Consider the following 57,393-nt stretch of genomic DNA (forward strand, 5'->3'; position numbering starts at 1 on the left):
GCCCTGCAACGTCCCAAGCGGTTCTTCGGTGCCGCGCGGAATATCGAAGAGGGTGGTTCGCTGACCATCATCGCCACCGCGCTGATCGACACCGGCAGCCGGATGGACGAGGTCATCTTTGAAGAATTCAAAGGAACCGGTAACTCAGAAATAGTTCTGGATCGCAAGATCGCAGACAAGCGCGTGTTCCCAGCCATCGACATCCTCAAATCCGGCACACGGAAAGAGGACCTGCTGGTCGACAAGGGCGATCTGGCCAAGACATTCGTTCTGCGCCGTATCCTCAACCCGATGGGCACGACCGATGCAATCGAGTTCCTGTTGTCCAAGTTGAAACAGACGAAGACCAACGGCGAGTTCTTCGATTCGATGAATACCTGACACAGGTCTAAACTGACGCGAGGCCTTCGAATGGACACGATATTCGCCTTGGCCAGCGCGCAAGGCAAAGCCGGGGTGGCGGTCATCCGCCTCTCGGGTCCCGATGCACATCGCACTGCAGCCGAGATGTCGGGCGGTGCCCTGTCACCACGGGGTATGGCCTTTCGCACTTTGCGTGATCTCGGCGGTTCTCGGTTAGATGATGGGTTGATTCTGACCTTTCAAGCGCCAGCCAGTTTTACCGGCGAAGACGTTGCTGAACTGCAAATTCACGGCAGTACAGCTACTGTGAATGCCGTTATGCGGTGTCTGTCAGATGTTGATGGGGTGCGTCTGGCCGACCCCGGAGAATTCACCCGTCGGGCGTTGGAAAACGGCAAGATGGACCTGACACAGGTTGAAGGCCTTGCCGATCTGATCGACGCTGAAACCGAAGCACAGCGACAGCAAGCTCAAACCATACTAGCAGGGGAGTTGGGGCAGCTTGCCGAACGTTGGCGGCGCGACCTGATCCGAGCAGCTTCGTTGTTGGAAGCTGTGATTGACTTCGCGGATGAGGAAGTTCCAACCGACGTTACGCCCGAAGTTCGACAGCTGATTTCTGGTGTTGCTGATGACCTTCAGCGCGAGGCTGATGGTGTTCAGATTGCTGAACGCATTCGAACCGGGTTTGAAGTGGCGATCATTGGGCTGCCGAATGCAGGTAAATCAACCCTGCTAAACGCGCTTGCGGGGCGTGAGGCAGCGATCACCTCGGAATATGCAGGAACCACGCGGGACGTGATTGAGGTACGCATGGACCTTTCGGGGTTGCCTGTAACGCTGTTGGACACCGCTGGTTTGCGAGAAACCGAAGACCATGTTGAAAACCTTGGCATCGAACGGGCGCGCAAACGTGCAGAAACGGCTGATCTGCGCGTTTTTCTCTCTGACGATCCCTCGGAACTTGGCGTACCAATTCAAGCGGGCGACATCCTGGTTCGACCGAAATCAGATCTTAGACCAGATGTTGACAATGGAGTTTCCGGGAAAACTGGCCAGGGAATTGATCTGTTGATCAACAATATATCGCGCGTGTTGAATGGTCGTACCACTAGCCATGGTATAGCTACACGGGAGCGGCACAGGGTTGCGCTGATTGCTGCAAAGCGTGCTTTGGACAGTGCAATGTCGGTTCTGGAATCAGGTCCGGACCTGTATGATATCGCAGCAGAGGAAGTGCGTACTGCAATCCGGGCGCTTGAATCTTTGGTGGGCAGAATAGGTGTCGAAGATCTATTGGATGAAATCTTCTCAAGTTTCTGCCTTGGGAAATAAGGAGTGTTTCACGTGAAACATTCAGGTTTTGATGTCGTCGTTATCGGCGCGGGGCACGCGGGAACGGAAGCTGCCCATGCGGCTGCACGTATGGGTGCGTCAACCGCGCTCGTGACTCTGTCAGCAACCGATATCGGTGTGATGTCCTGTAACCCTGCGATTGGCGGCCTGGGTAAAGGTCATCTGGTGCGAGAGATAGATGCGCTGGATGGGGTCATGGGTCGCGTTGCAGATCGGGCAGGTATTCAGTTTCGACTGCTTAACCGCCGCAAAGGCCCAGCCGTTCAAGGACCGAGAACGCAAGCTGACCGAGCATTGTATCGAGCAGCGATGCAAGCGGAAACGGATCAACAAGAGAATTTGAGCGTTCTGGTTGGTGAGGTTGTGGATTTCAAAATGGAGGGGGACCGCGTTGCAGGCGTAATCCTTGGCGACGGATCGGAGGTTTCAGCACGCGCGGTTATTCTGACTTCAGGCACTTTTTTGCGTGGCGTGATCCATATCGGCGATGTATCGCGACCGGGTGGTCGTATGGGAGATCGACCATCTACAAAGCTGGCCGAGAGATTGGACAGCTACGAGCTGCCCATTGGCAGGTTAAAAACTGGCACACCGCCCAGGCTTGATGGGCGGACGATCGATTGGTCGGATTTGGAGAGGCAAGACGGAGATGATGATCCAACGTTGTTCTCATTCTTGTCGACATCTGTAGTCGCACCCCAAATCTCATGCGGTATCACCCATACGAATGCCCGGACACATGAGATTATTGAGAATAATCTCAACAAATCGGCAATGTATGGCGGGCATATCGATGGTGTTGGTCCAAGATACTGCCCATCCATTGAGGATAAAATTGTTCGGTTCGCTGACAAAACCTCGCACCAGATTTTCCTGGAGCCTGAAGGTGTAAATGATCACACCATCTATCCCAATGGCATCTCAACCTCATTGCCGCAGGATGTTCAGCAGGATTATGTTAGGTCTATCAAGGGGCTTGAGAAGGCAGAAATTCTGCAACCTGGGTATGCAATTGAATATGATTATGTGGACCCCAGAATCCTGACTGCCTCGCTGTCGCTTGCTTCAGTGCCAGGCCTATATCTTGCGGGTCAGATAAATGGAACCACAGGATATGAGGAAGCGGCAGCCCAAGGTATGGTCACTGGCCTGAATGCCGCGCTAGAGGTGCAGGGGCAAGAACCTGTGCATTTCACTCGAGCGGATAGCTACATTGGGGTTATGATCGATGATCTAACGACCCGGGGTGTTGCTGAACCTTATCGTATGTTCACCTCAAGGGCTGAGTTCAGATTGTCACTGAGGGCGGATAACGCGGATCAACGCTTGACACCGGTCGGGGTGCAGCTCGGCTGCGTTGGTGAAAACAGGCGCACGCTTTTTGAAAGTAAGATGGCGAAGCTGGAGAGTGCAAAAGCGATGCTTACTGATCGCACCTACACTCCGAAAGAGATCAAAGCCGCCGGCATCAACGTAAATCAGGATGGAAACCGCCGTGACGGCCTTGCGATTCTGGCGTTTCCAGATGTGTCTTTTGAAGACATAGTCCCCTTAATCCCCGATCTGCATGATACCGCACCGGAAATTCGCCGGCAAATCTCGCGGGACGCGCTCTATGCCAACTACATAGCTCGGCAGCAGCGTGATGTGGAGGCGATGAAGCGTGATGAAGCTTACGTAATCCCGCAGAGTTTTGACTATAGTACGCTCGATGGACTGTCTGCAGAGATGAAGCAGAAGTTATCTGCCGCGCGCCCAGCCAACATCGCACAAGCCAGCCGGGTTGAAGGTGTGACACCAGCGGCGCTGACACTTGTGCTGGCAAGGCTTCGTCGTGACGAGAGGCTGCGGCAGGCATGACGTCTGAATTTCCGGAGTTCAACGCACTAGATGTTTCACGTGAAACACTCGATCGCCTCACAACTTATGTCGAGCTGGTCAAGCGTTGGAACCCCAAGATCAATTTGGTTTCCCGCAAGAGCCTGGAGGATATCTGGAACCGGCACGTCCTGGACTCAGTGCAAGTGTTCCGTTGCGCGAAGTCCTTTCGAACATGGGTCGATCTTGGAAGCGGGGGCGGGTTTCCAGGAATGGTCTGCGCTATTATGGCCGCGGACGAGGCATCACAGGCGCGTTTTCAGTTTGTCGAAAGCGATCAGCGCAAATCGGCCTTTCTGCGCAATGTGGCGCGAGAATGCGGTGTTCATTGTGAGGTGATCTCAAAGCGGATCGAGGCAGTTGACCCGCTGGGCGTGGATATCCTATCGGCGCGGGCCTTGGCTGATCTCAAGACGCTTTTGTCATTTTGTGACAGGCACTTAAGCGAATCCGGCTTAGCCTTGTTGCCGAAAGGCGCAAATTGGAAAAAAGAGATGGACGAGGCGCGCGAGGAATGGAAATTCGACGCGGAGCCGATTACAAGTTTAACTGAACCTCAGGCCGTTATCCTTAAAATCAAAGGAGTATCACGTGGTTGATCTGTCTCGTCCTTCCGGGCCCCGGATAATCGCGGTTGCCAATCAGAAGGGTGGCGTTGGAAAGACTACGACGGCAATAAACCTTGCGGCTGGGCTGGCCGAGGCTGGATGCCGAGTTCTGGTCGTTGATCTTGATCCGCAGGGGAATGCATCGACAGGGCTGGGGGTTGAAGACCGGGATTGGACGACCTACGATCTAATTCTTGATGATGCACCGCTCGAGGCAGTTGTTCAGGAAACCGAGATCGGCGGTTTGTTCGTCATACCGGCCACGGTGGACCTAAGCTCGGCTGATATCGAGCTGATTTCAAATGAAAAACGCAGCTATTTGTTGCACGATGCCCTAAGACAGACGTCAATCGATGAATTTGATCTGGATTTTGTTCTGATTGATTGTCCGCCTTCGCTGAATTTGCTGACCGTAAACGCAATGGTTGCTGCACATTCGGTATTGGTTCCACTGCAAAGTGAATTTTTTGCATTGGAAGGCCTCTCGCAGCTTATGCTGACGATCAGAGAGGTTCGACAGACCGCGAATCCGGACCTGAGAATCGAAGGTGTTGTGTTGACCATGTATGACAACCGCAACAACTTGTCCCGCCAAGTCGAAAAAGACGCGCGTGACAATCTGGGTGAGATGGTTTTTAAGACCAAGATACCAAGAAATGTGCGGGTCAGTGAGGCACCATCTTTTGCGTTGCCGGTTCTGCAGTATGACTCGGGGTCGCTTGGGGCGATGGCCTATCGGCACCTGGCGCGCGAAGTCATGCACAAGAACAACAAAGTCGCCGCATAAGCGACAAGTCAGGAGGGCGACGTGAGCGCCAAGAAAACAAAATCAAGGGGCCTTGGGCGCGGTCTATCTGCGTTGATGGCGGATGTGACACAGGACGGAGATGGGCGCGCCCCTGCAGAGCCGCGCCGCCCGGACATGACTGTTCCGATTGAAAAGCTGAAAGCCAACCCCGACCAGCCGCGCCGCACATTTATGCCTGAACAGCTGAACGAGCTTGCGGCCTCTGTTAAAGAAAAGGGCATCATCCAACCCTTGATCGTGCGGTCGATTGAGGGAGGGGCCTATGAGATTGTTGCGGGCGAGCGGCGCTGGCGCGCGGCGCAAATGGCGCAACTACATGATATTCCAGTCATAATTCGTGATTTTGACGATACCGAAGTGCTGGAAGTTGCGATTATCGAGAATATCCAGCGTGCAGATCTGAATGCGGTTGAAGAGGCTGCTGGATACAAGCAGTTGATGGACCGGTTTGGCCATACGCAGGAAAAAATGGCCGAAGCTTTGGGTAAAAGCCGCAGCCATATCGCAAACCTGTTGCGCCTTCTGTCTTTGCCAATGGATGTTCAGGCACTGGTGATCGAAGGCAAGCTGTCAGCTGGCCACGCGCGGGCGCTTATTACGGCAGAAAATGCGTCTGAATTGGCAAAATTTGTTGTCAAAGATGGCTTGTCGGTTCGGGCGACCGAGGCGCTGGTGAAAAAGCAACAGCAAGGGGATACTCCCCGGACAGCGCCTCAGTCCCGCAACTTGAATGCAGGTAAGGATGCGGATACGCGCGCGCTGGAAAAGGATCTTTCGGCCATTCTGGCAATGAAAGTGGTGATCAACCACAAGCCGGGCACTGAAAGCGGTCAAGTCGTTCTGACCTATGAAAACCTGGATCAGCTCGACGATCTCTGCGCGAAACTTAGCCGTTAGGGCGAGTCCAGATAAAGGTCAGCACGGCGCTCAGGACTATGGATTGAATGATCAGGACATAGGGTGGGGCGGATAGAATTAAGGAGATGCCAAAGACGGCGGCGACTGAAACAGTTGCCGCTTTTTTTGCGGCTGGACGAATAGCGCCGGAGCGCTGCCAATCTTCGATCATTGGCCCGAACAGCCGATGCGTCAGAAGCCAGTTGTGGAGGCGGGATGAGGATTTGGCAAAGAAAAATGCCGCCAGCAGAAGAAACGGAACCGTGGGTAATAGAGGAAGAACAACGCCGATCATGGCCAGTGCAACGCAGAGTAATCCGAATGTGGCCCAAAGATACCGCATGCACCTAGCTCAATAGCTCTCGGATGACGGCATTCAGAACGGCGCGCCCGTCTTTGGTTGCTGACACACGGCTTCCGTGTTGTGAGATCATGCCGATCTGGGTCAGGTGATCCAGTTTGGATTGCTCCAGTGGTTCTTTGGCTAATGCAGCAAATCTCTCTATATCTAGCCCTTCGGCAATTCTAAGACCCATCATAAGGTATTCACTTGCTTGATCTTGCAGGGGTAAGGCGGTGCGGCTTTTCTCTCCTGACCCGTTTTGTACCGCGGTCAGCCATCCGTTGGGCGACAGATAAGTTTCGGTCGCTAGTTTCTGCCCGGAAACGGTGATCCTGCCATGTGCGCCAGGACCAATCCCGACATAGTCGCCATATCGCCAATAAATCAGATTGTGCAGAGACTCGGCGCCAGGTTTTGCGTGGTTTGATACTTCGTAGGCGGGCAGGCTATGTGCGTCGCAAATCTCCTGAGTGGCAAGATACATATCTGCGGCGTTGTCATCTTCGGGTAGGCCCCGCAGCTTGCCGACAGCGTATCGGTCGCCAAAGGCAGTGCCGTCTTCGATCGTCAGCTGATACAGAGACATGTGGTCAACAGCCATCGACAGTGCCTCGGTCAGTTCGGCTTTCCAAGCGCCCAAGGTTTGATGTTGCCGGGCATAGATAAGGTCAAAACTGACACGATCAAAGCAAGTGCGAGCGATATCGAACGCGGCGCGTGCCTCGGCGACTGTGTGAATGCGGCCCAATCGGCGCAAATCTTCGTCGTTCAGTGCCTGAACTCCCATGGATATCCGATTCACCCCAGCGTCGCCATAAGCTGCAAACCGGCCCGCCTCAACAGAGCCTGGGTTGGCTTCGAGCGTGATCTCCATGTCGTTGGCAGGGCGCCAGAGAGTGCGGGCTTCGTCGATCACGGCGTCGACGGTGTCAGGGGCCATCAGTGAGGGCGTGCCGCCACCGAAGAAGATTGTGTTCAGCACCCGATCAGGCGTTTCGGCGGCTGAACGCTTTAGCTCGCTAAGATAGCTCTCAAGCCATTGTTTTTGATCGATTTCACGGGAAACATGACTGTTGAAGTCGCAATAGGGGCATTTGGCCTCGCAAAAGGGCCAATGCACATACAGGCCAAAGCCCCCGTTGCGCCAATCATCCGCCAAAGCAGCCTTTCACGAACATTTCCACCGCGCGGCCGCGGTGGCTGATCTTATTCTTTTCCCAGCGATCCATTTCCGCAAAAGTAATGTCGTGGCCTTCAGGGACAAACATTGGGTCATACCCAAACCCGTCCTTGCCACGGATTGGCCAGGTCAGATGGCCGGGGGCGACGCCTTCGAACACTTCATCATGCCCGTCGGGCCAGGCCAGAACCAGCGTGCAACGGAACTGAGCCAGGCGGGGATGCGCGGCGTTTTTGGCTTCCAGCTCGCTATGCGCGCGGGTCATCGCCATCAGGAAATCGCGGCCATTGCTGGTTTCAGCCCAATCGGCGGTATAGACTCCGGGCGCTCCGTTCAGCGCATCGATGGTGATCCCGGAATCGTCCGACAGGGCAGGCAGACCGGTAGCTTTTGCGGCGGCATGGGCCTTGATCCGAGCGTTGCCGACAAAAGTGTCTTCGGTCTCTTCCGGCTCAGGTAACTCCATCTCAGCCGCACCAACCACGGTCACGCCAAAGGGCTCAAGCAGATGTGCCATCTCCTCGAGCTTGCCCTTGTTGTGGGTTGCGACCAATAGCCTGTCCCCGTCGAACTTACGGGTCATGCGGTAGCGGCTTTCTGAGTTGCGGACAGTTCAGCCACGCCTTTTTCGGCCAGATCCATCAGTTGGTCCATCTGGGTGCGACTGAAGACAGACCCTTCTGCACTCATCTGCACTTCGATCAGTTTGCCGGATCCAGTCATGATAAAGTTACCATCAACGCCCGCCTCGCTGTCTTCCGGATAATCCAGATCCAGTACAGGTTGGCCTGCATAGATACCACAAGACACGGCAGCGACGGGATCGACCAGCGGATCGCTGATCACATCGCCCGCCTTCATCAGTTTGTTGACCGCCAGACGCAGCGCAACCCAACCCCCGGTGATCGAGGCGCAGCGGGTGCCGCCATCGGCCTGGATCACATCGCAATCGACGGTGATCTGACGTTCCCCCAGGGCAACCCGATCCACACCGGCGCGCAGGGCGCGGCCGATCAGGCGTTGAATTTCAACAGTACGACCACCTTGCTTGCCCGATGCAGCCTCGCGCCGCATCCGCGTGTTGGTTGCACGGGGCAGCATGCCATATTCGGCAGTGACCCAACCCAGGCCCGAGCCTTTGATGAAAGGCGGCACGCGATCCTCGATCGTGGCAGTGCACAGCACATGGGTGTCGCCCATCTTGATCAGGCAAGACCCTTCGGCATGTTTGGTGAAACCCGTCTCGATTGAAACGGCGCGCATTTCGTTTAGATCACGTCCTGAGGGTCGCATGGGAATTCCTTTGTTTGCTGGGTTGGGGATACCGCTCTGTAGCGTTACGATGCAACCCCGATTGACCTTTCTTGTGCCTGCTATTTAATGGCTGTCCAGCAAGGGTGCGCGGATGAGCGAAGCGAGCAAAATTCTGAGCGAGATGAACGACCGGTCACGTGAGGTGTTCCGGCTGATCGTCGAAAGCTATCTGGACAGCGGTGAGCCAGTCGGCAGCCGCACGCTGACACGCACCCTTTCGGAGAAAGTCAGCGCGGCGACCGTGCGGAATGTGATGCAGGATTTGGAGTTTCTGGGCCTGTTGGACAGTCCCCACGTCAGCGCGGGACGCATTCCAACTCAGCAAGGGCTGCGGATGTTTGTGGACGGGCTGCTAGAAGTTGGTGATCTGGGCGCGGATGACCGTCAGAAACTGGATGAGACTTTAGGCTCTAACGCTGGCAATGTCGGCGGGATGCTGGATCGTGTGGGCTCTGCATTGTCACACGTGACACATGGAGCGTCACTGGTTTTGACGCCCAAACATGAATCCGAGATCAAGCATATCGAGTTTGTCTCACTTGCTCATGATCGCGCGCTGGTGGTTCTGGTTTTTGCCGATGGTCACGTGGAAAACCGGCTTTTTACGCCGCCGCCAGGACAGACGCCAAGCTCAATGCGGGAGGCGGCGAATTTCCTGAATGCGCTGATTGAGGGACGTACGCTCAGCGAAGTACGACGGCAGATGCAAAGCCAGATCGATGCGCGCAGGCAAGAAATTGACGTTCTGGCCCGCGCGATGGTCGAAAGCGGAATTGCGGCCTGGGATGGTGACGGGACTGACTCGGCCCGTTTGATCGTGCGCGGGCGGGCGAATCTGTTGGGTGAATCTGGTCAGGAAGAAGAGCTAGAGCGTATTCGGTCCTTGTTTGACGATCTGGAGCGCAAGCGTGACATCGCGGAATTCCTTGAATTGGCCGAAGAAGGTGAGGGCGTTCGCATTTTTATTGGCTCTGAGAACAAACTTTTCTCACTTTCGGGTTCCTCTTTGGTGGTGTCTCCATATATGAACGCTGATCGTAAGATAATTGGTGCGGTTGGGGTCATCGGGCCCACACGTCTGAATTACGGGCGGATCGTACCGATCGTGGATTATACGGCGCAACTGGTCGGCAAGCTGATATCCGACCGGAGCTAGAGGGTAAGAGATGGCAGAGCCCAAGAACGAAGATTTTCTGGACGATATCGCAACGGCCGAAGCGGAAGAGCTGGCTGAAGAGCTGATGGATATCAGCGAAGAGGCGTTGGAAGTCGACGCGCTGCGCGCTGAGCGGGACGATTACAAAGACAAGTTCATGCGCGCGCTGGCGGATGCCGAGAATGCGCGCAAACGCGGCGACAAAGCGCGCCGGGACGCGGAACAGTATGGCGGATCAAAGCTGGCCCGCGACATGTTGCCGGTTTACGACAACATGAAACGCGCGCTTGAGGCCGCGACCGATGAGCAGAAAGAGGTTGCTGGCCCTCTGTTGGAAGGTGTTGAACTGACCATGCGGGCGTTGAAAGATGTTTTTCAGAAGCACGGGATTGAGGTGATCACGCCTGAAGTTGGTGATCGGTTCGATCCTAATGTGCATGAGGCGATGTTTGAAGCGCCAGTACCGGGAACACGCGCGGGGGACATCATTCAGGTTTCGGCTGAAGGGTTCATGTTGCACGACCGTTTGCTGCGCCCGGCGCAGGTTGGCGTGTCGTCGACACCTGCGAGCTGATTGGCCTCTGCGAGGCCAAGCCTCCGGCGGAGGTATTTTTGAACCGAAGAAGGGGCGGTCAGGATTTGGTCGCCTCTTTCAATTTGTAGATCAGGTCAAGTGCTTCGCGGGGGGTCAGCTCGTCGGGCAGGATGTCGTTCAGCATGTCCGCGACCGGTGAGGCTCTCGGTGCAGGCGGCGGTGGTGGAGCGGCAGAGAAGAGCGGAAGGTCGTCGATCAGGGATTTTTGTTTACCGCCCTCACGTTCGGTTTTTTCCAGTTGATCCAATACGATGCGGGCTCGTTCAACAACTGAGGCAGGCAGGCCCGCCAGTTGGGCGACCTGCACGCCATAGGATCGGTCAGCGGCGCCTTTGTGGACCTCGTGCAGGAAGATGACCTCACATTCCCATTCCTTCACGGCGACGGTGGCGTTGTCGACGCCTTTAAGCTTTCCGGCAAGCGCGGTGATTTCGTGGTAATGCGTGGCAAACAAGGCGCGGCATTGGTTGGCGGCGTGGAGGTGCTCTAATGTGGCCCAGGCGATGGAGAGGCCGTCATAGGTGGCGGTGCCGCGACCGATTTCATCCAGAATGACCAGGGCGCGGTCATCGGCCTGGTTCAGAATGGCGGCAGTTTCGACCATTTCGACCATAAAGGTCGAGCGGCCTCGAGCCAGGTCGTCAGAGGCTCCGACGCGGCTGAAAAGCTGGCTGACAAGGCCGATATGGGCCTGTTCCGCAGGCACGTAACTGCCCATTTGGGCGAGTAGGGCGATCAAGGCGTTTTGGCGGAGGAAGGTTGATTTACCGGCCATGTTGGGACCGGTCAGCAACCAGATGGCGGCCCCGTCTTCGGCGCTGAGGTCGCAATCATTGGCGACGAAGGCACCGCCGCTTTGCTGGCGTAGCGCGTGTTCGACTACCGGGTGGCGTCCGCCCTGAACCTCAAAGGCGCGCGAGGTGTCGACCTGTGGGCGGCACCAGTTCTCACCACGCGCAAGATCGGCAAGGGCTGTGGTCAGGTCGAGTTCGGCCAGCCCTCGGGCGGCCTGGTTGATACGGGTGGCGAGGGCCAGAATTTCGCCAGAAAGCCTTTTATAGAGCCGCTTTTCGATCTCAAGCGCCAAGTTTCCAGCATTCAAGATACGGGTTTCGATTTCCGAGAGTTCGACGGTGGTAAACCGCACCTGATTGGCGGTGGTTTGGCGATGGATATAGGTCTCGGAGAACGGCGGGTTCAGCATCTTCTCGGCATGCGTAGCCGTTGTTTCGATGAAATAGCCCAACACGTTGTTGTGCTTGATCTTCAGCGACGTGATACCGGTGTGTTCCGCATATTTTTGCTGAAACCCAGCGATGACAGATCGGCCTTCGTCGCGCAGGGTGCGCGCTTCGTCGAGTTCGGAGTCAAATCCGGGGGCGATGAAACCTCCGTCGCGGGCCAGTAGGGGGGGGTTGGCCACCAAAGCCTCATCCAACAAGTTCAGAAGGTCGTCGAAGCCGACAAGGTTTTGCAAAGCGGTTGCTAGCAGGACCGGCAGATCCTGCCCTTCGCAGATGCCGGCAATTGCGGAGGCTTGGGTCAGGCCGTTGCGGATGGCGGCCAGATCGCGAGGCCCGCCACGTTCAAGCGACAGGCGAGACAGGGCGCGGTCCAGATCGGGGGTTTTGCGCAGGGCTTCGCGCAGGTCCGAGGCGATCAGGCTGTCTTCGGCGGCAAAGCTGACAGCGTCCAGACGGGTATGGATCACATCCAAATTGCGGGACGGGCTTGAGAGGCGTTGTTCCAGCAACCGTGCCCCGCCCGGTGTGGCGGTGCGGTCAACCACCGACAACAACGATCCGGCGCGACCGCCCGACAGGGACCGGGTCAGTTCCAGATTGCGGCGCGTGGCGGCATCGATCTGTACCACGCGGTCCTCGGACTCCTTAAGGGGTGTTTGCAGCAGGGGCAGTTTGCCTTTCTGCGTTATTTCAAGATAGTCGATCAGGGCACCCATCGCGGACACTTCGGCCCGGCCAAAGGACCCGAACGCCTCCAGCGCGCCCACGTGAAACAGCTCGCAGATGCGTTTTTCCGCCGCGGTACTGTCGAAACTTGCGCGTCCGACAGGCGTCAGCGAAATCCCAAGGTCGCGGACGGTTTCGTTCAGCGATTGCTCCATCCCGTCGGCAACGATCAGCTCGGAAGGGGCGAGCCGGGCCAGCTCGGGACTGAGGCGCACGGAGGTTAAAGGCATCACATGAAATGCCCCGGTCGAGATGTCGGCCCAGGCCAGTGCGGCCTCATCCCGGACCTCAGCATAAGTGGCCAGAAAGTTGTGGCGGCGGGCTTCAAGCAGGGCGTCTTCTGTCAGCGTTCCCGGAGTCACCAAACGCACAACATCGCGCTTTACGACCGATTTAGAGCCTCTTTTCTTCGCTTCGGCTGGGCTTTCCATTTGTTCGCAGACGGCCACGCGGAACCCTTTGCGGATGAGGGTCAGCAAATAGCCCTCGGCCGCATGAACCGGGACACCGCACATCGGGATGTCGTCGCCATTGTGTTTGCCGCGCTTGGTCAGGGCGATGTCCAGCGCCTCGGCAGCATTGACGGCATCCTCGAAGAACATTTCGTAGAAATCGCCCATACGGTAGAACAGCAGGGCGTCGGCATGGGCCTCTTTGATCTCAAGATACTGCGCCATCATCGGCGTGACTGTGGACAAAAGTGGCCCCCTTCTGGCGTGTTCCGGACGCGACCTTACAAACCCCGCATCTTCTGTAAAAGCCGAAAACTCATTCCCGTTGAGGCGCGCGCCTGCCTGCGCTATGAGGCATCAGCCCCGAAGTCATGGAAACGACGTTCAAAATGCCCAAAGCGAAGATCACCAAAGAAGAGGCGCTGGCCTTTCACCTGGACCCAACCCCCGGCAAGTGGGAAGTGCAGGCCACCGTCCCCATGACTACGCAGCGCGATCTATCGCTGGCCTATAGCCCCGGCGTCGCTGTTCCATGTGAAGCCATCGCCGAGGCACCTGAGACCGCGTATGACTATACCAATAAGGGCAACCTGGTTGCTGTGATCTCAAACGGAACAGCTGTGCTGGGCCTGGGTAACCTTGGTGCACTGGGCTCGAAGCCGGTGATGGAAGGGAAATCGGTTCTCTTCAAACGGTTTGCGGACGTGAACTCGATCGATATCGAGTTGGACACCGAAGACCCGGATGAGTTCTGCCGCGCGGTGCGGTTGATGGGGCCGACCTTTGGCGGCATCAATCTGGAAGATATCAAGGCGCCCGAGTGTTTCATCATCGAACAGCGCCTGAAGGAAGAGATGGATATCCCCGTCTTCCACGATGACCAGCACGGCACGGCTGTGATCTGCGCGGCGGGTCTGCTGAACGCGCTGCATATTTCGGGCAAAAAGATCGAGGACGTTAAGATTGTACTGAACGGTGCGGGGGCTGCGGGGATCGCCTGTATCGAGCTGCTCAAGTCGATGGGCGCGCGGCACGAGAACTGCATCGTCTGTGACACAAAGGGCGTGATCTATCAGGGCCGGACCGAAGGGATGAACCAGTGGAAATCGGCCCATGCGATCTCGACCGATCTGCGGTCGCTGGAAGATGCCATGAAGGGTGCGGATGTGTTCCTGGGCGTTTCGGTCAAGGGCGCCGTGACGCAGGATATGGTTGTCAGCATGGCCGATAATCCGGTGATATTTGCGATGGCGAACCCCGACCCTGAGATCACACCGGAAGAGGCGCATGAGGTCCGCGTTGACGCGATCGTTGCCACAGGCCGCAGCGATTATCCCAATCAGGTCAACAACGTGCTGGGCTTTCCCTACCTGTTTCGCGGTGCGCTGGACATCCACGCACGCGCCATTAATGACGAGATGAAGATCGCCTGTGCCCATGCTTTGGCCCGTCTGGCGCGTGAGGATGTGCCGGATGAGGTTGCAATGGCCTACGGCAAATCGCTGACCTTTGGCCGCGATTACATCATCCCGACGCCCTTTGACCCGCGCCTGATCCACCGTATCCCACCCGCTGTGGCGAAGGCCGGGATGGACACAGGCGCGGCCCGCCGTCCGATCATCGACATGGACGCTTATGAGCTGAGCCTGAAATCCCGCATGGATCCGACCGCCAGCATCCTGCGCGGCCTGAACGCCCGTGCCCGTCAGGCGCAAAGCCGGATGATCTTTGCCGAGGGCGACGATCCACGCGTGCTGCGCGCAGCTGTGATGTATCAGCGTTCTGGCTTCGGCAAGGCGATGGTGGTTGGTCGCCAAGACGATGTGAAGCAAAAGCTGGAAGCAGCTGGATTGGGCGATGCGGTGCGCGAGCTTGAGGTCGTGAACGCGGCCAACACCACGCATTTGGACAGCTACAAAGACTTCCTCTATCAACGCCTTCAACGTAAAGGCTTTGATCACAAGGATATTCATCGTCTGGCGGCGCGGGACCGGCACGTGTTCTCGTCCCTCATGCTGGCCCATGGACATGGTGACGGTTTGGTCACCGGGGCAACCCGAAAATCGGCACATGTGCTGGATCGGATCAACCACGTGTTTGACGCTGACGCCCAACACGGCGCTGCGGGTGTAACCGCGCTGTTGCACAAGGGGCGGATTGTTCTGATCGGTGATACGTTGGTTCATGAATGGCCGGACGAAAACGATCTGGCCAATATCGCTGAGCGCGCCGCAGCCGTGGCCCGCCACATGGGGATAGAGCCTCGGGTGGCCTTTGTCAGCTTTTCGACCTTTGGTTATCCAGTGTCAGAGCGGGCCGAGAAAATGCATGTGGCACCCGCAGTGCTTGATCAGCGCGGCGTGGATTTCGAATACGAAGGTGAGATGACCGTCGATGTCGCGCTGAATGTGGACCAGCAGGAGGCGTATCCGTTTCAGCGCCTCACCGGCCCGGCCAACATTCTGATCGTGCCTGCGCGCCATTCAGCCAGCATTTCAACCAAGTTGATGCAGGAAATGGGCGGGGCCACTGTGATAGGCCCGATCTTGTCCGGCATAGGTAAGCAAATTCAGATTTGTTCGACGGTTTCAACAGCCAATGATATCCTGAACATGGCCATTCTGGCCTCGTGTGAGATTGGGTAAGCAATGACAATCTGGAACCTCGGCTCGATCAACGCGGATATGGTCTATGCCTTGCCGCATCTGCCTGCGCCGGGGGAAACTCTGGCGGCTAGCGGGCTCGAGAAGTTTCTGGGTGGCAAGGGCGCCAATATGTCGGTGGCTGCCGCGCGGGCGGGATCACGCGTCAGCCATATCGGAGCGGTCGGTGCGGATGGGCGCTGGGCACAGGAGCGGTTGACGGAATATGGTGTCGATACGCGGTTTATTGCTGAGGCCAGCAGCCCCACGGGTCATGCCATCATTGCGGTCGATGCGCAGGGTGAGAACCTGATCATTCTGTATCCGGGCGCCAATCACGCGCTTGAAGATGGGCAGATCGGGCAGGCGCTTGCGTCTGCCAACACCGGCGATCTGCTTGTTTTTCAGAATGAAACCAACGCACAGGTCGAGGCCGCCCGCATGGCGCGCGAGCTTGGTCTGACCGTCTGCTATGCAGCTGCCCCGTTCGAGGCTGAGGCGGTTCAGGCCGTGCTGCCCTATCTGGATTTCCTAATCCTGAATGAGGTTGAAGCCGAACAGTTGAAACAGGAAACAGGTCTAAGTGCGGCCGAACTGCCTGTACGACATGTGATCGTGACGCTTGGGTCCAAGGGCGCGCGGTATCTACAGCAAGGCTGCGATCCGGTCGATTTTGCTGCGCATAAGGTGCAGGCCGTGGATACAACCGGGGCAGGCGATACTTTCACCGGCTACGTGCTGGCGGGAATGGATCGGGGTATGCCGATGGAACAGGCAATTCTGCAAGCCAACCGCGCCGCTGCCTTGATGGTGACACGGCACGGCACGGCGGATGTTATTCCGGACCTGCGGGAGGTGCGCGACGCGCAGTTCGATTAGGACCCGGCAAACGGTGCATCTGTACCCCAAAGCTGTTTGACCCGCGCGTCCCGACCGCAGGCTTTGCGATAAGCCTTATAGGCGTTCTTTTGGCGCTTGGGCCCAAAGCGGGTGAACACAACCTTTTCGCCCTTATAGTAATCCTGATGATAGGCTTCGGCCGGATAAAAGGTGGTTTCCTGTAGAATGGGCGTCACAACGGTTTGGCCGAGCGCGGATTGGGCCTCAGCCTTTGCTTGCTCGGCTAAGGCTTTTTCGCCTGTGTTAGAGACGAAAATAGCTGTGCGATAGCTGTCACCCCGGTCGCAGAACTGTCCGCCTGCATCGGTGGGATCAACAGAACGGAAGAACATGTCCAGCAAGGTATCCCGAGAGACTTTGCTGGGATCAAAGGTGATCTGAACCGCCTCATAATGGCCGGTTTCGCCCTTGGTCACGTCCTTGTAGCTGGGGTTGGCGGTGGTGCCACCGGTATAACCGGACACCGCACCAATTACGCCGGGTACCGTTTCAAAATCGGATTCGACACACCAGAAACACCCGCCGGCGACCGTTAGCGTTTCGGTTTCTGCGGCAGAACCCGGCAGGGCGCGCAGTAGTGCCGCCAGCAAGATTAGCACAAAAAGTAAGGAGGGTTTTATACAATCGAGATAAGCAGTCCGGGTCATGGCAGGTCTCCTTCCGAGACCAAGCTGCCCGTAGATGCCTCGCCTTGCAATGCGCTGACATCGATTGTCACGCGCTGGTGAGACGATTTTATCGTCTATCCCAGCAGCTGCCCCAGCTTCATCGCAACGCCCATATTGCCCGAAATCTTGAGCTTGCCCATGGCCACGCCGGTCACCGGATTCAGCTTACCAGTCAGCAATTTGGTCAGGTTGTCCTGTGAAATCCGGATCGTGCAGTCGGTTTCCCGATCCAGCGTACTGGCCTGATTGTCGGCCAGCACGATGACACCCGCCTCGCCGCAATCGAACTTGAGCGAGCCATCAAAGCTTTTGCCGTTCAGCCCTTTTTGAATTCCGTCGGCGATATCTTGCAGCATTGAGCGTCCCTTCTTGGTTGACGCAGGCGTAAAGATATCCAGACCCAACAGGCAAGCCTGACCCTACGGGAAGCAGCATATAAAAAACCCGGCATCCAAAGGATTGCCGGGTTTCCAAATTGTTCTGGGACGGCTTACTTGCTAAGCCGCTTGTCGCGCGCTGCCAGCAGTTTCAGGCGCAGCGCGTTTAGCTGGATAAAGCCTGCCGCGTCTTTTTGATCGTAGGCACCAGCGTCTTCCTCAAAGGTCACATGCGCCTCGGAATAGAGCGAATGATCCGACCAGCGGCCCACGGTCGAGGCCAGACCTTTGTACAGTTTCACCCGTACGGTTCCGGTGACATGTTCTTGCGATTTGTCGATGGCGGCCTGCAGCATTTCGCGCTCGGGTGAGTACCAGAAGCCGTTATAGATCAGTTCCGCATATTGCGGCATCAGCTGGTCTTTCAGGTGCATCGCGCCACGGTCCATGGTGATGGATTCGATCCCACGGTGTGCTTCCAGCAGGATGGTGCCGCCCGGAGTTTCGTAGATGCCGCGCGACTTCATGCCAACGAACCGGCCTTCGACCAGATCGAGACGACCGATGCCGTGCTTTCCGCCATACTCGTTCAGCTTGGTCAGGATAGTGGCCGGGCTCATCGCCTCGCCATTGATACTGACCGCATCACCTTTTTCGAAACCGATCTCGATGAATTCGGGCTCATTCGGCGCGTCCTCGGGGTGGACGGTGCGCTGATAGACATAGTCGGGTGCCATATCGGCGGGGTCTTCCAGCACTTTGCCCTCGGATGAGGTGTGCAGCAGGTTTGCGTCGACAGAGAACGGAGCTTCGCCGCGTTTGTCTTTTGCAATCGGAATCTGGTTCTGTTCGGCAAATTCTAACAGCTTGGTGCGGCTAGACAGGTCCCATTCACGCCACGGCGCAATGACTTTGATGTCGGGGTTGAGCGCGTAAGCCGCCAGTTCGAACCGCACCTGATCGTTGCCCTTGCCGGTTGCGCCGTGGGCGACGGCGTCAGCACCAGTGGCCTCGGCAATCTCGACCAGACGTTTCGAAATCAGAGGCCGCGCGATCGAGGTGCCCAGCAAATACAGACCTTCGTATTGCGCATTGGCACGGAACATCGGGAAGACGAAGTCGCGGATAAATTCCTCGCGGATATCCTCAATATAGATGTTCTCGGGCTTGATCCCCAGCAGCTCGGCCTTCTGGCGAGCGGGTTCCAGCTCCTCGCCCTGACCTAGATCGGCGGTGAAGGTCACAACCTCACAGCCATACTCGGTCTGCAGCCATTTCAGAATGATCGAGGTATCAAGGCCACCGGAATAGGCCAGAACAACTTTCTTGGGCGCGGACATCTGATTTCCCTTTATGCGTAGAACGACTGGCCCCTAGCGGGTTTTGAACGCGGGGGCAAGTTATGTGCGTTGACCGCGCGTTGGAATTGCAAAGACGCACCCAAAAACGGTGCCTGGACGGGGTAGGATACCTATTTTGAACATACGAGGTCGAACACGTCGTACACATATGTATTCCTTGCCCTTTTAGTCGGGATAGGCCACTGAAACGGGCATGACTGACTTTATGACCCGTGCCCGAACCGCCGAACAGGCGATGCGTACCGTGTTCCCGGCGACACCGTTGCAGCGAAACGCGCATTTGTCCGACCGTTATGGCGCAGACATTTGGCTTAAGCGCGAAGACCTCAGCCCGGTGCGATCCTACAAGATTCGCGGCGCGTTCAATGCGATGCGCAAACAGCAAGGGCAGGAGCTATTCGTTTGCGCCAGCGCGGGCAATCACGCGCAGGGCGTGGCCTATATGTGCAAGCATTTGGGCGTGAAGGGCGTGATCTTCATGCCGGTGACGACGCCGCAGCAAAAAATCCAGAAAACCCGCATCTTTGGCGGTGACAACATCGAGATTCACCTGACCGGGGACTATTTCGATGACACTCTGGCCGCGGCACAGGCATGGTGTGCCGCACAGGGCGGTCATTTCCTGTCGCCTTTTGACGATGAGGATGTGATCGAAGGTCAGGCGTCCTTGGCGGTCGAGATCGAAGAACAGTTGGGTCGGGTACCTGACCATGTGCTGCTGCCTGTGGGTGGCGGTGGTATGTCCGCTGGAGTGGCGACCTGGTTCAGGGATCGCACCCATTGCCTGTTTGTCGAACCCAAGGGCGGTGCCTGTCTGCATGCGGCGATGGCGGCGGGGCATCCGGTGGCGTTGGATCACGTGGACAATTTCGTCGATGGTGCGGCGGTTGGGAAGATCGGGGCCAAGCCGTTCGAATTGCTGAAATCACGGCATCTGTCAGATGTGCTGGTTCTATCTGAGGATCGTATCTGCACCACCATGATCGAGATGCTGAATGTCGAAGGCATCGTGCTAGAGCCCGCAGGCGCCCTGGCCATCGAAGCGATTGCAGATGTGCAAAGCTTTATTCGCGGCAAAACTGTTGTTTGCGTGACCTCGGGCGGCAATTTCGATTTTGAACGCCTGCCCGAGGTCAAGGAGCGCGCGCAGCGCTATTCCGGGGTCAAGAAATACTTCATTTTGCGCCTGCCGCAGCGCCCTGGCGCGTTGAAAGAGTTCCTGAACATCCTAGGCCCCGAGGATGACATTGCCCGGTTTGAATACATGAAGAAATCCGCGCGCAACTTCGGGTCAGTCCTGATCGGGATCGAAACCCGCAAGCCCGAGAATTTTGCGCGCCTGTTTGCGCATCTGGATGAGGCCGGGTTTACCTATACCGACATCACCGAAGATGAGACGCTGGCACAGTTCGTGATTTAGGTCAGATTGCTAGGTAATTCGGCCTGAAACACAGATTTGGATGCGTCATAAACGGCCAGGATTTCGGTTAGATCCACCTCTGCCGCTTGCCCGGCGGCAGCCCGGCGCTCGCCATCCTGACAGAGTTTCGAGAACTGATTGAAGCCCAAGCTCATGGCGCTGCCTTTGAGGAAATGCAGGTTCTGTTCCAACTCAAGTCGTTCGGTATCGGCATGCAGGCGCGCGATCACTTCCTGCACCTCGTCCAGAAAGATTTCGATGACCTCATCAATTTCATCTGCGCCGACCTCGTCCCGCAATTGTCTGACTCGCGGCCAGTGGATCATCGTCATCCTCCTGAATCGGAATAAGGGTGATCTTTGCTAACGCATGTCCGGTAAATGTGCGGTTAAGGCCAAAGACCATAGCGCCTTCACGGGATGTTAAACCCCAGCGCGATAGGTTTGCCGCGTCCCTGAAGAAGGAAGCCTGGGGTTAAAGGGTGTCAGCACTAAGTCTTGAACAAGCCGGTTCTGAACTGGATTTCGGTGCGATCCGAAAGGTGCTGGTCGTGGATGACAGCCGCCTGCAAAGGCGCATTCTTGTGGCCTCGCTCAAGAAATGGGGATTTGAGGTGCTTGAGGCAGACAACGGTGAAAAGGCTCTTGAGCTTTGCGCTGAATTTGCACCTGATCTCGTGCTCAGCGATTGGGTGATGCCAGGCATGAGTGGACTGGAGTTCTGCCGTGATTTTCGCGCGCTCGATTCTGAACACTACAGCTATTTCATTCTTCTGACATCGAAAAGCGAAAAGCAGGAAGTCGCGCGTGGGCTGGATGCCGGGGCGGATGATTTTCTAATCAAGCCGCTAGAGGCTGATGAGCTGCGGGCACGTATCTCTGCCGGGGCACGCATATTGGATATGCAGAGAGAGCTTTCGGATAAGAACCGCCTGATCGAATCTGCTCTCGACGAGCTGAAGCTGGCCCATGATGCGATCGACAAAGACCTGAAACAGGCCCGAAAAATACAGGAATCACTGGTCCCGGAATTGACGCGAGAGTTCGGTGTTTCCCGGGTCAGTCTGTTGTTGAAGCCCTGCGGTCACATTGGCGGCGATCTGGTGGGCATGTTCTCGCCCGGTCCGAACCGCCTGGGATTCTACAGCATCGATGTCTCGGGCCACGGGATCACGTCAGCGATGATGACCGCGCGGCTTGGTGGCTATCTGTCCAGCCAGCATTTCGATCAGAATTTGGCGCTGGAGAAACGAATGGACAAGTTCTACGCGTTATTGCCGCCGGAGCAAGTGGCCGAAACGCTCAATTCACGTTTGATGGTGGACACCGGGATCGAGGAGTATTTCACAATGGTCTACGCCATTGTGGATCTGCGTAGCGGGCATATGAAAATGGTGCAGGCCGGACATCCGCACCCCTTGCTGCTGAGGCAGGATGGCAGCACCGAATATCTTGGCGATGGCGGCCTTCCCATCGGATTGATCCCAGATGCGAGTTTTCAGCAGATTGAAACAAAGCTGAATCCGGGTGACCGGCTTTTGCTGCATTCCGATGGTTTCACGGAATGTCACCTGGCAGAAGGCGGGCTGCTGGAGGAGGAGGGTCTACGTGAAATGGCGTTGGACTGTGCGTCTGGCCAGGGTGGATCAGAATTTCTGGATGATATGTTCTGGCGGCTGACCCAGCGCATGCCGCCCAACGAAGGCATGGGAGACGACGTTTCGGCGGTATTTTTTGAATATAACGGGCACTAAAGACCGTTCAGGTGCTGGGCTGCAAAGTGGCGGTCGCCGTCATTTCCCAGCAGCTCAACCGCATCCGCGCTGTGCATCCAAAGCGCCTCGTGAAAGGCTTCGGTTGGCGGGCCCAATTGCAGGACAGGGCGGGCGCGGTAAATCAGGCAGACCTTCTCGGCCCATAAATCGTATTCGGGCATATAAGTGAAGCGGCGAAAGGCGCCGACGCGTTCCGGCGAGGCGATGCGCCATCCGGTTTCCTCATAAACCTCACGATGCAGCGCGGTAATGGGCGATTCGCCGGGATCAATACCACCGCCCGGCAGCTGCAGATCTGGCCCCGGTTCGGTCTGGCAGGTCAAAAGCAGGTGCTTTTCACGCGGAAGCAACGCATAAACGCCCACCCTGCGCGTATAGGATCGCCCGGGTTCAGGGCTTTCACCAAACCGTCTGATCATGTATGGCCCCTTACAACCCAAACTCTGTGACCTATATGGTGCCGGTATGCCAACCTGTGGCGTGTAAGGAAACCCCATGTCTCTTGGAACAAAAATCGCGTGGGACGATACCGTCCTGCCCTTTCAACTTGATGTGTCCGACATGCGTGGCCGCGTCGCCCGCCTGGACGGGGTGCTGGATGGCATCCTGAAGCAGCATGACTATCCCGAACAGGTCGAGGCGCTGGTGGCCGAGATGGCCTTGCTGACCGCATTGATCGGCCAGACCGTGTCGCTGCGCTGGAAGCTGTCGTTGCAGGTTCAATCCAAGGGCGCGGTGCGCATGATCGCAACCGATTATTATGCGCCCACTGTCGAAGGTGAACCCGCACGTATTCGCGCCTATGCCAACTTTGACCGGGATCGACTGACCAACAGCGCCCCCTTTGATCAGGTGGGCGAAGGGTATTTTGCGATCATGATCGATCAGGGCGAAGGCACGCAGCCTTATCAGGGCATTACTCCGTTGGACGGAGCGTCGATCAGCGCCTCGGCCGAGGCATATTTCGCCCAATCCGAACAGCTGCCAACCCGTTTCTCGCTGAGCTTCGGCAAATCGACCGAACCTGAAGTGGGTGAGCATTGGCGCGCCGGCGGGATCATGTTGCAGCACATGCCCAAAGCTTCGCCCTTTGCGGCCTCGGGTGAGGGGACGGGTGAAATCCTCACCGCCAACGATCTGGTCGACGGCGAAGAAGGTGAAAACTGGGGCCGGGTCAACATCCTTCTGGATACGGTTGATGATCTGGAACTGATCGGCCCATCCATCGCGCCGACCGATCTGTTGATCCGCCTGTTTCACGAAGAAAGCCCACGCGTCTATGACGCGCAGATGGTACAGTTTGGCTGCACCTGTTCGGAAGAACGCGTACGTCAAAGCTTATCGATCTATTCGGCTAGGGACATTGAAAAGATGACGACGCCCGAAGGCAAGGTTACTGCCGATTGTCAGTTTTGCGGGGCGCATTATGTGCTGGATCCCGCGACGGTTGGTTTTGATGCGGAAGACGCCAGCGGTGCATGATCCGACGGATCAGATTGCTGCGGCGTTGCATCGTCCGGGCCATGGGTCCAGTGATTTTGATCTGAACCCTGAAACTGTACTTCCCCCCGGGCGCAAATTGCGTCCGGCCGGGGTTCTGGTGCCGATCTCAGTTTCCGGGGATGTGCCGCGTTTGATCCTGACAAAGCGGTCATCGGCTTTGAAACACCATCCCGGCCAGATCGCCTTTCCTGGGGGCAAACAGGATGAAGGTGACGCGGATATCACCGCCGCCGCCCTGCGCGAAGCGCATGAGGAAATTGGCCTGCATCCAGAGTTGCCCGAAGTGATCGGCTTTCTACCCAGCCATGAAACGGTGACCTCGTTCGCTGTTACCCCGGTTGTGGCCATCATCCGCCAAGGTTTTGATCCAGTGCCCGAGCCGGGCGAAGTGGATGAGGTTTTCTCAGTTCCACTTGCACATCTGCTAAAGCCCGAGAATTATGTGATCGAGTCGCGCCGGTGGCGTGGCCAACGGCGGAAATACTTCGCTGTTCCCTATGGTCCTTATTACATCTGGGGCGCGACGGCTCGCATATTGCGCGGGCTTGCAGCACGGGTAAGTGAATGAAGCAGATCAGCGCGCCTTGGGTTTCGGACCCGGCGACTCAGGCGGTTTGTGAAGCCCTCACCACAGGAGGGGCGCAGGCCCTGTTCGTGGGCGGATGCGTGCGCAACGCCCTGCTGGGCGCGCCCGTTTCGGATATTGATATTGCCACGGATGCGCATCCCGAACGGGTGATGGAACTGGCTCAAAAGGCTGGCCTTAAGGCGATTCCGACGGGGTTGGAACACGGCACGATTACCATCGTTTGCGATCATACCCCACATGAAGTCACGACCTTTCGACGCGATGTGGAAACCGATGGCCGCCGTGCGGTTGTGGACTTTGCCGACACCGTTGAAGAAGACGCCGCGCGCCGCGATTTCACAATGAACGCGATCTACGCGCAGCCCGACGGCACGGTGCTGGACCCGCTGTCAGGCTTGCCTGACCTTCAGGCGCGGCGCGTGCGGTTTATTGGAACGGCCGAAAACCGCATCCGCGAGGACTATCTGCGCTCGCTGCGCTATTTCCGGTTTCACGCCTGGTATGGCGACGCCGATGCCGGATTTGACGCCGATGCGCTCGCTGCGATTGCGTCCAATCTGGATGGGCTGACAACGCTATCCCGTGAACGGGTCGGGGCTGAGCTGATAAAACTGCTAGGCGCGCCAGACCCTGCGCCCTCGGTGGCTGCGATGCGCAGCGCGGGTGTCTTGGCTCATCTGTTGCCCGGTGCGGATGACCGTGCCATGGCGCCGCTGATCGCTATAGAACAGGCCGCCGGTGCCGCGCCTGATCCGGTGCGCCGGCTGGCCGCGATTGCCACACCCGAGGATGCCGCGACACTGCGCTTGAGCCGGGCGCAACTGCAACGCATGACCCGAATGCGGGAGGAGGCGCAGGCCTCAACCAGCATCGAAGAGTTGGGCTATCGCTACGGCGACGACGGAGGCCTGCACGAAACCTTGCTGCGCTGTGCCTTCTTCGAACACCCCTGGTCAGAGGACTTGCGCCAAGCTCTCCATCACGGTGCAGCGGCACGTTTCCCGATCAGCGCCGCCGATCTGATCCCCAACTTCACCGGCCCCGCGCTGGGCAAGAAACTGGCCGAGCTTGAGGCGCGGTGGATCGCATCTGACTTCACCCTGACCCGCGAGGAATTGCTGGCCGGTTGAAGTGAAGTCTCAAAAAGGGATGACAAACGATTTTGTTTGTGGTTACGTGCGGCAGACTCATGGATGGAGGAATGCGAATGTATTACGGGATCTGGTTCGGCTAAAGCCAGGGCACTTTCCCCGTAAAGGGTGGTGTTCAGGCGCCATTCTTCTTCGCATGTCTGTATTTCTGCTCAATCGGAGCACTCTCCATGTTTCGCTATTTCGAAAACCTTGTTGACCCTTTTGTTGCCTATCGTGAGACCGATAAGCCACCCACACGGCTGTGGCCGTTCATGCTGGATTACTCGCGCCCATTTTTCCGGGTTTTCTTTTGGGCTGCGCTGATTTCCATCATCGTGGCTGCTGTTGAGATCGGGTTGATCTACTATATGGGCCGTGTCGTGGACCTGTTGGGGGGCACCCCCGCAGAGGTCTGGCAAAACCACGGGACCGAGCTGTTGTTGATGGCAGGCTTTATCCTGCTGTTGCGTCCGCTGCTGCATCTGGTCGATGTGCTGCTGCTGAACAACACGATCCTGCCGAACTTTGGTACGCTGATCCGCTGGCGGGCGCATAAACACGTTCTGCGTCAGTCCGTTGGCTGGTTCGAGAATGACTTTGCAGGCCGCATTGCCAACCGGATCATGCAAACCCCGCCCGCGGCAGGCGAGGTGGTGTTTCAGGTCTTTGACGCCATCTCATTCTCGCTGGCTTATTTGATTGGTGCTGCGATCTTGCTTTATGCGGCTGATGCACGCCTGCTGATCCCTTTGCTCATCTGGTTTGCGTTGTATGGGCTGCTTGTCCACTGGACGGTGAAACGAGTCGGCCCCGCGTCTCAGGCTGCATCTGATGCGCGTTCGACTGTCACGGGCCGGGTTGTCGACAGCTACACCAACATCCACTCGGTCAAGATGTTTGCTCATGGCCGACAGGAGCTGGATTATGCGCGTGAAGCGATCGAGGAAACGCGTCGGACCTTTCAGGTCGAGATGCGGATATTCACGATCATGGATGCGGTTCTGGTTACTTTGAACGGCTTTCTGATCGTTGGGGTTGTAGGCTGGGCGATTGCTCTTTGGATGCAGGGTACCGCTTCGGTTGGCGTTGTTGCGGCTGCAACGGCGCTGACCCTGCGCTTGAACGCGATGACCGGATGGATCATGTGGGCGCTGACCAGCTTCTTCCGCCAGCTTGGCATCGTGGCCGAAGGGATGGAGACGATTGCTCAGCCCATCGATCTGCTGGATGCACCGGCTTCAAAGCCATTGCAGCTGAGTAAGGGCCAGATCGAAATCCGCGATCTGTCGCACCACTACGGTCGTGAAACGGGTGGTCTGGATCATATCAACCTGACCATTCAGCCGGGCGAAAAGATCGGTCTGATTGGTCGATCTGGTGCAGGCAAATCGACCCTAGTTAAGCTGCTTTTGCGGTTTTATGACGTCGAACTGGGCGCGATCCTGATCGACGATCAGAACATCGCGCAAGTCACGCAAGACAGTTTGCGCGGGCATATCGGCATGGTTCAGCAGGACAGCGCGTTGCTGCACCGTTCGGTGCGTGACAACATCCTCTATGGTCGTCCGGATGCGACCGAAGAGCAGATGGTCGCCGCTGCCAAACAGGCCGAGGCGCATGAGTTCATTCTTGACCTGCAAGACCCGCAGGGGCGGACCGGCTATGACGCGCATGTGGGTGAGCGGGGCGTGAAACTGTCCGGCGGTCAGCGGCAGCGGGTGACTCTTGCCAGGGTGATTTTGAAGGACGCGCCGATCTTGTTGTTGGATGAGGCGACATCTGCCCTAGATTCCGAGGTTGAAGCGTCCATTCAGGAAACCCTCTACGGAATGATGCAAGGTAAAACCGTGATCGCGATTGCCCACAGGCTCAGCACCATCGCGCAGATGGACCGTATTCTGGTGATGGATGCGGGCCGGATCGTCGAAGAAGGCGCGCATGCCGATCTTTTGGCGCAGGGCGGCCTTTACGCGCAGTTCTGGGCGCGACAATCTGGTGGCTTCATGAACCCGGAGGCCGCTGAATGAGGGTCGCTGACCTCATCAACCCGTTCAAAAACATCGAAACGCCCCCACCACAAACGTTGGGGGCGTTCATTCGCTGGGCGCTATCCGGTGCCTGGCCCATGCTTTTTGTCGCGGCCTTCTTCTCGGCAGCAGCCGGTACGATGGAGGCGGGAACAGCTTGGATCCTGGGCCGCGTCATCGATGTGGCCACGACCAGCGGGCCGGACGGGTTTCTGACTGGTGGCAATCTTTGGATGATTTTGGGCGGCGTTGCGTTCTTTATGCTGTTGCGGCCTGTGTTTTTCGGGTTCTCGGCCTTCTCGAACAACTATGTCGTCATGCCGAATATCCCGCCACTTGTTCTGGCCAAGCTGAACCGATGGACGCTGGGCCAGTCTGTCACGTACTTCGACGATGATTTCGCAGGACGGATTGCACAAAAACAGGTTCAGACCGCGACAGCTCTGGCTTCGGTCGTCTCGGAAACGATCAGCGCAATTGTCTTTGCTTTGGCTTCTCTCGTGGGCTCTTTGCTTTTGTTAGGGTCGATTCATCCTCTGGTCATGCTGCCCTTTATTGCCTGGTTGGCGGTCTATTTTCTGCTGGTGCGTTGGTATTTGCCGCGTATCCGCAAACGATCAGGTGCACGGGCAGGTGCGCGTGCAATGGTGTCGGGGCAAATCGTCGATACGATCACCAATATCAAAACGGTCAAACTGTTTGCCCATGCCCGGCATGAGGATCAGGCAGCGCGCAATTCGATGGTTGATCTGCGGGAGCGTTCGTTAGAGTTCGGGCTACTTTCGGCCAGCTTTCGGGTCATTCTTATGACTTTGGCGGGTGTGCTGCCCGTGATGCTTATTGGGGCGACGCTGTGGCTTTGGCAGAGCGGTGTTGCGACCACCGGTGATATCGTGGCGGCAGGGGCTGTTTCGGTCCGTATCTCGCAGATGACTGGTTGGGTCAGCTTCACGCTGATGGGGCTGTACGCCAATGTTGGTGAGATTGAGAACGGGATGAAAACCCTGGCCAAGCGCGACCGGGTCGAGGATGCATCGCAGGCCAAAGATCTGGTAGTGACCCATGGCGCGATCACATTTGACGACGTCAGCTTTGCCTACGGCCGGGAAATCGGGGGCGTTTCAGAACTGGAATTGACCATTAAACCGGGCGAAAAGCTTGGGATTGTCGGGGCATCCGGGGCAGGCAAATCTACCCTCGTTTCGCTACTACTCAGGCTCTACGATGGGGAAAATGGCGTTATTAGCATCGATGGGCAGGACATCTCGCAGGTGACGCAGGACAGTTTGCGCCGTCAGATTGGCATGGTCACGCAGGAAACGGCCATGTTCAATCGGTCCGCACGTGAAAATATCCTGTATGGGCGCCCAGATGCATCCGAGGATGAAATGATCGAGGCAGCCGAAAAAGCCGAGGCGCATGAGTTCATCCTGAGTCTGGAGGATGCGCAGGGCCGCAAAGGCTATGATGCGCATCTGGGTGAGCGTGGCGTGAAGCTCAGTGGGGGTCAGCGACAACGGATCGCACTGGCCCGCGCCATTTTGAAAGATGCCCCGATCCTGGTGCTGGATGAGGCCACATCGGCGTTGGATTCTGAGGTCGAAGCCTCGATCCAAACCGCGCTGCATCGCGTGATGCAGGGCAAAACCGTTCTGGCCATTGCGCACCGCCTGTCCACACTCAGCGAAATGGATCGGATCGTCGTTCTGGATGAGGGACGCATCGTCGAAACCGGTACGCATGACGCGCTGTTGGACCAGGGCGGTCTGTATGCGCGGTTCTGGCATCGCCAGTCTGGTGGTTTCATTCAGGCAGAAGCCGCCGAATAAGGGTTTTGTTGCGGCCAAACCCCCGTTATCAGGCCCGGTATGACGGAAATCTACACCATAAACCGGCTTGGCCATCAGGGCGACGGCATCGCCGACGGCCCGGTCTATGCGCCCCGCACCCTTCCGGGTGAGGTGGTTTCGGGTACGTTGCTGGGTCAGTTTCTATCGGACATCCGCGTGGAAACTCCATCGGACCAACGCGTGAAAGCGCCTTGCCGCCATTACAAAGCCTGCGGCGGGTGCCAGCTGCAGCATGCATCGGACGCTTTTGTTGCTGATTGGAAGGTGGATGTTGTCCGAACCGCGCTGTCCGCACAGGGGTTGGAGGCGCCCATGCGTCCAATCCATATCTCGCCCGAACGCTCACGCCGTCGTGCGACAATCGCAGTGCGTCGGACCAAAAAGGGGATGCTGGCCGGGTTTCACGGGCGCGCATCTGACGTAATCACAGAAATCCCGGATTGCCATCTGCTTGATCCCGCATTGATCGCCGGTATTCCCGTGGCCGAGGCGCTTGCGATGCTGGGCGGCAGCCGCAAGGGCGTTCTGGCCGTGACACTGACCTTGTCCGACGGCGGGCTGGATGTTGCGGTTGCGGGTGGCAAACCGCTGGATGGGCCGTTGGAACTGGCTCTTGCGCAAGCGACTGAAAAGCACGGGCTTGCCCGGCTCAGCTGGGATGGTGAGGTCATCGCCATGCGCCAGCCCCCAATTCAGCGGTTCGGGCAGGCGGAGGTCACACCACCTCCGGGCGCGTTCCTGCAGGCGACGAAGGATGGTGTGCAGGCTCTAACACGTGCTGTTTTGGAGGCAACGCAAGGTGCCAAGCGCGTTGCTGATCTGTTCGCGGGCAGCGGGACGTTTTCATTACCACTGGCTCAGACGGCCGAGGTTCATGCAGTTGAGGGCGAAGCCGCGATGGCCCAAGCACTGGATCAGGGCTGGCGCAGGGCGACGGGGTTGAAGCGCGTCACGACCGAGGCGCGCGATCTGTTTCGCCGCCCATTGATGCCCGATGAGTTGAAGGCCTTTGATGCGGTCATTCTGGACCCACCACGCGCGGGGGCAGAGGCGCAGGTGGCTGAACTGGCACAAGCGCTGCGCCCAGTGATCGCTTATGTGTCCTGTAACCCGGTGACCTTCGCGCGCGATGCAAAAATGCTTGTCAACGCCGGCTACACCCTTGAATGGGTACAGGTTGTTGACCAATTTCGGTGGTCATCACATACGGAACTGGCCGCGCGGTTTGTGTTGAACCCCGCATCCTGAGGAGACAGCGAACATGGGCTTTCGACAGCGATTGCAGCACATCATCGAAACACCCATGTTTGGGCGTTTCATCACCGGTGTGATCATGTTCAACGCCGTGCTGTTGGGTATGGAAACCTCTCCGACCTTGATGGAGATCGCAGGCCCGCTGATTGTGACGCTTGATAAGCTTTGCCTTGCCATTTTCGTTGCTGAGATTGCGATGAAACTGGTGGCGACAGGGCGCAACTTTTTCAAAAGCGGCTGGAATCTGTTCGATTTTGTGATCGTGGGGATCGCTTTGGTGCCCAGTGCTGGCAGCCTGTCGGTTCTGCGGGCGCTGCGGATACTGCGGGTGTTGCGCGTCATTTCGGTTGCACCGCGCCTGCGCCGGGTGGTCGAAGGCTTCATCTCGGCCTTACCGGGTATGGCCAGTGTGTTCCTGCTGATGGCGATCCTGTTCTATATCGGCTCGGTGATCTCGACCAAGCTGTTCTCGGAAAGCTTCCCAAACTGGTTCGGCGATCTGGGCCTGTCAGCCTATACATTGTTCCAGATCATGACGCTGGAAAGCTGGTCCATGGGCATCGTCCGCCCCGTGATGGAAGTGTATCCCTACGCATGGCTTTTCTTTGTTCCGTTCATCATGGTGACGACCTTCGCGGTGGTGAACCTGCTGGTTGGTCTGATCGTAAACTCGATGCAGGATGCGCATCATGCCGAGGATGAGGTCAAAACCGATGCCTACCGTGATGAGGTACTTGAGCGGCTGGAAGCCATCGAACGCCGCTTAATTGAGCAATCGAACATCAAAAAGTGATTTCAGTTTTTTGATTTTTTGGCATAATAGCCAAAAAAAACCAGAGTAGCAGGCAGTGAAACATGGATCGTCGAGCATTTGGATTGGGTGCGATGGCTACGCTAAGCCTTTCGGCTTGTGCCTCAGCCAGCCCTAGAATTCTATCTTACAATGGGCCCGAGGTGACCTCTTTGGTCGTCAACAAGGGTGCGCGGAAGCTGTATCTTCTGCACAACGAACAGATACTTCGACAATATGATGTCGATCTGGGCTTTGCGCCCAGAGGTACCAAAACCAAGCGTGGCGATGGGCGCACGCCCGAGGGCACATATCTGATCGACCGCCGTAACCCGCGCAGCCGGTATCATCTGTCGCTGGGGATTTCCTATCCAAACTCGGCTGATATCGCCAAGGCCAAAGCCGCCGGAGTCGATCCGGGCGGGGATATCTTTATCCACGGCCAGCCGAACCTGCGGTCAGAATTCAAGCGCGCGAAAAAGACGCCGGATTGGACGGCGGGCTGCATCGCGGTCAAGAATGACGAGATGGAAGAGATCTACGCGATGGTCAATCGGGGGACGTTGATCACCCTGCGGGCCTGACCGGGCGCCATTCGCCAAACCCGAATTGATCAAAGTCGCGCTGGTAGGTTTCAGCTGCCAGCGCCTGCAACCTGTCATCGCAGATCTGATTCAGTGAAAACGGAGTTTCCGCTGCGCTGGTACCCGGCGCTGGCGGATTGTCATGGCCCATGATCCGCGCCAGATCGGGCAGGGTGGTTGGCAACTCATCCTCGCGCAGGATCAGGTCAGGCATCGCGAAGGTTGATATCCCCTCTAGTGCTTGCGCCTGGGTGCACCAGCTTGCATCCACGCGGATTGGGGTTTGGCCCGCAATGTTGTGGCGCAGAAAGGTCAGGAAGGCAGAAAATGCTTCATAGTGCTGGTCTTTGGAATAGTTCTTTTCGCGCACCTGACCGGGGATCGGCAGTTTGAACCGATTGCGCAATTGCGTGCGGAGGTCTTCATAACACTCCGGCCCTTTGTTCAGGATATGGGTGCAGAACGTGCTATGCGCGCGCGCCAAGGGATGGCGTAGCACCGTGAATTTGCGATGACCGGGCGAAGATCGCATCCAATCGCGAACCATGTCGGGCGTCAGTTCAGTGCGCAATTCATCGGCACCCACACCGTCCAGCGCGGCCATCCAGTGCTGCACAACCGGATCGATACCACCATTCAGGGGCATGTAGATCAGCGGAGTTTTGGCTGCGAGGATGTATCCACTCACTGCAGGATCGCGCTTGGGCTCGAAGTTTGGGCCGCGGGTGATGGAGAGCAGGTCCAGCCTGGATAGTGTTTTTTGCATTTCATCCGGGTTGGTGACTTTGGACACGGCCGGTGTCGGGTTCTGCGGTTTCAGCCGGTCATCCAATTGGCCCAGCCTTGACGAAACCCCAAGCCAGGCGGCCAGGCCGTTCAGAATGCTCAGATCGGTCAGGTCGTTGTAATCAATGTAGAACGCGGCCTGACCAGTGCGTTGCAGATGGGCGTGCAGGCGGGACTGAAACCCATAGTGCCCATCCAGATAGTCCGAAAATTCGCGCCCGTCGAAGTCAACTTGGGCCTCAAGCCGTCGTTTGATGTTCTTTAGCTGCCACTGCTTGGTTTTGCGCACGATCTTGAGCGACAGATAGCTGTCCAGCGGATTGCGGGTCAGAATGATCTTGGCACAACGTGGATCATTCAGGGCTGGCTCCAGCACCCTGGGATCATGGTCCTGAAAATATCGGAAGCCGTTCAACGCATTTGCGTCAGAGCACATCGCCTCTATCAGCTGTGCGGGATCCTTATCCCTTTGTTCCAACGTTATGCCCAATACATCCTGCGCTTTGACGCGACCAATGAAGTGCGGGTTGAAGGCTTCTCCATGACAGGTGATGCTCTCGAGTGCGTTCAGATTGGCCTCAAGCAGGTTCGAGCCTGTGCGCATGGCGGCCAGTATAATGAAGTAGTCAAACGGTCGCGTCATCGGCCATCACTGAACCAGATAGGGCTTTCGGAACGGTTTGGTCTGGGTTCCAAACACGTCATCGGCGGGGAAATCACCCATAAGTTTCGGGTGCATTCCTTGGTTTTTGAGGTTCTGCAGAAACTGACCAAAACCCGACAGATCGACCATCGTGGGCGCTTCGGTCAGATGGCTGGGCATTTGCGTGCCGATCTCGTCAATGATGGTTTGCAGCGGCTCCATTGGCGCTTCGACAAAGTCCGATAAGGTCCAGCTGCGCACGTTCGCCTTGGTCCAGACCGAAGTCAGAACCTCGATCTGTTTGGTTTCAATCTGTTGCAGGCGCGCAGCCTCAAGCCGGATATCGGCGAAGTTCAGGTTTGACCGGAATAGCGGAACCGCCCAGGCACCGGTAATGACCGAGATTTGCGCATTTCGGTCCCGCGCCATGAACCAGTTGATGTCTTGGGTATCGTTCGGCCCGAATTGAAAGCACTGGCGCTCACCCCGTGTGTTCCAGATCAGGTTCGACAGAAACGCCGTGGGATTATAGTCGCGCAATGTCGCGCAATCGCTGAGCGCACCATTGGTGATGGTCTGGTCTTTAGAAAATTCAGCACGATCAGGGCCAAACAGATGACCATGCACCCGCGCGCCAGTTGTAGTTTCCAGCCAGGCCTCAAAACCCTCGAATAACTCGCTAAAGCCCTGAAACATCGAGTAGGCCGATGAGGTCAGGCCATTTTCGCTGCCATGTTTGGGAAAGCGGCTTTGCATGTACAGCCCATCGCGACCATGGGTTCGACGTTCGACCGCCTTGGCAAAGACCCGGTCGATCTTGCCGGGGTTGGGCTCTGCCGGTCGCAGTGCGCCGGACTGATCTGTGAGAAAGGTCTGATACAGACGATCTGCGCGCCACCAGATCTTGCGCGCTACAAAGCAGTCTGAGCGGCGCAGCAATTGCAAGTGGTCGTCGTAGAAGATGTGTGGACGCCCCTGATAGTCGAATTTTGACAACGTCAGCGAGCGACTTTCGATATGGGTCGAATAGAGCCGCGCCAACGTTTGAAAATAGCTTTCATCCGGTATCCAGACATGCCGGAAATAACGATCATAGGTTTTACGTTTAGGGTCCTGCAGAATTGCAGAGAGTGTCTGGCGGGTCAGGCACCACCACTGGCTGCCCATATGGGGCATTAGGCCATCGGGGATTTGGCGGCGCAAACCCAGCGCACGTTGCAGCCTGACATAGGTGTCGAACAGTTTTCGATGCTTGCGCCAGGAAAACGGAAAACGCAGCGTGAAACGCTCATGATCCAGCCCTCCAATGGTCCAGCTGACATCGGCAGTGGTTGCGCTTTCAACAAAGTCCACTCGGGGGCGATCGGACAGGTAGCTTACAAGTTCTTGCACCGGGCGCAGGGGCAGGCAGGACCCCGATGACAGAAACACATGCCGCACTTCCGGAAACTTCTCGAGCATTTGTTCGGATGCTGCCTGTGTTCCGGCAACTATACCCCAGCCACCCCAGTCGCATTTGTGGCGATTGGAAAACGTGATCAGGGGGTTGTCGGCGCAGGAGGCTGTAAATTCCGAATACACCTGATCCGGGACTTTCTGGTCCACATGGATCACAACCGGGCAGCCCGCTGCGGTCCAATGCCGTGCCACCTGTTCGGCGCGATCCAAGGCCGTATGGACCAGCATAACAACGCCCAGAGAGCTCATGCCCAGTTTCCTTTTGACATGAGGCCCAGAATTTCAAGCTGCCGCCAATTGATATAGGTTTCAGAGAAATCGCACCAGAATACAGGCTTTTCATCCAATTGTTGGGCATAGGCTTTGTATTCACCGGACCCGCGATAATGCTGGCCGCGCCGCAGCTCTTCGCGGGCTTTGTCGCCCAGCGTGTCAATCAGCTTGGCATGCAGCAGAGCGCCGCTGGTCTTTTCACCGCCCCATTCGTCGTAAACCTGATTCAGCCCGCGTGGCAGCAAGGAATGGGTCGAACTGACATAGACATAGCGCCGGTCCCATTTCACCAGGGGGATTTTGTTCAACGCTGGCGCTTTCGACGGGTTGTCGCCAAAGAACACGCGCGCCCGCGCACCACCTTGAATCCAGAGGTTTTTATATTCTGGATTCTTGGTGATCATGTAGTTGCCCGCATCGAACCAGCGCGCAATCTCGAACGGATCCTGACCTTCGCGATAGGGTTCATCCTGGACGGGGCCTTGGGGGTACATATCAATCAGCATGGTGCCGAAACTGCGCACAGCGCTGCCATCCAGCCAATCGGTCAGGGCCCGGATCGGGCGGGTATCGCAGAACGGGTAGATAAAGAATTCATCCGGATCGACGGTCAGAACCCAGTGTTTGTGGGCATATTTGCGCAGCAGGTAGTTTGACCAATCCAGACCGAACCCCGCACGTTTATAGCTGGTTCTTGTGCGCCAGACCGAGACATCCGGCTGTGCCCGTAGGAATTCAAAGCTGCCGTCATCGCTGTCGTTGTCGACAAACAGAAAATGATCGATGCCTAGCTTTCGGTAGTATTCCAGAAAAAAGGGCAGGCGGATTTTTTCGTTGCGTACAACGCTCATCAACAGGATGTCGTCGCGCCGAATTGCGGCGGTGTTGTTGCTGGCAGGCTCAAGTTCGCGTCGGCGTCGCACACAGCGCAAGATACGGCGCTTGCGCCGCAATCTCATCCGATACGAATCCAACAGGCTCACGCGTTTAGCCTACCCTTATTGTGACGCGAGCATTCACCGCCCCTTTCAGAAAAAGGGCCGGGATTATGCCAAGTTATGTCATCTTTGCATATTGCAGGGCAATGGATTTAGAACCGGTTAGCAGAAAACATGACATATATGTGTATGTATTTGTCATGGCCGCCATCCTCCGGCATTCATTAGCCCAAGTTGCTCTAGCTGTTCCCACCCTTCAAACGGCACCGACTGAGCATTCCAAAGTGTCGGGCCATCGATGATCCCGTCATAGTACGATCCGAACTGGTCGGGGTCGTGAAAGTGCTGGCGGCGCTGTTTTTCGATCCGAGATTTCTGGGTGATTTCAGGCAGGAACTTGGTGTGGAGCAAAACGCCTGATGGTGTTTCCCCACCGGGCCCGTCATAGGCCGCGTTTAGCTGCCGCGGCAGAACCGAGTGGCAGGAATTCACATAGGCATAGTGACGTGACCAGCGCACCAAAGGGATCTTGTTCAATGTTGGTGACCGTTGGCGTGTTTTTGCAAAGAACATGCGCTCGCGCGCCCCGCCCTGAACCCAAAGGTTACCCAGAGGGCTTTGGCGCTGGGCGCGGTACGGCGCTGCGTCGAACCAGTTCAGCACGTCGGTAGGATCGGTTGCGGTGTCATAACCTTGATCCCCTAATGCGCCCTTTGGATAAAGGTCCAGCATCAGCGCTCCAAAGGCCCGGCGCCCGGATTGGTCCAGCCACGCGGTCAGATCATGCAGTGTTTGTCTCTGGTGATGAGCATAGATCAACAGCTCATCCGCATCGACCATCAGGCACCAATGCCGATGGCCGTGTCGCATTTGCAGCCAGGTCAGCCAGTCCAGCCCGTAGTGCGATGCGCGATAGCTGGCATGAGTTTGCCAGAGCGAAACATCAGGTTGGTCTAGCAGCAGCTCGGTCGAGCGATCGTCGCTGCCGTTGTCGACGATCAGAAAATGATCAACACCCAGCTGTCGATAGTGGTGCAGAAACCAAGGGAGCCGGGTGATTTCATTCCGCAGCGTGGTAAAGGACAGGATGTCGCCGCGCTTAATCTTATGGGTCTGATCGTTCCGACAGGTCAGCTGATGACGGCTGCGCCAGGACCGTAGCAACAGGCGGCGGCGTTTCCAGCGCAGGCGGTACGCCTCGGCCCATCCGATCCGGGGCAGGGTCTGCAGCGAAGCGCCGCTCAATCCGGCCTCATTGGTCGTAATGCCCGTTCTGATGCCAGCGCCAGGCATCGGCAATCATCGTCTCCAATGTGGATCTTTTGGGCTTCCAGCCCAGTTCAGCCTCGGCGCGGACTGAGCCTGATACCAGCTTGGTGCAATCACCTTCGCGCCGAGCACCAACGGTGTAAGGCACAGCCCGGTTGGTCACGGCTTTGGAATGTTCAATCACCTCAAGAACCGAAAAGCCTGAGCCGGTGCCCAGGTTGAAAACCTGACTGCTCTTGCCCTGCTCTAGCCAGTTCAACCCAAGCACATGGGCGTCGACCAGATCGCAGACATGCACGTAGTCGCGGATACAGGTGCCGTCCGGCGTGTCGTAGTCCGTGCCAAACACCGTCAGCCCATCCCGCTTTCCGTCGATGGCATCCAGCATAAGCGGGACCAGATGGGTTTCGGGGCGGTGGAACTCGCCCACTTCGCCCTCGGGGTCTGCACCTGCCACGTTGAAATAGCGGAAGATCACATGGCGCAGGCCATGGGCTGCCTCAAAATCGCGTAGGATATCTTCGATCGCGCGCTTGGACGCGCCATAAGCGTTCAGCGGGCGCTGCGATGTTTTTTCATCCAGAACCACGTTGTCATGTTCGCCATAGGTGGCGCAGGTCGATGAGAACACAAAATCCAGACACCCCGCCGCAACCGCGGCCTCGATCAGCGTCAGGGAACCGGTGACATTGTTGGACCAGTATTTCCCAGGCTCTTTCATCGCCTCACCCACCTGACTCAGCGCTGCGAAATGCATCACCGCCACAGGCTGGTGTTTGGCGAACACTTCATCCAAACGGGCGCGATCCAGCAGATCACCTTGTTCGAACGGGCCGAACTTGACTGCATCCTGCCAGCCGGTGATCAGGTTGTCATAGGTCACGGGAACATACCCCGCCTGTGACAACGCCTTGCAGGCATGGGATCCGATATAGCCAGCGCCACCGGTGACAAGAACAGTTTTCATGTGCGATCCATGGGGTCAGAGTTGGGCGTTCCTACGCCATCTTGAGTTTGGGGTCAGGGGGAAAAGAGGTCACTCCAGACCCATAGAGGCCATCATTTCTTCGATCTTCGGCACGTCCTCGGGGTTGTTGAGTTCCCAGAACTGGCGACCTTTGGCTTCGACCTCGACACACAGGACCTTGCGACCGTTTTCCATAAAGCGCAGCTGTTCCAGGCCCTCCAACTGTTCTAGCGGGCCGGTTGGCCAGCCGGGATAAGCGGCCAGAGCGTCCGGCCGGTAGGCATAGACGCCGACGTGGTGAAAAACCGGTGTAGGCGCATCACCAGCGAATGTGTCTGAGGTGAAGGGAACCACTTCCTTCGAGAAATACATCGCGCTTTTGTCGTGGGTGAACACCGCCGTGGTTCCACCGACGCGCCCGTGTTTGCGGTCGTTCAACAGGCTGTTCAGTGCGTCACCGTCACAGCGCAGAACCGGGGTCGCCACACCCGCATCAGGTGCGGCGCGCAGGCCTGCGATCAGGTCTTCGACAAACCAATGCGGGGTCAGGGGGGCGTCGCCTTGCAGGTTGACGATGATGTCGTACCCTCCGCCCAGCACGGTATGCGCCTCGGCACAGCGTTCGGTGCCGTTCTGGCAGGCTTCCGAAGTCATCACGACTTCGGCTCCGAAGCCCTCGGCGGCGTCGCGGATGCGGTCATCATCGGTGGCCACGACCACCTTATCCACGCCCGAAACCGAACAGGCTGCGCGCCAGGATCGTTCAATCAGCGTCATCGCTTTGCCCGTCGCACCGGTCAGTGGAACCAGAGGTTTGCCGGGATACCGGGTCGAGGCATAGCGGGTGGGGATGGCGATCAGAACAGACATCAGGCTTCTTTCAGCTCAACACCCGGAGCGTAGGCGATGAAGAACGGGTTTGCATAGCCGTCCTTGCCATAGGTCAGGGATTCGTGATTGTCGAACCGCACGACCTTGCCGCCCGCGCCAGCCAGAACGGCGTGACCGGCGGCGGTGTCCCACTCCATGGTGCGACCGACGCGCGGATAGATATCGGCCTCACCCGTTGCGACCAGGCAGAATTTCAGTGACGAGCCCGCGCTCTTGCTATCCTGCACCTGATATTTGTTGATGTAGTCATCTGTGGCCTGATCGCGGTGGGATTTCGACGCCACCACCAAGAGCGCTGAATTGTCTGGGTCTGAGACCGAGATGGGCGTGACCTCACCAGCTTGAACTTTGTCCAATGTGCCTGTTTCTTCCACCGCCTGCCCGTCAGCTTGCGTATAGAACATGCGACCGCGCGCCGGAGCATAGACGACGCCGCGCGTGGGAACGCCATTTTCGACCAATGCGATATTGACAGTGAAATCGCCGCGCCGGTTGATGAACTCCTTGGTTCCATCCAGCGGATCAACGATCAGGAATGTTTCCCCCTTGGTCGAATGCGACGCGGCCTGTTCCTCGGTCACAAGCAGGATATCCGGGAAAGCTGCGCGCAGCCCTTCAGAAATCAGGGCGTCGGCAGCTTCGTCCGCCTCGGTCACGGGGCTTGCATCTGATTTGACCTTCACGTCGAAATCATCCGCCTGGTAGATCTCCATGATCTTGTCGCCAGCTTCCAGGGCCAGACGCCGGATGACGGGGATAAGCGCATCGTAGGTCACAAAAATGCTCCGTTTACGTGGTTTGTTGATCCAAATCTCTGACGGACTTATGATGTGCCGGTTACCGAACGGCAAGGTATTCGTGCCAGTTTGAGGGCAACAAAACAGGAAAGACCCCTCGCGTGTTTTACTTCAAGCGCAGTCAATCGATGCTGGGCAGCGCCTTTACCATCGCAGAACTGGTGTTCCACGGTGTGGTGCGTGACGTGCGCACACAACACTCAAATGCCGTGATCGCGATCTTGATCAATATCCTGCAGATTCTTCTGATCGCTATGGTTTTTTATCTACTTATGACCTTCATGGGCCCGCGCGTGGCCAAGATCAGGGGTGAATTCATCCTGTATCTGCTGTCGGGTGTGTTTCTTTTCATGATGCATACCCAGTCGATTGCAGCCATGTCCAAGTTAGGTGGAAAAAACAATCCAATGATGCAGCATTCTCCGATGAACGCCATGGTCATGTTGCTCGCCTCGGCATTTGGTGCGCTTTACAAGCAGATCATGTCGATTACCGTGATCTTGTTCGTCTACAGCGTCGCAGTGGCGCCTCTTGAAATTCAGGACCCGGGTGGAGCCTTTGGGATGCTGATACTGGCGTGGTTCACCGGGTGTTCGATTGGTTTGGTGTTTATGGCGCTTAAGCCGTGGTTTCCAACAACCGCTACAATGCTGAGCACCATCTATCGGCGGCTGAACATGGTGTTTTCAGGCAAAATGTTTCTGGGAAACGCATTGGGTGGAAGTGTTTTGATGATGTTTGCGTGGAACCCTTTGTTTCATCTTATTGATCAGTGCCGAGGGTTTGTGTTCCGCAACTATTATCCACGCAACTCCGACTGGGAGTATGCACTTTGGGTCGGGATCGCTCTGACAATGATTGGCTTGTTGGGCGATTTCTTCTCGCGCAAGCACATGTCCCAAAGCTGGAACGCTCGACGTTAACTTGCCACGCGCAGGGTCAGGTTGATCCGTCCGCCCTTGGGCAACAGGCGGGATGATCCGGGCCTGATCCGATCAACGCCGTGATAGGTCAGCCGAGCCGGGCCGCCCATGATCACCACATCGCCCGAGCTTAGCCAAACAGATTCCGTTTTGCCGCCGCGCGTTGTATTGCCAATGCGAAACAGGGCGTCATCGCCTAGCGAGATTGAAAGTACTGGCCAGGAAAAATCTGCCTCGTCCTTATCCTGATGCAGGCCCATCTTGGCGCTCTCGTCATAGTAGTTGATCAGGCAACAATCCGGTTCACGTTCGGCGCTGACCAAATCTTGCCAAATGGTCAAGATCGCCTCGGGAATCGCGGGCCATCTTTCACCTTTGGGGTGGTGATCCTGATAACGATAGCCTGATCTATCGGTGACCCAACCCAGCGCCCCAGCCGAGGTCATGCGCACCGACATCTCCTTGCCTGGTGGTGTCACAGGCCGCACCAATGGCGCGGCTTTCAGAATCGGGCGCAATGCCTCGATCAGTCGGGTCTGGGCGGCACTGTCCAGATACCCTTTCCTGATATCGAACCCCCGCAAAAGCAGCTGCGCCATACCTGATTCCCCATTCCTTACCAAATCCTTGCCAAAAAAGGCTGCAGATTCCCGAAAACCTGCGATTCAGAGTGCTTGCAGGCCATTGGTCCGGACCTTATATACGCCGGGACGCGCGATGGTGTAGTGCTGTCGCGCACATCAGATCGGGGACAGGATGCCATAACGGGTCCGGCCCTCGGGACATCGCCTTAAATTGAAAGGGATCAAAATTATGGGAAAAGTAATCGGCATTGACCTTGGTACCACAAACTCGTGCGTTGCCATCATGGACGGCTCGCAGCCGAAGGTCATCGAAAACGCAGAAGGGGCGCGGACCACGCCCTCGATCGTCGCCTTCACCGAAGATGAGCGACTGGTCGGTCAGCCTGCAAAACGTCAGGCGGTCACCAACCCCGACAACACGATTTTCGGCGTCAAGCGTCTGATCGGTCGTCGTGTGGATGATGCTGAAGTCGAAAAAGACAAGAAAATGGTGCCCTATGCCATCGTCGATGGCGGCAATGGTGACGCATGGGTGGAAGCCCGTGGTGAAAAGTACTCCCCAAGCCAGATCTCGGCCTTCACTCTGGGCAAGATGAAGGAAACCGCCGAGAGCTATCTGGGTGAGGAAGTCACGCAGGCGGTTATCACCGTTCCGGCCTATTTCAACGACGCGCAGCGTCAGGCCACCAAAGACGCCGGTAAAATCGCCGGCCTGGAAGTGCTGCGGATCATCAACGAACCGACAGCGGCTGCTCTGGCTTATGGTCTGGACAAAGAAGAAACCCAAACCATCGCGGTCTATGACCTTGGTGGCGGTACCTTCGACGTGACCATTCTGGAAATCGACGACGGCCTGTTCGAAGTTAAGTCGACCAATGGTGACACCTTCCTGGGTGGTGAAGACTTTGACATGCGCATCGTCAACTACCTGGCGGATGAGTTCAAAAAGGAACACGGTGTCGATCTGTCTGCTGACAAGATGGCCCTGCAACGTCTGAAAGAAGCCGCCGAGAAAGCCAAGATCGAACTCAGCTCGACCTCGCAGACCGAGATCAACCAGCCTTTCATCTCGATGGGTTCCAACGGTCAGCCGCTGCACATGGTCATGAAGCTGACCCGTGCCAAGCTGGAATCGCTGGTTGCGGACCTGATCAAGAAGTCGATGAAGCCCTGCCAGGCAGCCCTGAAAGACGCCGGTCTGTCGGCTGCTGACGTAGACGAAGTTGTTCTGGTTGGTGGTATGACCCGGATGCCGAAAGTGATCGAAGAGGTCACCAAGTTCTTTGGCAAAGAACCCCACAAGGGCGTGAACCCGGACGAAGTGGTTGCCATGGGCGCCGCCATTCAGGCCGGTGTTCTGCAGGGCGACGTCAAAGACGTGGTTCTGCTGGACGTGACCCCGCTGTCGCTGGGCATTGAAACCCTGGGTGGCGTGTTCACCCGCCTGATCGACCGCAACACCACGATCCCGACCAAGAAGTCTCAGGTCTTCTCGACCGCCGAGGACAACCAGAACGCCGTGACTATCCGCGTGTTCCAGGGTGAACGTGAAATGGCTGCGGACAACAAGATCCTGGGTCAGTTCAACCTCGAAGATATCCCACCCGCACCGCGCGGTATGCCTCAAATCGAGGTGACTTTTGACATCGACGCCAACGGCATTGTCTCGGTTTCGGCCAAGGACAAAGGCACCGGCAAAGAGCAGAAGATTACCATCCAGGCCTCGGGTGGTCTGTCCGACGAGGACATTGAAAAGATGGTCAAGGACGCCGAAGAGAACGCGGAAGCCGACAAGGAACGCCGTGAGCTGGTCGACGCCAAAAACCAAGCGGAAAGCCTCATCCACTCGACCGAGAAGTCGATGGAAGAACATTCCGATAAGGTTGACCCGACCACCATCGAAGCCATCGAGCTGGCGATTGCCGCGCTGAAGGACGAGCTGGAAACGGAAAATGCCGACAAGATCAAGTCGGGCATCCAGAACGTCACTGAAGCGGCCATGAAGCTGGGTGAAGCTATCTACAAGGCGCAAGCCGAAGAGGGCGAAGATGAGCCTGCGGCAGCTGACGAAGCGCCAGCCGACGATGACATTGTCGACGCCGAGTTCGAAGATCTGGACGACGACAAACGTAAGTAACGGGTAACCGGGCCAATGCGGGCCGGTCCGGTTGCCGGGCCGGCCCGATTACGTTGAGGCAGAAGGAAACACTGATGTCAAAACGCGACTACTACGATGTGCTCGGCGTGACCAAGGGCGCATCGGCGGACGAGATCAAGAAGGGTTTTCGCAAGAAAGCCAAAGAGTTGCATCCCGACCGCAACAAAGACAACCCGGATGCTGAGGCGCAGTTCAAAGAAGCGAACGAAGCCTATGACGTGCTGAAGGACGCGGACCGCAAGGCCGCTTACGACCGGTTCGGCCATGCCGCCTTTGAAAACGGTATGGGTGGTGGCGGTCGACCTGGCGGTGGCTTTGGGCAGGGTGATTTCTCTAGTGCATTCTCGGATGTATTCGATGATCTGTTCGGCGATTTCATGGGTGGCCAGCGTGGCGGCGGTGGCCGTCGCGCGGCGCGCGGATCAGACCTGCGCTACAACCTACGCGTGACGCTGGAAGAGGCCTATGCAGGCCTGCAAAAAACCATCAATGTCCCTGCTGCTGTGGCCTGTTCGTCTTGTGACGGAACCGGGGCCGAGGGCGGCGCCGAGCCGATTACCTGCCCCACCTGTTCCGGCATGGGCAAAGTACGCGCGCAGCAAGGGTTTTTCACCGTTGAGCGCACCTGCCCCACCTGTTCCGGGCTGGGTCAGATCATCAAAAACCCCTGCAAGGTTTGCAGCGGCTCTGGCCGGGTGGAAAAAGAACGCGCCCTGTCGGTGAACATCCCCGCAGGCGTTGAAACCGGAACTCGCATTCGTCTGGCTGGCGAAGGCGAGGCGGGAATGCGCGGTGGCCCTCCCGGCGATCTCTATATCTTTGTCGAGGTCTCCGAACACAAGCTGTTCGAGCGCGATAGCGTGAACCTTTATTGCCGTGTGCCCGTCAGCATGGCCAAAGCCGCGCTGGGTGGGTCCATCGAAGTACCTACGATTGATGGTGGCCGCGGCCGCGTGCAAATACCAGCTGGCAGTCAGTCGGGCCGCCAGATGCGTCTGCGCAGCAAAGGCATGCCAGCCCTTCGTGGCGGTGGTGTTGGAGACATGTTCATCGAACTGGCTGTGGAAACGCCGGTTAATCTGACCAGCCGCCAGAAAGAGCTGCTTCGAGAATTCGATGATCTGGGTGAAGATAACCATCCGGAATCAAAAAGTTTTTTCTCGTCTGTCAAGTCTTTCTGGGATGGGATGAAAAGCTAGACCAAGAAACAGGCCGCTCCAAAATGGGGCGGCCTTTTGCATTGGGGGCTCTGCCCCCGCCGCCCTACGGGCGTCTCCCCCGGGATATTTAGAGCCAGATGAAGTTTGGATCCCCTGCTTCATCTGGCCAGAAATATCCCGGAGCGCGAGGCAGAGCCTCGCATGGATTCAACCTCAATTGGTCTTATTTCCTTGTTGGATGTGGCCTTATGACCCGCAGATTGATGCTTGATTTCCGAGACCTGTCCTGAGATTGTCCCAATCAACCGTTGGGGTGCCCTGAATTCAGGGCTGAGAGGCGCGTGCGTCAACCCATCGAACCTGATCCGGGCAATACCGGCGGAGGGAACGGTCTAACACAAACAGACGTTTTCCATACCCCGTTGCCCAAGTAAGTGGAGCAACGACGTGGTACCAATTGCATTGACCATTGCGGGATCTGACAGCGGGGGCGGGGCGGGCATTCAGGCCGATCTCAAGGCGATGTCGGCATTGGGAGTGTTTGGCTGCAGCGTGATCACCGCTGTTACGGCGCAAAACACGCAGGCTGTTACGGCTGTGCATGGTATTCCGCTGGATGTGATTGCGGCTCAGATCGACGCTGTTCTGAGTGATTTGGATGTACGGGCCATCAAGATTGGAATGTTGGCCACGCCTGAGATCATCCGGACGGTAGCGGACGGGATTTCAAGATATGGCGGGCCTGTCGTACTCGACCCGGTTATGGTGGCAAAATCCGGTGACGCTTTGTTGGCGCAAGAGGCGGTTCAAACCTTGCGCGAGGTCTTGCTGCCGCGCGCGACGGTCCTGACACCCAACCTGCCAGAGGCGGCGTGTCTGCTGGGGCAGTGCGGCGCGGCTTCACCTGCAGAGATGATCACTCAAGGTAAAGCGCTGTGCGCGTTGGGCGCAGGGGCGGTCTTGATGAAGGGAGGGCATGGCGCGGGTGTTATTTGTCATGATCTTCTGGTCGATGAAACGGGCGTGATCGCCGAGTTTCAGGCCCCGCGGCAGAACACAACAAACACGCATGGAACCGGCTGCACGCTGTCGTCTTCGATTGCTGCCGGTTTGGCCAAAGGACTGTCCCTGATCGATTCGACACGTGAAGCGCATGGGTATCTGCAGGGCGCGATTGCACAGGCAGATACGCTAAGGGTAGGAGCGGGTCACGGCCCGGTGCATCACTTCTACCGGATGTGGTCGGCGTGACGATCTGGTCCGTCATAGGGGCCGGTGTGGCAGGGCTGGCCGTCGCCAGCGAGCTGACCGCGCGCGGGGCAAAGGTACAGGTGTTCGATCCCAAAGGCCCGCCTGGCCCGCATGGGTGTTCCTGGTGGGCAGGTGGCATGTTGGCGCCTTGGTGTGAATATGAAAATGCGGAAGAACCGGTTTTGCGACTAGGCCAAGAAGCCATCGCGTGGTGGGCGGATCGTACAGCCGTGAGCCGGTGCGGTACACTGGTTGTTGCCAACGCTCGGGATGTGCCTGACTTGCGACGTTTCGCGCGCAGGACCGAAGCGTTTTGCGAGGCAGATAGGGAAAAGATCGTTGAAATAGAGCCTGATCTGCATGGATTCAGCAAGGGGCTGTACTTCGGACAAGAGGCGCATCTTGATCCAAGGCAAGCGCTGCATGACCTGTACCGTTACCTGAAAGACCAAGGTGTGGTGTTTCATCACAAGCCCGCACCCGCGCAGTTGGAGAATGCGATCGACTGCAGGGGGCTTCAAGCGCGAGATGCTTTGCCCGATTTGCGGGGCGTAAAGGGCGAGATGCTGGTTGTGCGGTGCCCTGATGTGACCCTGACGCGCCCGGTGCGTCTGCTGCATCCGCGGATACCGCTTTACATCGTGCCGCGTGGTGAGGGCACTTACATGCTGGGCGCGACCATGATCGAAAGCGAAGACAGTAGCCGGATCACCGCGCGCTCAATGCTGGAACTGCTCAGCGCGGCCTACGCTTTGAACCCGGCCTTTGGTGAGGCTGAGGTGCTGGAAATCGGCGTCGATCTGCGCCCTGCCTTTCCTGACAACCTGCCGCGTATTCGGCGTTTGGGCCGGGCGATCTATGCCAATGGCCTCTACCGCCATGGCTACCTGTTGGCGCCTGCCTTGGCACAGGGCGTGGCCGATCTGGCGCTTGAGAACAAACATACGGAGATGGTCGATGAAGATCGTGCTTAATGGCGACCCCAAGGAGGTAAAGGCCTCCAGCTTGGCAGAGCTGCTAGAGGAATGCGGTTTCTCGGGCCGTGTTGCAACGGCGGTGAACGAGGAATTCGTCCCCTCCAGTCTACGCATTGCCCATGCCCTGTCTGAAGGTGACCGGATCGAAATCCTGTCGCCGATGCAAGGAGGGTGAGGATGAAAAGCTTCTATGGCGTCGCTCTGCCCAACCCGCTGATGCTGGGCACCGCGCAATATCCCAGCCCTGCTATCCTTGAAAAGGCGTTCCGCGACAGCGGCGCGGGTGTGGCGACAGTCTCTCTGCGGCGGGAAGCGGGGGCCGGGCAGACATTTTGGCAGATGATCCGCGATCTGGGCGTGCTGGTGCTGCCCAACACGGCCGGGTGTCATACGGTTAAAGAAGCGGTGACCACCGCGCATATGGCCCGCGAGGTCTTTGAGACCAAGTGGATCAAGCTGGAGCTGATCGGCCATACCGACAGTCTGCAGCCGGACGTTTTTCAACTGGTCGAGGCCGCGCGCATCCTGACCGAGGACGGGTTCGAGGTCTTCCCGTACACCACCGACGATTTGATCGTAGGCGGGCGGCTGCTTGAGGCCGGGTGCGAGGTTCTGATGCCCTGGGGTGCGCCAATCGGTTCGGGCCGGGGGCTAAACAACGAATACGCCCTGCGCGCAATGCGGGCCGAGTTTCCGGATGTGCCGCTGGTGATTGATGCCGGGATCGGCCTGCCCAGCCATGCGGCCCACGCGATGGAGCTGGGATATGATGCCGTCTTGCTGAACACAGCCGTCGCCCGCGCCGGTGATCCGGCGTTGATGGCAAAGGCGATGATGCGCGCGGTTGAGGCCGGGCAGCTGGCCTATCAGGCCGACCCGATCGAGGCGCGGGACATGGCCGAACCCTCAACCCCCGTTGTTGGAAAGGCGTTCCTGTCATGAGCTTGGACCGTTTTTACCCGATCTTTGACCACTCGGACTGGCTGCGGCGGATGATGCCCTTGGGTGTAAAGCTGGTCCAGCTGCGCATGAAGGATCAGCCGGACGATGTTGTCCGGGCCGAGATCGCGACCTCTCGCGAATTGTGCAATCAGCATGGCGCGGTTCTGGTGGTGAACGATTTTTGGCAGGCTGCGATAGATGCTGGCTGCGACTGGATCCATCTGGGGCAGGAAGATCTGGATGATGCCGACCTCAAGGCGATCCGAAAAGCGGGCCTAAAGCTGGGCGTTTCCACCCATGACGATAATGAGCTAGAGCGCGTTCTGGCCATGGACCCCGACTATGTCGCGCTGGGGCCGGTCTATCCGACGATCCTGAAAAAGATGAAGTGGGAGCAGCAGGGCTTGCCGCGAGTCACCGAGTGGAAGGCCCGTGTGGGCGATATCCCTCTGGTCGGGATCGGTGGTATGAGCGTCGAACGCGCGCCCGGCGTGCTTGAGGCAGGGGCCGACATTGTCTCGGTCGTTACGGACATTACCCATAACGCCGACCCCGAGGCGCGGGTGCGCCAGTGGATCGAGGCTACCAGATGAACCGCTACGCCCGCCAGATGATCCTGCCTGCGATTGGGGGTGAAGGGCAGGCGCGCCTGTCCAAGGCGCGTGTTCTGGTTGTCGGGGCGGGCGGATTGGCGGCTCCGGTCCTGCCTTTGCTGGCCGGGGCAGGCGTTGGCCATCTGACGATCCTCGATGCGGATGAGGTGGCCCTGTCTAACCTGCATCGACAGACGCTGTTTACCGAGGCCGATTGCGGACGCTCAAAGGTCGAAGTTGCAGCCGATCGTTGTCGTGCTTTGAATTCAGATATCGACGTCATGGCGGTACATCAGGCTCTAACATGCCAAAATGCGGCTGGTTTTGTCTCGCAAGCCGATCTGATCCTCGACTGTGCGGACAGCTATGCCGCCAGCTACACCCTGTCGGATATATGCCTCACCTTGGGCAAGCCATTGGTCAGCGCCTCGGTGCTGGGTCTGTCTGGCTATGTGGGTGCGTTCTGCGGCGGTGCGCCGTCATTGCGGGCCGTGTTCCCCGAGGCCCCGACCAGCGGAGCGAGCTGTGCCACGGCAGGTGTTCTGGGACCGGTTGTGGGGATGATCGGCGCGATGCAGGCGCAGATGGCGTTGGCTTTGATCCTCGGCCTCGACCCGTCGCCCCTTGGCCAGATGGTGCAGGTGGATGCCCAGACCTTCCGAAGCTCCAGCTTCCGCTTTGACACGGCGCCCGAGCCTGAGCAATCCTTCGCCTTCGTGGCTGCCACACAACTGTCTTCGGACGATGTGATTGTTGAGCTTCGAAGTGAAGACGAAGCTCCTCAACCCAACCATCCCCTGGCACGTCGCCTAAGCGTGGAACACCTGAAATCAGAGCCTAACAAGGCAAAACGATTGGCTTTGTGCTGTGCAACTGGTCTGCGAGCCTGGCGTGCGGCTGAACAGATTGAACCGGATTGGCCGGGCGAGATTGTCCTCGTTGCGGCCTCAACCTCGTGAGTGAAAAGGAAACGCGAGACATGAAGAAACTGATCGCTGCTATTGCCCTGCTTGCCGCTGCGCCCGCTTGGGCCGAAGACAAGATGACTGTCCTGCTGGACTGGTTCGTAAACCCCGATCACGGCCCCATCATTGTGGCGCAGGAAAACGGCTATTTCGCCGAGCAGGGCCTCGAGGTTGAGATCGTTCCACCCGCCGATCCCTCTGCCCCGCCGCGTCTGGTGGCCGCTGGTCAGGCCGAACTGGCCGTATCCTACCAGCCGCAACTGCACCTGCAGATCCACGAGGGCCTGCCGTTGAAGCGTGTTGGTACGCTGGTCGCGACCCCTCTGAACTGTCTGCTGGTTCTGGAAGACGGCCCGATCAAATCGCCTGCTGACCTGAAAGGCAAGAAAATCGGCTTCTCGGTCGCTGGTGTGGAAGAAGCGGTTTTGACCACTGTGCTGGGCAAATATGACGTAGCACTGGACGATGTTGAACTGATCAACGTGAACTTCTCTCTGTCTCCGTCGCTGATGACCGGTCAGGTGGATGCGGTGATCGGTGCGTATCGCAACTTCGAGCTGAACCAAATGGATATCGAAGGTGTCCCCGGCACCTGCTTTTACATCGAGGAAGAAGGCGTGCCGCCCTATGATGAGCTGATCTATGTCGCCAACCCTGACACCATGGACGCGGACATGATCGCGCGTTTTCTGGCCGCGACCGAAAAGGCGACACAGTATATCGTCAACAATCCCGAAAAAAGCTGGGAAATTTTTGCCTCAACTTCGCCAGAGTTGCAGGATGAGCTGAACGCGCGTGCTTGGGTTGACACACTGCCCCGCTTTGCTTTGCGCCCTGCCGGTTTTGACGCGGGTCGGTATGCGCGGTTCGAGCAGTTCCTGAAAGACAGCGGCATGATCGACAGCATCAACCCGGTTGGCGACATCACCATCGACGTGACCGCGCAATGAGCGACTATGGCAAAGCCTTCACGCTGATGCGTGATGCGGCGCAGGGGCCGTGGCGGGACTACACCCGCCACGCCTTTGTCGAGGGCCTGAAGGATGGAACGCTGCCGCGTGATGCGTTCTTGCATTATCTGCGACAGGATTATGTGTTCCTCACCCATTTCTCGCGTGCTTGGGCGCTGGCCGTGGTCAAGGCACAGACGCATGAGGAAATGCAGGTAGCCGCCGCCACGGTGAACGGTCTGATGCATGAAGAGATGATGCTGCATGTCGGCGTCTGCGAAGCCGAAGGCATTTCCCGAGAGGAGTTGATCGCCACACCCGAGCGGCCCGAAAACCTCGCCTATACCCGCTTTGTGCTCGAATCCGGCTATTCGGGCGACTATCTGAACCTGCTGGCGGCGCTTTTGCCCTGCGTCATCGGCTATGCCGAGATCGGCTCGCGTTTGGCGCAAGAGGCGACATCCGAGACCTATCGCCCCTGGATCGATACTTATGCGGGTGAGCAGTATCAAAGCTATTGCCATGACATCGGAGCGCTGATGGATGGCGCTTTGATTCGGCGGCTTGGCCCAAACTATGCCGCGCTGCCGGTTTGGGCGGACCTCTGCAAGACCTTTGAGATGGCAACGCAGCTGGAAGTCAATTTCTGGCAAATGGGTCTGACCCCATGACGCCAGCGCCCGATCTGACCATCAGCGGCACAGCCACCATCGACGGCACGTCTTTGTTTGTGCCGTTGACCCTGACCCTTGAGGCCGGGGCGTGGACGTGTCTGCTGGGCGGATCGGGCGTTGGTAAAACCACGGTCCTGCGGCTGATTGCAGGGCTGGAGACCGGGGCAGTCTTCACGGGCCAGATCACTGCTGGTGACGGACAGCCGGTGCCGGATCGTGTCGCCTATATGGCGCAGGACGATTTGCTGCTGCCTTGGGCGAATGTGGCACAAAACGTCTCGCTTGGCGCGCGGTTGCGGGGCGAAAAGCCCAATCTGGACCGTCGTGACCGTCTGATCGAACGGATGCGCTTGCAAGATCACATGACCAAGAAACCGTCGGAACTGTCGGGCGGCCAACGCCAGCGCGTGGCTTTGGCCCGCACGTTGATGGAAGATCGCCCCATTGTCCTGCTGGATGAGCCGTTTTCGGCCCTCGACGCCCGCACCCGTGCGGATATGCAGGATTTGGCCGCTGAGGTGTTGCAGGGGCGAACCGTTCTGCTGGTTACCCATGATCCGGCTGAGGCCGCACGTCTGGGCCAATCGATCACCGTCATGACACAGGATGGCCTGACACCCTGCGCTCCGCCCAAGGCCCCGGCACCGCGCCATGTGGACGACCTTGAGACGCTGGAAACCCAGGGCGCACTGCTCAAACTGTTGAGAGAGGCGTCATGAAATACCTCTCTGCCCTAGCCGCGACGGTGTTTGCCGTAGCCATCTGGCAGGCCATTGTCTCGATCACCGGCCTGCCGAAATTCATCCTGCCCGGACCTGCGGTCGTGGCCGAGACCTGGTGGCAGAACCGATGGTTGATTGCGGAACATACCTGGATCACAGCGGTTGAGGTCGTGATCGGCCTGGCGGTGGGTACCGTTCTAGGCGTCGTCACCGCGCTGCAACTGGCCAATTCGCGGGCCGCACGGGTGCTGGTGCAGCCGATGCTGGTGTTCACGCAGGCTCTGCCGGTCTTTGCGCTGGCGCCGCTGCTTACGCTGTGGCTGGGTTATGGCCTTTGGTCTAAGGTCGCGATGGCGGTGCTCATCATCTATTTCCCGATCACCTCGTCTTTCTTTGACGGGTTAATGCGCACCCCGTCCGGTTATCTGGACCTTGCGCGGACCATGCAGGCTAGCAGACGATCTGTACTCTGGTATATTCGAATCCCGGCGGCCTTTCCTTCGCTGGCCTCGGGGATGCGGTTGGCGGCGGTCTATGCGCCGATTGGGGCGGTGATCGGCGAATGGGTCGGGTCGTCACAAGGTTTGGGCTATCTGATGCTGCTGGCCAATGGTCGCGCCAAAACCGATCTGATGTTTGCCGCAATGCTGACGCTGGGCGTGTTCTCGATTGTTCTACACATGGTCGTCCGACGCGCCACGGCGCGTATGGCGGGTGAGATGCGTTAACCATTCAGAAACCGATTCTGCGCCAGTGTCAGATCATGACACAGGACGCCTTTGCCGAAGCCCCCATGCTCTTCGATACGGACGAAGCGCCAGCGCAGCCGCTGCCGACGGGTCGGTTACCCTCCTACATCAAAGACCATCGCAAGCGGCTGCGCGAACGGTTCATGGCGGGCGGTTCAGCCGCGATGCCGGATTATGAGCTGTTGGAACTGGTCCTGTTCCGCTCCATCCCCCGGCAAGACGTGAAGCCGCTGGCCCGCGCGCTGATGGATACGTTTGGCGATTTCAACCGCGTTCTGACCGCGCCCGAAGAACGGCTGCGGCAGATTAAGGGTGTTGGGGATACAGTGATCACCGACCTGAAAATCCTTGAGGCCTGCGCCCACCGTATGGCGCGCGCACGGGTGATGCAGCGGCATGTGATCTCAGGCTGGGACGCGCTGCTGGACTATTGCCATACCACCATGGCCCATCGTGAGACCGAGCAGTTCCGCGTGTTCTATCTGGACCGCAAGAACGTACTGATCGCGGATGAAGAGCAGGCCAAGGGCACCGTTGATCACGTACCGGTCTATCCGCGCGAGGTGGCGAAGCGCGCACTGGAGCTGAATGCTTCGGCCCTGATCCTGGTGCATAACCACCCGTCAGGCGACCCGACGCCGTCGAAATCCGATATCGATATGACAAACCGCATTCAAGATGCCTGCACCGCGTTGGGCCTGACCCTGCATGACCATCTCATCATTGGCAAATCGACCGAGCTGAGTTTTCGGTCCGAAGGATACCTCTAGCGTGTCATTCGACCCAGATTTCAACGCGGCGGTTGACTTTGCGGCCCCATTCGGTGTCGTCGCAGGCCATGGGCATCGCCTCACCGAACCCGTCGACCGCGATCTCGATACTCTCGGGTATCTCGGTCTCAACAGCCCCGAGAACCGAGTTCCGAACGGTTTGCGCACGGCGCAGGGCGATGCGGGCATTGGTGCTGGCAGGCCCATCCCCGTCACTGAACCCGACAAACAGCAGTTTGCGGGCGTTCAGCGTTCCGGTCTCAAGCGCCTGCGCGAGATATTGAATGTTCGAGCGTGATTGGGCGTCGGGTCTGGACGATCCGGGCTCGAACCGAACCGACAGCGACAAACGCGCCATCGGACGTAGTGTATCGACCATGCGCTGAACCTCTTCCAGCCCAACCTCGGCCCCGCCGGATACAATGGCGTTTGACAGGCGGTCGCCCTGCAAACCAATTCGCGTTCTTTCCGGTGTCTGATCGACATATCCGGCCTGCCGGATGGCCAATTGGGCATCAGCGCCCAAGCTATAGGCCAGGAATTGACGTGCGATCCGCGGCAGGCGGCGTTCCGGCAGGTAGAGGAACATCGGCAGTGTCAGCGGATAGTCTTCGGTCTTGATCGCTTCACGTGATGCGGCGAGCGCATGCCCGCACCCACCAGTCAACGGCAGAGCGCGCGTGTTATCGGCCGAGGCATGGCTGGCGATCCCAATCGCAAAGGAATCCTTCGCCACGGCCTGTACCAGATCGCCGTTGCGCCCGTGGCGTATGGCATCAGAAGTCAGCTCCACATCTGCCGGGGCCAACAGCTGATCCTCGACAGCTTGGGCGAGCCCCGATCCCGCATCCGGCATATGCAGCGCGATAGGCGCATCAGGTCCACCCAGATCCGCCCAGTTTGTGACCTCACCGGACAGAACACGTGCCAGATCGGCGGGTGAAATCTGACCGGTAATGTTGTCCCGGGCAACAACCGGGACCATGGCATCCAATGCAATCACCCGCGACCGGCGAGGGCGGGTCAGGTCGCCTAGCCCGGCCTCTGCGGCTGCGGTCTGTTCAGCCTCACGGATTTCACGCAGGGCCATGACGATGTCGGCATCATTTGCGATCAGATCGGAAAATCCCTGATCCGTGTTTCCGACGCGAAAGAACAATCGCGCAAGTGGCGCCGTTCGCCCCGACTGAAACAGTTCATAGGCAAAGCTGCGTTCATCCACCCGTTTCGGCGTTGCGGTCAGCCCCTCTTGCCGCGCGAAACCAATGATCAGAGCGGGCAAAACGGTTTCGGCCATGACCGACGAGCCCGAAAACCAGACCTCGGCCACGAAATCCGTCAGATTCGGGCAGGCGGGGCCATCACAGGTGACGCCCGAGCCGTCGACTGTCAGCTCTCCGAATTGTGTGTCGACGCGGTAGAATTCGCCATCAAAACCCAGCAGGTCGCCCGTGATCTCGACCTGGCCGTCATGCGAAGTGAGGGTGATGTCCTGCGCCACAGCACTTGTTCCAAGTGTTGCTGAGATCAGCGCGGCCACTGCCACACGGAAAAATGTCATCAGAGAGTCGAGCCTGTCTGCGGGTTACTTTGCCGCGATTGTCAGGTCTTGGAGCAGATTATTCAACACCAGAAACTCGCCCAATTGCGAGCAGTCCGGTACGGCCACGCTCAGATCACGTGACCGTAGGCCTGTGTTGGCCCGCAGCTCGATGGACTGAACGTTCAAGGTGTGACCGCAATTGTTTTCGGTCACTTCCGCTTCGACGGTCAGGTCGATGGTTCCCGTTTGCTGGGACTGGCCCGCCGGGAACGAATATACTTCGATATTTTGGGCGTCTGTCAGTCCTGAATGGCCTAGGCTGACAACACTGCCAGCGCCTGCTGTGGCGCTGTTCGACCAGACGTGACCATCGCCACCATAGCTGGCGCCGAATTCCAGTGCGTGAATTTGCAACGCTTTGTCGCCCTTCCACTGCAGTGCCACACGATCATAGTCTTTCAGATCAGGGACATGGGTCGTGGCGACGGTCCCAGTTTGATCCGGGAATGAGATCAGAAAGATCGCATATTCAGACAGCGCCGGGATGGTTACCCTGAGCGTGCCGTTCTGATCGGTGACTTGCGTCAGGGTCAGGCCGCTGTGGTGAATGCTGATCCGCTCATTGCCGCGACACGGAGATTTGATGGTCAGGCGGGCCTGCGCGCCGGGCACGGCAACAGCGCGGGCGCTTAGGTTACAGGATTTCTGTGTGGGCTTCTGTCGGGGTTCGACACGGGTGGTTTTGGGCGCAACAACAGCGTCGTCAGCGCCAGATGCGGTTGCTGAGGCTGAGGTCAGCACGATGCTATCCAACCCTGCCAGAACCGACGTTTGATTTGTTTGCGTAGCCGCAGCAATTTGGTTCTGCGCATCGCTTGGTTGCGCAGCTGTTCCATATTGCATCAAGTAACCAATGCCCAGGGCACAGGCGATTGTGCCGCACATGGTCACGTAGTTTCTTACAACAAACAAGACACCCTCCCCAGTTGAAGGAGCGAGTCGCACACTGATCCTGAATCGAGGCTTATTTGTGTCCTCGAAACGGACTCATTGTGATCAGGATGTCGATGACGTTAGGTTAACCTGCCATGGCAATGTTTGAACTTCTTGCCAGATCCGCAGGGGCAAGGGTCGTTTCGCGACGGGTTACCCCAGGTCGACGGATCGGTTTCGTCAAATCCCGGCAGCGCGTCACCTGACGCGGCAGCTTCGGCTTTGGCCTCGGCCCGATCGGTTGCCTGATCCACCGCAGCTTGCGTCTGAGCCTGCTGTGCCGCCATCTGCGCCAGCATCTCTTTCTGCTCTTCCTCGGTCAGTGGACGAACGCGTGACAGCTGCTGTGTCACGGTTTCGCGCAGGCTGTCCAACATGCCTTCGAACAGTTGGAAACTTTCGGTTTTGTATTCGTTCAGCGGATCGCGCTGTGCGTAGCCCCGGAACCCAACGACCGAGCGCAGATGTTCCAGCGTCAGCAGATGCTCGCGCCACTTGCTGTCGATGGTTTGCAGTAGCACCTGCTTTTCGATGTTGCGCATGTTTTCGGGGCCAAAGGCAACGGCCTTCTGCGCCATCATCTCGTCGGCGGACTTGATCAGGCGTTCACGCACCTGCTCGTCATCAACGCCTTCTTCGGCGGCCCAGTCCTGAACTGGTGCGTCGATGGTCAGCTTGTCTTTGATTGCCTCATGTAGACCTTCAGTATCCCACTGATCCGCATAGGATTTCGGCGGCATGTATTCGTCGATCAGATCGTCGATCACCTGCTCGCGCATATCCGAGACGATCTCGGACAGGTCGTCTGCCGACATGATCTCGCGCCGTTGGCTAAAGACCACCTTCCGCTGGTCGTTCATCACATCGTCGAATTTCAGAACGTTTTTGCGCATGTCAAAGTTGCGGCCTTCGACTTTGGATTGCGCGCGCTCCAGAGATTTGTTGACCCAGGGGTGAATGATGGCTTCGCCTTCTTTCATGCCCAATGTGGTCAGCACCTTGTCCAGCCGTTCTGAGCCGAAGATGCGCATCAGATCGTCTTCGAGGCTGAGGTAGAACACGGTGCGGCCCGGGTCACCCTGACGGCCTGAACGACCACGCAGCTGGTTGTCGATGCGGCGGCTTTCGTGGCGCTCGGACGCCATAACATACAGACCGCCAGCATCCAGAACCTTTTGTTTTTCTTCTGCGTGCTTGGCCTCTTCTGCCGTTCGCAATTCGGCCGGGTCGGCTTCGGGGTTCTCGGCCAGTGCCTGCAGAACCTTCATTTCCACATTGCCGCCCAGCTGAATGTCGGTGCCGCGACCGGCCATGTTGGTGGCGATGGTCACCGCCCCATAGCGACCCGCATCTGCCACGATCTGCGCTTCTTGCTCGTGCTGGCGGGCGTTCAGAACGTTGTGTTCGATCTTTTCCTTACTCAGCATCTGGCTAAGAACTTCGGATTTCTCAATCGAAGTGGTGCCAATCAGAACTGGTTGGCCTTTTGCGCTGGCCTCTTTCGCTTCTTTGATGATCGCGCCGTATTTCTCCATTGCGGTGCGATAGACCTGATCGTCTTCATCCAGACGTGCAATTGGCTTGTTGGTCGGCACTTCGACCACGCCCAAACCGTAGATTTCAGC

The 57,393-nt window shown here is 57.7% G+C and carries 55 protein-coding genes and 1 riboswitch (2 of these 56 cut by a window edge); of the genes, 34 read left to right on the forward strand and 21 right to left on the reverse strand.

Annotated features, from left to right (window positions below):
* The 6 genes in view from rho to ACR0DH_RS15450 are tightly spaced (at most 30 nt apart) and all read left to right on the forward strand, a layout consistent with a single transcriptional unit that may run on beyond the window.
* A protein-coding gene (gene rho / locus ACR0DH_RS15425; protein ID WP_480550441.1) for a transcription termination factor Rho crosses the window boundary here: on the forward strand, positions 1–381 show its 3' portion. 891 nt of this gene lie to the left of the window's left edge; the window shows 381 of its 1,272 coding nt (coding positions 892–1,272); its start codon lies beyond the left edge, outside the window; the stop codon is at positions 379–381.
* Between the two features lie 30 nt (positions 382–411).
* A complete protein-coding gene (mnmE, locus tag ACR0DH_RS15430) occupies positions 412–1,698 on the forward strand; it encodes a tRNA uridine-5-carboxymethylaminomethyl(34) synthesis GTPase MnmE (protein ID WP_480550443.1) in 1,287 nt (428 codons plus the stop codon).
* Positions 1,699–1,710: 12 nt separating this feature from the next.
* Entirely contained in the window at positions 1,711–3,579 is a 1,869-nt protein-coding gene (mnmG, locus tag ACR0DH_RS15435; RefSeq protein WP_480550445.1) for a tRNA uridine-5-carboxymethylaminomethyl(34) synthesis enzyme MnmG, read from the forward strand.
* On the forward strand, positions 3,576–4,196 hold the full coding sequence (rsmG, locus tag ACR0DH_RS15440; protein ID WP_480543710.1) for a 16S rRNA (guanine(527)-N(7))-methyltransferase RsmG: 621 nt from the start codon (positions 3,576–3,578) through the stop codon (positions 4,194–4,196). Before mnmG ends, rsmG begins: the two co-directional genes overlap by 4 nt.
* Complete coding sequence (locus ACR0DH_RS15445; protein WP_353008488.1) at positions 4,189–4,992, forward strand: ParA family protein; 804 nt, start codon at positions 4,189–4,191, stop codon at positions 4,990–4,992. Before rsmG ends, ACR0DH_RS15445 begins: the two co-directional genes overlap by 8 nt.
* Before the next feature lie 21 nt (positions 4,993–5,013).
* Positions 5,014–5,910, forward strand: coding sequence for a ParB/RepB/Spo0J family partition protein (locus tag ACR0DH_RS15450; RefSeq protein WP_480550447.1), 897 nt, complete (start codon positions 5,014–5,016; stop codon positions 5,908–5,910).
* Here ACR0DH_RS15450 and ACR0DH_RS15455 read toward each other — a convergent pair.
* The 4 genes from ACR0DH_RS15455 to rph are packed head-to-tail and all read right to left on the reverse strand — an operon-like array spanning position 5,900 to position 8,726.
* Positions 5,900–6,253, reverse strand: a complete 354-nt coding sequence (locus ACR0DH_RS15455; RefSeq protein ID WP_480550449.1) for a YbaN family protein — start codon at positions 6,251–6,253, stop codon at positions 5,900–5,902. The genes ACR0DH_RS15450 and ACR0DH_RS15455 overlap by 11 nt on opposite strands.
* 4 nt (positions 6,254–6,257) lie before the next feature.
* Positions 6,258–7,412, reverse strand: a complete 1,155-nt coding sequence (gene hemW, locus ACR0DH_RS15460) for a radical SAM family heme chaperone HemW (protein WP_480550451.1) — start codon at positions 7,410–7,412, stop codon at positions 6,258–6,260.
* Positions 7,402–8,016 (reverse strand): RdgB/HAM1 family non-canonical purine NTP pyrophosphatase, encoded by a 615-nt coding sequence (rdgB, locus tag ACR0DH_RS15465; protein WP_480543706.1) that lies wholly within the window; start codon positions 8,014–8,016, stop codon positions 7,402–7,404. The genes hemW and rdgB overlap by 11 nt, the downstream gene beginning before the upstream one ends.
* Entirely contained in the window at positions 8,013–8,726 is a 714-nt protein-coding gene (rph, locus tag ACR0DH_RS15470) for a ribonuclease PH (protein WP_480550453.1), read from the reverse strand. Before rph ends, rdgB begins: the two co-directional genes overlap by 4 nt.
* A 112-nt stretch (positions 8,727–8,838) precedes the next feature.
* Here rph and hrcA point away from each other — a divergent pair, with 112 nt between their 5' ends.
* Positions 8,839–9,903, forward strand: a complete 1,065-nt coding sequence (hrcA, locus tag ACR0DH_RS15475) for a heat-inducible transcriptional repressor HrcA (protein ID WP_480550455.1) — start codon at positions 8,839–8,841, stop codon at positions 9,901–9,903.
* A 10-nt stretch (positions 9,904–9,913) separates the two neighbouring features.
* The gene (locus ACR0DH_RS15480; RefSeq protein WP_170534249.1) at positions 9,914–10,477 is read left to right on the forward strand and encodes a nucleotide exchange factor GrpE; all 564 of its coding nucleotides are present in this window, start codon (positions 9,914–9,916) and stop codon (positions 10,475–10,477) included.
* 58 nt (positions 10,478–10,535) lie between these two features.
* Here the strand turns inward: ACR0DH_RS15480 and mutS are convergent, their stop codons facing one another.
* A complete protein-coding gene (gene mutS / locus ACR0DH_RS15485; RefSeq protein WP_480550572.1) occupies positions 10,536–13,148 on the reverse strand; it encodes a DNA mismatch repair protein MutS in 2,613 nt (870 codons plus the stop codon).
* 161 nt (positions 13,149–13,309) lie between these two features.
* On the opposite strand from mutS, the gene ACR0DH_RS15490 reads away from it, so the two are divergent.
* Both ACR0DH_RS15490 and ACR0DH_RS15495 read left to right on the forward strand, forming a co-directional pair.
* Positions 13,310–15,565, forward strand: coding sequence for an NADP-dependent malic enzyme (locus ACR0DH_RS15490; protein ID WP_480550457.1), 2,256 nt, complete (start codon positions 13,310–13,312; stop codon positions 15,563–15,565).
* Positions 15,566–15,568: 3 nt separating this feature from the next.
* On the forward strand, positions 15,569–16,441 hold the full coding sequence (locus ACR0DH_RS15495; protein WP_480550459.1) for a ribokinase: 873 nt from the start codon (positions 15,569–15,571) through the stop codon (positions 16,439–16,441).
* Here the strand turns inward: ACR0DH_RS15495 and msrA are convergent.
* The 3 genes from msrA to ACR0DH_RS15510 all read right to left on the reverse strand — a co-directional run bounded on the left by msrA (position 16,438) and on the right by ACR0DH_RS15510 (position 18,847).
* Complete coding sequence (msrA, locus tag ACR0DH_RS15500) at positions 16,438–17,109, reverse strand: peptide-methionine (S)-S-oxide reductase MsrA (protein ID WP_480543703.1); 672 nt, start codon at positions 17,107–17,109, stop codon at positions 16,438–16,440. The genes ACR0DH_RS15495 and msrA overlap by 4 nt on opposite strands.
* Before the next feature lie 95 nt (positions 17,110–17,204).
* Positions 17,205–17,486, reverse strand: coding sequence for an SCP2 sterol-binding domain-containing protein (locus ACR0DH_RS15505; RefSeq protein ID WP_480550461.1), 282 nt, complete (start codon positions 17,484–17,486; stop codon positions 17,205–17,207).
* Positions 17,487–17,620: 134 nt separating this feature from the next.
* Entirely contained in the window at positions 17,621–18,847 is a 1,227-nt protein-coding gene (locus ACR0DH_RS15510) for an argininosuccinate synthase (RefSeq protein WP_480550463.1), read from the reverse strand.
* Between the two features lie 214 nt (positions 18,848–19,061).
* Here ACR0DH_RS15510 and ilvA point away from each other — a divergent pair, with 214 nt between their 5' ends.
* On the forward strand, positions 19,062–20,288 hold the full coding sequence (ilvA, locus tag ACR0DH_RS15515) for a threonine ammonia-lyase IlvA (protein ID WP_480550465.1): 1,227 nt from the start codon (positions 19,062–19,064) through the stop codon (positions 20,286–20,288).
* Here the strand turns inward: ilvA and ACR0DH_RS15520 are convergent.
* Complete coding sequence (locus tag ACR0DH_RS15520) at positions 20,285–20,614, reverse strand: Hpt domain-containing protein (protein ID WP_480550467.1); 330 nt, start codon at positions 20,612–20,614, stop codon at positions 20,285–20,287. The two genes, ilvA and ACR0DH_RS15520, sit on opposite strands and share 4 nt — an antisense overlap.
* A gap of 155 nt (positions 20,615–20,769) precedes the next feature.
* On the opposite strand from ACR0DH_RS15520, the gene ACR0DH_RS15525 reads away from it, so the two are divergent.
* The gene (locus ACR0DH_RS15525; protein ID WP_480550469.1) at positions 20,770–22,041 is read left to right on the forward strand and encodes a PP2C family protein-serine/threonine phosphatase; all 1,272 of its coding nucleotides are present in this window, start codon (positions 20,770–20,772) and stop codon (positions 22,039–22,041) included.
* Here the strand turns inward: ACR0DH_RS15525 and ACR0DH_RS15530 are convergent.
* Complete coding sequence (locus ACR0DH_RS15530) at positions 22,038–22,481, reverse strand: NUDIX hydrolase (RefSeq protein ID WP_480550471.1); 444 nt, start codon at positions 22,479–22,481, stop codon at positions 22,038–22,040. The genes ACR0DH_RS15525 and ACR0DH_RS15530 overlap by 4 nt on opposite strands.
* 76 nt (positions 22,482–22,557) lie before the next feature.
* Here ACR0DH_RS15530 and hslO point away from each other — a divergent pair, with 76 nt between their 5' ends.
* The 8 genes from hslO (at position 22,558) to ACR0DH_RS15570 (ending at position 31,792) form a co-directional block, all read left to right on the forward strand.
* Positions 22,558–23,544 carry an Hsp33 family molecular chaperone HslO gene (hslO, locus tag ACR0DH_RS15535; RefSeq protein WP_480550473.1) on the forward strand — a complete coding sequence of 329 codons (987 nt, stop codon included), beginning with the start codon at positions 22,558–22,560 and terminating at the stop codon, positions 23,542–23,544.
* On the forward strand, positions 23,519–24,133 hold the full coding sequence (locus ACR0DH_RS15540) for a CoA pyrophosphatase (RefSeq protein ID WP_480550475.1): 615 nt from the start codon (positions 23,519–23,521) through the stop codon (positions 24,131–24,133). Before hslO ends, ACR0DH_RS15540 begins: the two co-directional genes overlap by 26 nt.
* Positions 24,130–25,284, forward strand: a complete 1,155-nt coding sequence (locus ACR0DH_RS15545) for a CCA tRNA nucleotidyltransferase (protein ID WP_480550477.1) — start codon at positions 24,130–24,132, stop codon at positions 25,282–25,284. Before ACR0DH_RS15540 ends, ACR0DH_RS15545 begins: the two co-directional genes overlap by 4 nt.
* A gap of 191 nt (positions 25,285–25,475) precedes the next feature.
* Positions 25,476–27,314 (forward strand): ABC transporter ATP-binding protein, encoded by a 1,839-nt coding sequence (locus ACR0DH_RS15550; RefSeq protein WP_480550479.1) that lies wholly within the window; start codon positions 25,476–25,478, stop codon positions 27,312–27,314.
* Entirely contained in the window at positions 27,311–29,143 is a 1,833-nt protein-coding gene (locus tag ACR0DH_RS15555; protein WP_480550481.1) for an ABC transporter ATP-binding protein, read from the forward strand. Before ACR0DH_RS15550 ends, ACR0DH_RS15555 begins: the two co-directional genes overlap by 4 nt.
* Positions 29,144–29,182: 39 nt before the next feature.
* Positions 29,183–30,412 (forward strand): class I SAM-dependent RNA methyltransferase, encoded by a 1,230-nt coding sequence (locus ACR0DH_RS15560; protein ID WP_480550483.1) that lies wholly within the window; start codon positions 29,183–29,185, stop codon positions 30,410–30,412.
* Positions 30,413–30,425: 13 nt separating this feature from the next.
* Entirely contained in the window at positions 30,426–31,211 is a 786-nt protein-coding gene (locus tag ACR0DH_RS15565) for an ion transporter (RefSeq protein WP_480550485.1), read from the forward strand.
* Between the two features lie 62 nt (positions 31,212–31,273).
* A complete protein-coding gene (locus tag ACR0DH_RS15570; RefSeq protein ID WP_480543680.1) occupies positions 31,274–31,792 on the forward strand; it encodes a L,D-transpeptidase family protein in 519 nt (172 codons plus the stop codon).
* On the opposite strand, the gene ACR0DH_RS15575 is transcribed toward ACR0DH_RS15570, so the two are convergent.
* From ACR0DH_RS15575 to cysQ, 7 genes are all read right to left on the reverse strand, one after another.
* Positions 31,776–33,221 (reverse strand): nodulation protein NodH, encoded by a 1,446-nt coding sequence (locus tag ACR0DH_RS15575; RefSeq protein ID WP_480550487.1) that lies wholly within the window; start codon positions 33,219–33,221, stop codon positions 31,776–31,778. The genes ACR0DH_RS15570 and ACR0DH_RS15575 overlap by 17 nt on opposite strands.
* A 6-nt stretch (positions 33,222–33,227) precedes the next feature.
* The gene (locus ACR0DH_RS15580) at positions 33,228–34,928 is read right to left on the reverse strand and encodes a DUF5927 domain-containing protein (protein ID WP_480550489.1); all 1,701 of its coding nucleotides are present in this window, start codon (positions 34,926–34,928) and stop codon (positions 33,228–33,230) included.
* Positions 34,925–35,911 carry a glycosyltransferase family 2 protein gene (locus tag ACR0DH_RS15585; protein WP_480550574.1) on the reverse strand — a complete coding sequence of 329 codons (987 nt, stop codon included), beginning with the start codon at positions 35,909–35,911 and terminating at the stop codon, positions 34,925–34,927. Before ACR0DH_RS15585 ends, ACR0DH_RS15580 begins: the two co-directional genes overlap by 4 nt.
* A 177-nt stretch (positions 35,912–36,088) precedes the next feature.
* Positions 36,089–37,135: a glycosyltransferase family 2 protein gene (locus ACR0DH_RS15590; RefSeq protein WP_480550491.1), complete on the reverse strand. Its 1,047-nt coding sequence runs from the start codon at positions 37,133–37,135 to the stop codon at positions 36,089–36,091.
* A gap of 7 nt (positions 37,136–37,142) precedes the next feature.
* Positions 37,143–38,126: a UDP-glucose 4-epimerase GalE gene (gene galE / locus ACR0DH_RS15595; protein WP_480543672.1), complete on the reverse strand. Its 984-nt coding sequence runs from the start codon at positions 38,124–38,126 to the stop codon at positions 37,143–37,145.
* A 69-nt stretch (positions 38,127–38,195) separates the two neighbouring features.
* Positions 38,196–38,996 (reverse strand): 3-deoxy-manno-octulosonate cytidylyltransferase family protein, encoded by an 801-nt coding sequence (locus tag ACR0DH_RS15600; protein ID WP_480550493.1) that lies wholly within the window; start codon positions 38,994–38,996, stop codon positions 38,196–38,198.
* Positions 38,996–39,793, reverse strand: a complete 798-nt coding sequence (gene cysQ, locus ACR0DH_RS15605) for a 3'(2'),5'-bisphosphate nucleotidase CysQ (RefSeq protein ID WP_480550495.1) — start codon at positions 39,791–39,793, stop codon at positions 38,996–38,998. The genes ACR0DH_RS15600 and cysQ overlap by 1 nt, the downstream gene beginning before the upstream one ends.
* A 122-nt stretch (positions 39,794–39,915) precedes the next feature.
* Here cysQ and ACR0DH_RS15610 point away from each other — a divergent pair, with 122 nt between their 5' ends.
* Positions 39,916–40,737 (forward strand): ABC transporter permease, encoded by an 822-nt coding sequence (locus ACR0DH_RS15610; RefSeq protein WP_480543666.1) that lies wholly within the window; start codon positions 39,916–39,918, stop codon positions 40,735–40,737.
* On the opposite strand, the gene ACR0DH_RS15615 is transcribed toward ACR0DH_RS15610, so the two are convergent.
* Positions 40,734–41,336 carry an alpha-ketoglutarate-dependent dioxygenase AlkB family protein gene (locus tag ACR0DH_RS15615; protein ID WP_480550497.1) on the reverse strand — a complete coding sequence of 201 codons (603 nt, stop codon included), beginning with the start codon at positions 41,334–41,336 and terminating at the stop codon, positions 40,734–40,736. The genes ACR0DH_RS15610 and ACR0DH_RS15615 overlap by 4 nt on opposite strands.
* Before the next feature lie 214 nt (positions 41,337–41,550).
* On the opposite strand from ACR0DH_RS15615, the gene dnaK reads away from it, so the two are divergent.
* The 13 genes from dnaK (at position 41,551) to radC (ending at position 53,232) form a co-directional block, all read left to right on the forward strand.
* A complete protein-coding gene (gene dnaK / locus ACR0DH_RS15620; RefSeq protein ID WP_480550499.1) occupies positions 41,551–43,458 on the forward strand; it encodes a molecular chaperone DnaK in 1,908 nt (635 codons plus the stop codon).
* A 74-nt stretch (positions 43,459–43,532) separates the two neighbouring features.
* Positions 43,533–44,678, forward strand: a complete 1,146-nt coding sequence (gene dnaJ, locus ACR0DH_RS15625; RefSeq protein WP_480550501.1) for a molecular chaperone DnaJ — start codon at positions 43,533–43,535, stop codon at positions 44,676–44,678.
* 260 nt (positions 44,679–44,938) lie between these two features.
* Positions 44,939–45,043: riboswitch (TPP riboswitch) on the forward strand.
* 43 nt (positions 45,044–45,086) lie between these two features.
* Entirely contained in the window at positions 45,087–45,890 is an 804-nt protein-coding gene (thiD, locus tag ACR0DH_RS15630; protein WP_480550503.1) for a bifunctional hydroxymethylpyrimidine kinase/phosphomethylpyrimidine kinase, read from the forward strand.
* Entirely contained in the window at positions 45,887–46,864 is a 978-nt protein-coding gene (locus ACR0DH_RS15635) for an FAD-dependent oxidoreductase (protein ID WP_480550505.1), read from the forward strand. Before thiD ends, ACR0DH_RS15635 begins: the two co-directional genes overlap by 4 nt.
* Positions 46,848–47,042, forward strand: coding sequence for a sulfur carrier protein ThiS (gene thiS, locus ACR0DH_RS15640; protein WP_480550507.1), 195 nt, complete (start codon positions 46,848–46,850; stop codon positions 47,040–47,042). Before ACR0DH_RS15635 ends, thiS begins: the two co-directional genes overlap by 17 nt.
* A 2-nt stretch (positions 47,043–47,044) precedes the next feature.
* Complete coding sequence (locus ACR0DH_RS15645; protein WP_480550509.1) at positions 47,045–47,809, forward strand: thiazole synthase; 765 nt, start codon at positions 47,045–47,047, stop codon at positions 47,807–47,809.
* The gene (locus ACR0DH_RS15650; RefSeq protein WP_480550511.1) at positions 47,806–48,402 is read left to right on the forward strand and encodes a thiamine phosphate synthase; all 597 of its coding nucleotides are present in this window, start codon (positions 47,806–47,808) and stop codon (positions 48,400–48,402) included. The genes ACR0DH_RS15645 and ACR0DH_RS15650 overlap by 4 nt, the downstream gene beginning before the upstream one ends.
* Positions 48,399–49,361: a HesA/MoeB/ThiF family protein gene (locus ACR0DH_RS15655; RefSeq protein WP_480550513.1), complete on the forward strand. Its 963-nt coding sequence runs from the start codon at positions 48,399–48,401 to the stop codon at positions 49,359–49,361. Before ACR0DH_RS15650 ends, ACR0DH_RS15655 begins: the two co-directional genes overlap by 4 nt.
* Before the next feature lie 20 nt (positions 49,362–49,381).
* Positions 49,382–50,317 carry an ABC transporter substrate-binding protein gene (locus ACR0DH_RS15660; protein WP_480550515.1) on the forward strand — a complete coding sequence of 312 codons (936 nt, stop codon included), beginning with the start codon at positions 49,382–49,384 and terminating at the stop codon, positions 50,315–50,317.
* Positions 50,314–50,988 carry a thiaminase II gene (gene tenA / locus ACR0DH_RS15665; RefSeq protein ID WP_480550517.1) on the forward strand — a complete coding sequence of 225 codons (675 nt, stop codon included), beginning with the start codon at positions 50,314–50,316 and terminating at the stop codon, positions 50,986–50,988. The genes ACR0DH_RS15660 and tenA overlap by 4 nt, the downstream gene beginning before the upstream one ends.
* Positions 50,985–51,710, forward strand: a complete 726-nt coding sequence (locus ACR0DH_RS15670) for an ABC transporter ATP-binding protein (RefSeq protein WP_480550519.1) — start codon at positions 50,985–50,987, stop codon at positions 51,708–51,710. The genes tenA and ACR0DH_RS15670 overlap by 4 nt, the downstream gene beginning before the upstream one ends.
* Positions 51,707–52,441 (forward strand): ABC transporter permease, encoded by a 735-nt coding sequence (locus tag ACR0DH_RS15675; RefSeq protein WP_480550521.1) that lies wholly within the window; start codon positions 51,707–51,709, stop codon positions 52,439–52,441. Before ACR0DH_RS15670 ends, ACR0DH_RS15675 begins: the two co-directional genes overlap by 4 nt.
* Before the next feature lie 35 nt (positions 52,442–52,476).
* Entirely contained in the window at positions 52,477–53,232 is a 756-nt protein-coding gene (gene radC / locus ACR0DH_RS15680; protein ID WP_170534177.1) for a RadC family protein, read from the forward strand.
* Positions 53,233–53,236: 4 nt separating this feature from the next.
* Here radC and ACR0DH_RS15685 read toward each other — a convergent pair whose 3' ends face one another.
* The 3 genes from ACR0DH_RS15685 to secA form a co-directional block, all read right to left on the reverse strand.
* Positions 53,237–54,793, reverse strand: a complete 1,557-nt coding sequence (locus ACR0DH_RS15685) for a phosphate ABC transporter substrate-binding/OmpA family protein (RefSeq protein ID WP_480550523.1) — start codon at positions 54,791–54,793, stop codon at positions 53,237–53,239.
* Positions 54,794–54,817: 24 nt separating this feature from the next.
* Positions 54,818–55,747, reverse strand: a complete 930-nt coding sequence (locus ACR0DH_RS15690; RefSeq protein WP_480550525.1) for a hypothetical protein — start codon at positions 55,745–55,747, stop codon at positions 54,818–54,820.
* Positions 55,748–55,848: 101 nt separating this feature from the next.
* Positions 55,849–57,393, reverse strand: partial view of a preprotein translocase subunit SecA gene (secA, locus tag ACR0DH_RS15695; RefSeq protein ID WP_480550527.1) — the 3' portion only. The gene runs 1,173 nt beyond the window's last position; only the last 1,545 of its 2,718 coding nucleotides appear in the window; its start codon lies beyond the right edge, outside the window; the stop codon is at positions 55,849–55,851.

The sequence above is a fragment of the Ruegeria sp. I1 genome (assembly GCF_056532675.1).

Coding starts and splice junctions, on each gene's coding strand:
- ACR0DH_RS15455 (WP_480550449.1), bottom strand. CDS start 6,253: ATGCGGTATCTTTGGGCCACATTCGGATTACTCTGCGTTGCACTGGCC.
- ACR0DH_RS15490 (WP_480550457.1), top strand. CDS start 13,310: ATGCCCAAAGCGAAGATCACCAAAGAAGAGGCGCTGGCCTTTCACCTG.
- ACR0DH_RS15480 (WP_170534249.1), top strand. CDS start 9,914: ATGGCAGAGCCCAAGAACGAAGATTTTCTGGACGATATCGCAACGGCC.
- msrA (WP_480543703.1), bottom strand. CDS start 17,109: ATGACCCGGACTGCTTATCTCGATTGTATAAAACCCTCCTTACTTTTT.
- ACR0DH_RS15655 (WP_480550513.1), top strand. CDS start 48,399: ATGAACCGCTACGCCCGCCAGATGATCCTGCCTGCGATTGGGGGTGAA.
- ilvA (WP_480550465.1), top strand. CDS start 19,062: ATGACTGACTTTATGACCCGTGCCCGAACCGCCGAACAGGCGATGCGT.
- ACR0DH_RS15670 (WP_480550519.1), top strand. CDS start 50,985: ATGACGCCAGCGCCCGATCTGACCATCAGCGGCACAGCCACCATCGAC.
- ACR0DH_RS15555 (WP_480550481.1), top strand. CDS start 27,311: ATGAGGGTCGCTGACCTCATCAACCCGTTCAAAAACATCGAAACGCCC.
- galE (WP_480543672.1), bottom strand. CDS start 38,126: ATGAAAACTGTTCTTGTCACCGGTGGCGCTGGCTATATCGGATCCCAT.
- hrcA (WP_480550455.1), top strand. CDS start 8,839: ATGAGCGAAGCGAGCAAAATTCTGAGCGAGATGAACGACCGGTCACGT.
- rsmG (WP_480543710.1), top strand. CDS start 3,576: ATGACGTCTGAATTTCCGGAGTTCAACGCACTAGATGTTTCACGTGAA.
- ACR0DH_RS15685 (WP_480550523.1), bottom strand. CDS start 54,793: ATGACATTTTTCCGTGTGGCAGTGGCCGCGCTGATCTCAGCAACACTT.
- ACR0DH_RS15675 (WP_480550521.1), top strand. CDS start 51,707: ATGAAATACCTCTCTGCCCTAGCCGCGACGGTGTTTGCCGTAGCCATC.
- ACR0DH_RS15560 (WP_480550483.1), top strand. CDS start 29,183: ATGACGGAAATCTACACCATAAACCGGCTTGGCCATCAGGGCGACGGC.
- rdgB (WP_480543706.1), bottom strand. CDS start 8,016: ATGACCCGTAAGTTCGACGGGGACAGGCTATTGGTCGCAACCCACAAC.
- rph (WP_480550453.1), bottom strand. CDS start 8,726: ATGCGACCCTCAGGACGTGATCTAAACGAAATGCGCGCCGTTTCAATC.
- ACR0DH_RS15660 (WP_480550515.1), top strand. CDS start 49,382: ATGAAGAAACTGATCGCTGCTATTGCCCTGCTTGCCGCTGCGCCCGCT.
- ACR0DH_RS15580 (WP_480550489.1), bottom strand. CDS start 34,928: ATGAGCTCTCTGGGCGTTGTTATGCTGGTCCATACGGCCTTGGATCGC.
- ACR0DH_RS15565 (WP_480550485.1), top strand. CDS start 30,426: ATGGGCTTTCGACAGCGATTGCAGCACATCATCGAAACACCCATGTTT.
- ACR0DH_RS15540 (WP_480550475.1), top strand. CDS start 23,519: ATGCGGAAGACGCCAGCGGTGCATGATCCGACGGATCAGATTGCTGCG.
- ACR0DH_RS15505 (WP_480550461.1), bottom strand. CDS start 17,486: ATGCTGCAAGATATCGCCGACGGAATTCAAAAAGGGCTGAACGGCAAA.
- mutS (WP_480550572.1), bottom strand. CDS start 13,148: ATGATGGCGCAGTATCTTGAGATCAAAGAGGCCCATGCCGACGCCCTG.
- dnaK (WP_480550499.1), top strand. CDS start 41,551: ATGGGAAAAGTAATCGGCATTGACCTTGGTACCACAAACTCGTGCGTT.
- ACR0DH_RS15520 (WP_480550467.1), bottom strand. CDS start 20,614: ATGATCCACTGGCCGCGAGTCAGACAATTGCGGGACGAGGTCGGCGCA.
- ACR0DH_RS15575 (WP_480550487.1), bottom strand. CDS start 33,221: ATGACGCGACCGTTTGACTACTTCATTATACTGGCCGCCATGCGCACA.
- ACR0DH_RS15645 (WP_480550509.1), top strand. CDS start 47,045: ATGAAAAGCTTCTATGGCGTCGCTCTGCCCAACCCGCTGATGCTGGGC.
- ACR0DH_RS15600 (WP_480550493.1), bottom strand. CDS start 38,996: ATGTCTGTTCTGATCGCCATCCCCACCCGCTATGCCTCGACCCGGTAT.
- hslO (WP_480550473.1), top strand. CDS start 22,558: ATGTCTCTTGGAACAAAAATCGCGTGGGACGATACCGTCCTGCCCTTT.
- ACR0DH_RS15510 (WP_480550463.1), bottom strand. CDS start 18,847: ATGTCCGCGCCCAAGAAAGTTGTTCTGGCCTATTCCGGTGGCCTTGAT.
- thiS (WP_480550507.1), top strand. CDS start 46,848: ATGAAGATCGTGCTTAATGGCGACCCCAAGGAGGTAAAGGCCTCCAGC.
- ACR0DH_RS15650 (WP_480550511.1), top strand. CDS start 47,806: ATGAGCTTGGACCGTTTTTACCCGATCTTTGACCACTCGGACTGGCTG.
- ACR0DH_RS15570 (WP_480543680.1), top strand. CDS start 31,274: ATGGATCGTCGAGCATTTGGATTGGGTGCGATGGCTACGCTAAGCCTT.
- dnaJ (WP_480550501.1), top strand. CDS start 43,533: ATGTCAAAACGCGACTACTACGATGTGCTCGGCGTGACCAAGGGCGCA.
- ACR0DH_RS15615 (WP_480550497.1), bottom strand. CDS start 41,336: ATGGCGCAGCTGCTTTTGCGGGGGTTCGATATCAGGAAAGGGTATCTG.
- radC (WP_170534177.1), top strand. CDS start 52,477: ATGACACAGGACGCCTTTGCCGAAGCCCCCATGCTCTTCGATACGGAC.
- ACR0DH_RS15530 (WP_480550471.1), bottom strand. CDS start 22,481: ATGATCAGACGGTTTGGTGAAAGCCCTGAACCCGGGCGATCCTATACG.
- ACR0DH_RS15550 (WP_480550479.1), top strand. CDS start 25,476: ATGTTTCGCTATTTCGAAAACCTTGTTGACCCTTTTGTTGCCTATCGT.
- ACR0DH_RS15545 (WP_480550477.1), top strand. CDS start 24,130: ATGAAGCAGATCAGCGCGCCTTGGGTTTCGGACCCGGCGACTCAGGCG.
- ACR0DH_RS15495 (WP_480550459.1), top strand. CDS start 15,569: ATGACAATCTGGAACCTCGGCTCGATCAACGCGGATATGGTCTATGCC.
- ACR0DH_RS15585 (WP_480550574.1), bottom strand. CDS start 35,911: ATGAGATTGCGGCGCAAGCGCCGTATCTTGCGCTGTGTGCGACGCCGA.
- tenA (WP_480550517.1), top strand. CDS start 50,314: ATGAGCGACTATGGCAAAGCCTTCACGCTGATGCGTGATGCGGCGCAG.
- mnmE (WP_480550443.1), top strand. CDS start 412: ATGGACACGATATTCGCCTTGGCCAGCGCGCAAGGCAAAGCCGGGGTG.